Annotated in this window: 56 protein-coding genes, 1 tRNA gene and 1 pseudogene (2 of these 58 running past the window's edge); 35 read left to right on the forward strand and 23 right to left on the reverse strand. The window is 68.9% G+C overall.

All coding sequences use genetic code 11. From position 1 onward, the window contains the following. The 4 genes and pseudogenes from FY549_RS16625 to FY549_RS12270 all read left to right on the forward strand — a co-directional run. A protein-coding gene (locus FY549_RS16625; protein ID WP_262381156.1) for a DUF5979 domain-containing protein crosses the window boundary here: on the forward strand, positions 1-369 show its 3' portion. Its footprint begins 105 nt before the window's first position; 369 of the gene's 474 nt are visible here — the last part of the coding sequence; its start codon lies off the left edge, out of view; it ends in the stop codon at positions 367-369. Between the two features lie 93 nt (positions 370-462). Continuing rightward, a pseudogene (locus FY549_RS16930) lies at positions 463-840 on the forward strand (globin domain-containing protein); the annotation flags it as partial. Positions 841-996: 156 nt separating this feature from the next. Then, entirely contained in the window at positions 997-1,674 is a 678-nt protein-coding gene (locus FY549_RS16935; protein ID WP_410428263.1) for an FAD-binding oxidoreductase, read from the forward strand. A gap of 118 nt (positions 1,675-1,792) precedes the next feature. Further along, the gene (locus tag FY549_RS12270) at positions 1,793-2,053 is read left to right on the forward strand and encodes a DUF6458 family protein (RefSeq protein WP_149085269.1); all 261 of its coding nucleotides are present in this window, start codon (positions 1,793-1,795) and stop codon (positions 2,051-2,053) included. Positions 2,054-2,108: 55 nt separating this feature from the next. On the opposite strand, the gene FY549_RS12275 is transcribed toward FY549_RS12270, so the two are convergent. Further along, complete coding sequence (locus FY549_RS12275; protein WP_149085270.1) at positions 2,109-2,426, reverse strand: hypothetical protein; 318 nt, start codon at positions 2,424-2,426, stop codon at positions 2,109-2,111. Positions 2,427-2,613: 187 nt separating this feature from the next. Further along, the gene (locus FY549_RS12280; RefSeq protein WP_149085271.1) at positions 2,614-3,528 is read right to left on the reverse strand and encodes an AraC family transcriptional regulator; all 915 of its coding nucleotides are present in this window, start codon (positions 3,526-3,528) and stop codon (positions 2,614-2,616) included. A 134-nt stretch (positions 3,529-3,662) separates the two neighbouring features. Here FY549_RS12280 and FY549_RS12285 point away from each other — a divergent pair, with 134 nt between their 5' ends. Then, the gene (locus tag FY549_RS12285; RefSeq protein ID WP_149085272.1) at positions 3,663-4,562 is read left to right on the forward strand and encodes an alpha/beta fold hydrolase; all 900 of its coding nucleotides are present in this window, start codon (positions 3,663-3,665) and stop codon (positions 4,560-4,562) included. On the opposite strand, the gene FY549_RS12290 is transcribed toward FY549_RS12285, so the two are convergent. Then, entirely contained in the window at positions 4,534-5,007 is a 474-nt protein-coding gene (locus FY549_RS12290) for an Lrp/AsnC family transcriptional regulator (protein ID WP_149085273.1), read from the reverse strand. The two genes, FY549_RS12285 and FY549_RS12290, sit on opposite strands and share 29 nt — an antisense overlap. 171 nt (positions 5,008-5,178) lie before the next feature. On the opposite strand from FY549_RS12290, the gene pdhA reads away from it, so the two are divergent. From pdhA to FY549_RS12305, 3 genes are read left to right on the forward strand one after another with little or no spacing between them, the layout of a single operon-like run. Next, positions 5,179-6,294, forward strand: a complete 1,116-nt coding sequence (pdhA, locus tag FY549_RS12295) for a pyruvate dehydrogenase (acetyl-transferring) E1 component subunit alpha (protein ID WP_149086102.1) — start codon at positions 5,179-5,181, stop codon at positions 6,292-6,294. A 2-nt stretch (positions 6,295-6,296) separates the two neighbouring features. Next, on the forward strand, positions 6,297-7,307 hold the full coding sequence (locus FY549_RS12300; RefSeq protein ID WP_149085274.1) for an alpha-ketoacid dehydrogenase subunit beta: 1,011 nt from the start codon (positions 6,297-6,299) through the stop codon (positions 7,305-7,307). Further along, positions 7,304-8,680: a dihydrolipoamide acetyltransferase family protein gene (locus tag FY549_RS12305; RefSeq protein ID WP_149085275.1), complete on the forward strand. Its 1,377-nt coding sequence runs from the start codon at positions 7,304-7,306 to the stop codon at positions 8,678-8,680. Before FY549_RS12300 ends, FY549_RS12305 begins: the two co-directional genes overlap by 4 nt. On the opposite strand, the gene FY549_RS12310 is transcribed toward FY549_RS12305, so the two are convergent. Beyond that, positions 8,673-9,275 carry a TetR/AcrR family transcriptional regulator gene (locus FY549_RS12310; protein WP_149085276.1) on the reverse strand — a complete coding sequence of 201 codons (603 nt, stop codon included), beginning with the start codon at positions 9,273-9,275 and terminating at the stop codon, positions 8,673-8,675. The two genes, FY549_RS12305 and FY549_RS12310, sit on opposite strands and share 8 nt — an antisense overlap. 111 nt (positions 9,276-9,386) lie before the next feature. Between FY549_RS12310 and FY549_RS12315 the strand changes: the two genes are divergently transcribed. Genes FY549_RS12315 through FY549_RS12335 form a run of 5 tightly spaced genes read left to right on the forward strand, consistent with a single transcriptional unit; the run spans position 9,387 to position 15,321 of the window. After that, a complete protein-coding gene (locus FY549_RS12315; RefSeq protein ID WP_149086103.1) occupies positions 9,387-10,940 on the forward strand; it encodes a carboxyl transferase domain-containing protein in 1,554 nt (517 codons plus the stop codon). 5 nt (positions 10,941-10,945) lie between these two features. Beyond that, positions 10,946-12,871, forward strand: coding sequence for an acetyl/propionyl/methylcrotonyl-CoA carboxylase subunit alpha (locus FY549_RS12320; protein ID WP_149085277.1), 1,926 nt, complete (start codon positions 10,946-10,948; stop codon positions 12,869-12,871). Next, a complete protein-coding gene (locus FY549_RS12325; protein WP_149086104.1) occupies positions 12,871-14,019 on the forward strand; it encodes an acyl-CoA dehydrogenase family protein in 1,149 nt (382 codons plus the stop codon). Before FY549_RS12320 ends, FY549_RS12325 begins: the two co-directional genes overlap by 1 nt. Before the next feature lie 10 nt (positions 14,020-14,029). Next, positions 14,030-14,518: a MaoC family dehydratase gene (locus FY549_RS12330; RefSeq protein ID WP_149085278.1), complete on the forward strand. Its 489-nt coding sequence runs from the start codon at positions 14,030-14,032 to the stop codon at positions 14,516-14,518. Then, the gene (locus FY549_RS12335; protein ID WP_149085279.1) at positions 14,515-15,321 is read left to right on the forward strand and encodes an HpcH/HpaI aldolase/citrate lyase family protein; all 807 of its coding nucleotides are present in this window, start codon (positions 14,515-14,517) and stop codon (positions 15,319-15,321) included. The genes FY549_RS12330 and FY549_RS12335 overlap by 4 nt, the downstream gene beginning before the upstream one ends. Before the next feature lie 9 nt (positions 15,322-15,330). Here the strand turns inward: FY549_RS12335 and FY549_RS12340 are convergent, their stop codons facing one another. Both FY549_RS12340 and FY549_RS12345 read right to left on the reverse strand, forming a co-directional pair. After that, positions 15,331-15,918 carry a histidine phosphatase family protein gene (locus tag FY549_RS12340; RefSeq protein WP_149085280.1) on the reverse strand — a complete coding sequence of 196 codons (588 nt, stop codon included), beginning with the start codon at positions 15,916-15,918 and terminating at the stop codon, positions 15,331-15,333. Then, positions 15,915-16,754 (reverse strand): Sir2 family NAD-dependent protein deacetylase, encoded by an 840-nt coding sequence (locus tag FY549_RS12345; protein ID WP_149085281.1) that lies wholly within the window; start codon positions 16,752-16,754, stop codon positions 15,915-15,917. The genes FY549_RS12340 and FY549_RS12345 overlap by 4 nt, the downstream gene beginning before the upstream one ends. Before the next feature lie 64 nt (positions 16,755-16,818). On the opposite strand from FY549_RS12345, the gene FY549_RS12350 reads away from it, so the two are divergent. Beyond that, positions 16,819-17,625, forward strand: a complete 807-nt coding sequence (locus FY549_RS12350) for a TrmH family RNA methyltransferase (protein ID WP_259613971.1) — start codon at positions 16,819-16,821, stop codon at positions 17,623-17,625. A gap of 7 nt (positions 17,626-17,632) precedes the next feature. On the opposite strand, the gene FY549_RS12355 is transcribed toward FY549_RS12350, so the two are convergent. Continuing rightward, a complete protein-coding gene (locus tag FY549_RS12355) occupies positions 17,633-18,460 on the reverse strand; it encodes an SGNH/GDSL hydrolase family protein (RefSeq protein WP_149085283.1) in 828 nt (275 codons plus the stop codon). Between the two features lie 146 nt (positions 18,461-18,606). On the opposite strand from FY549_RS12355, the gene FY549_RS12360 reads away from it, so the two are divergent. Further along, a complete protein-coding gene (locus tag FY549_RS12360) occupies positions 18,607-20,349 on the forward strand; it encodes a DEAD/DEAH box helicase (RefSeq protein WP_149085284.1) in 1,743 nt (580 codons plus the stop codon). Between the two features lie 131 nt (positions 20,350-20,480). Continuing rightward, entirely contained in the window at positions 20,481-21,578 is a 1,098-nt protein-coding gene (locus FY549_RS12365; RefSeq protein WP_149085285.1) for a VIT1/CCC1 transporter family protein, read from the forward strand. Between the two features lie 102 nt (positions 21,579-21,680). On the opposite strand, the gene FY549_RS12370 is transcribed toward FY549_RS12365, so the two are convergent. Next, positions 21,681-21,763: transfer RNA gene (locus tag FY549_RS12370), tRNA-Leu, on the reverse strand. Between the two features lie 113 nt (positions 21,764-21,876). Between FY549_RS12370 and FY549_RS12375 the strand changes: the two genes are divergently transcribed. Beyond that, positions 21,877-23,172, forward strand: coding sequence for a M20/M25/M40 family metallo-hydrolase (locus FY549_RS12375; protein ID WP_149085286.1), 1,296 nt, complete (start codon positions 21,877-21,879; stop codon positions 23,170-23,172). 47 nt (positions 23,173-23,219) lie between these two features. Further along, positions 23,220-24,050 (forward strand): undecaprenyl-diphosphate phosphatase, encoded by an 831-nt coding sequence (locus FY549_RS12380; protein WP_149085287.1) that lies wholly within the window; start codon positions 23,220-23,222, stop codon positions 24,048-24,050. A gap of 12 nt (positions 24,051-24,062) precedes the next feature. On the opposite strand, the gene FY549_RS12385 is transcribed toward FY549_RS12380, so the two are convergent. Beyond that, entirely contained in the window at positions 24,063-24,911 is an 849-nt protein-coding gene (locus FY549_RS12385; RefSeq protein ID WP_149085288.1) for a PAC2 family protein, read from the reverse strand. A gap of 121 nt (positions 24,912-25,032) precedes the next feature. Between FY549_RS12385 and FY549_RS12390 the strand changes: the two genes are divergently transcribed. Genes FY549_RS12390 through lnt form a run of 9 tightly spaced genes read left to right on the forward strand, consistent with a single transcriptional unit; the run spans position 25,033 to position 34,718 of the window. Continuing rightward, the gene (locus FY549_RS12390) at positions 25,033-25,683 is read left to right on the forward strand and encodes an HAD family hydrolase (protein ID WP_374114492.1); all 651 of its coding nucleotides are present in this window, start codon (positions 25,033-25,035) and stop codon (positions 25,681-25,683) included. Further along, a complete protein-coding gene (locus FY549_RS12395) occupies positions 25,680-26,699 on the forward strand; it encodes a tRNA (adenine-N1)-methyltransferase (protein ID WP_149085290.1) in 1,020 nt (339 codons plus the stop codon). Before FY549_RS12390 ends, FY549_RS12395 begins: the two co-directional genes overlap by 4 nt. Positions 26,700-26,709: 10 nt before the next feature. Then, entirely contained in the window at positions 26,710-27,642 is a 933-nt protein-coding gene (locus FY549_RS12400; protein ID WP_149085291.1) for a hypothetical protein, read from the forward strand. After that, positions 27,642-28,634 carry a helix-turn-helix transcriptional regulator gene (locus FY549_RS12405; protein ID WP_149085292.1) on the forward strand — a complete coding sequence of 331 codons (993 nt, stop codon included), beginning with the start codon at positions 27,642-27,644 and terminating at the stop codon, positions 28,632-28,634. The genes FY549_RS12400 and FY549_RS12405 overlap by 1 nt, the downstream gene beginning before the upstream one ends. Beyond that, a complete protein-coding gene (locus FY549_RS12410) occupies positions 28,631-29,614 on the forward strand; it encodes a helix-turn-helix transcriptional regulator (protein ID WP_149085293.1) in 984 nt (327 codons plus the stop codon). Before FY549_RS12405 ends, FY549_RS12410 begins: the two co-directional genes overlap by 4 nt. 45 nt (positions 29,615-29,659) lie before the next feature. Continuing rightward, the gene (gene tatA / locus FY549_RS12415; protein ID WP_025103438.1) at positions 29,660-29,896 is read left to right on the forward strand and encodes a twin-arginine translocase TatA/TatE family subunit; all 237 of its coding nucleotides are present in this window, start codon (positions 29,660-29,662) and stop codon (positions 29,894-29,896) included. A gap of 57 nt (positions 29,897-29,953) precedes the next feature. Beyond that, positions 29,954-30,712 carry a twin-arginine translocase subunit TatC gene (gene tatC / locus FY549_RS12420; RefSeq protein WP_149086105.1) on the forward strand — a complete coding sequence of 253 codons (759 nt, stop codon included), beginning with the start codon at positions 29,954-29,956 and terminating at the stop codon, positions 30,710-30,712. After that, positions 30,709-33,183, forward strand: a complete 2,475-nt coding sequence (locus tag FY549_RS12425) for a DEAD/DEAH box helicase (protein WP_149085294.1) — start codon at positions 30,709-30,711, stop codon at positions 33,181-33,183. Before tatC ends, FY549_RS12425 begins: the two co-directional genes overlap by 4 nt. Before the next feature lie 11 nt (positions 33,184-33,194). Next, positions 33,195-34,718, forward strand: coding sequence for an apolipoprotein N-acyltransferase (gene lnt, locus FY549_RS12430; protein WP_149085295.1), 1,524 nt, complete (start codon positions 33,195-33,197; stop codon positions 34,716-34,718). On the opposite strand, the gene FY549_RS12435 is transcribed toward lnt, so the two are convergent. The 4 genes from FY549_RS12435 to FY549_RS12450 form a co-directional block, all read right to left on the reverse strand. Then, entirely contained in the window at positions 34,715-35,098 is a 384-nt protein-coding gene (locus FY549_RS12435) for an RNA polymerase-binding protein RbpA (RefSeq protein WP_060921636.1), read from the reverse strand. The genes lnt and FY549_RS12435 overlap by 4 nt on opposite strands. A 116-nt stretch (positions 35,099-35,214) precedes the next feature. After that, on the reverse strand, positions 35,215-35,991 hold the full coding sequence (locus FY549_RS12440) for a glycerophosphodiester phosphodiesterase family protein (protein WP_149085296.1): 777 nt from the start codon (positions 35,989-35,991) through the stop codon (positions 35,215-35,217). Then, complete coding sequence (locus FY549_RS12445; protein WP_149085297.1) at positions 35,988-36,917, reverse strand: SPFH domain-containing protein; 930 nt, start codon at positions 36,915-36,917, stop codon at positions 35,988-35,990. Before FY549_RS12445 ends, FY549_RS12440 begins: the two co-directional genes overlap by 4 nt. An 8-nt stretch (positions 36,918-36,925) precedes the next feature. Beyond that, a complete protein-coding gene (locus tag FY549_RS12450) occupies positions 36,926-37,399 on the reverse strand; it encodes an NfeD family protein (RefSeq protein WP_149085298.1) in 474 nt (157 codons plus the stop codon). A 123-nt stretch (positions 37,400-37,522) separates the two neighbouring features. On the opposite strand from FY549_RS12450, the gene FY549_RS12455 reads away from it, so the two are divergent. Then, positions 37,523-38,287, forward strand: a complete 765-nt coding sequence (locus FY549_RS12455; protein WP_149085299.1) for an SDR family oxidoreductase — start codon at positions 37,523-37,525, stop codon at positions 38,285-38,287. 61 nt (positions 38,288-38,348) lie between these two features. Here the strand turns inward: FY549_RS12455 and FY549_RS12460 are convergent, their stop codons facing one another. Next, positions 38,349-38,936 (reverse strand): HdeD family acid-resistance protein, encoded by a 588-nt coding sequence (locus tag FY549_RS12460; RefSeq protein ID WP_149085300.1) that lies wholly within the window; start codon positions 38,934-38,936, stop codon positions 38,349-38,351. Positions 38,937-39,115: 179 nt separating this feature from the next. On the opposite strand from FY549_RS12460, the gene FY549_RS12465 reads away from it, so the two are divergent. The 4 genes from FY549_RS12465 to FY549_RS12480 all read left to right on the forward strand — a co-directional run bounded on the left by FY549_RS12465 (position 39,116) and on the right by FY549_RS12480 (position 43,767). Continuing rightward, on the forward strand, positions 39,116-39,514 hold the full coding sequence (locus tag FY549_RS12465; protein WP_149086106.1) for a helix-turn-helix transcriptional regulator: 399 nt from the start codon (positions 39,116-39,118) through the stop codon (positions 39,512-39,514). Between the two features lie 5 nt (positions 39,515-39,519). Then, positions 39,520-39,930: a VOC family protein gene (locus tag FY549_RS12470; protein ID WP_149085301.1), complete on the forward strand. Its 411-nt coding sequence runs from the start codon at positions 39,520-39,522 to the stop codon at positions 39,928-39,930. A 27-nt stretch (positions 39,931-39,957) separates the two neighbouring features. After that, on the forward strand, positions 39,958-42,315 hold the full coding sequence (locus FY549_RS12475) for an ATP-binding cassette domain-containing protein (RefSeq protein ID WP_149085302.1): 2,358 nt from the start codon (positions 39,958-39,960) through the stop codon (positions 42,313-42,315). Positions 42,316-43,107: 792 nt separating this feature from the next. Continuing rightward, positions 43,108-43,767 (forward strand): hypothetical protein, encoded by a 660-nt coding sequence (locus tag FY549_RS12480; protein ID WP_149085303.1) that lies wholly within the window; start codon positions 43,108-43,110, stop codon positions 43,765-43,767. 370 nt (positions 43,768-44,137) lie between these two features. Here FY549_RS12480 and FY549_RS12485 read toward each other — a convergent pair whose 3' ends face one another. Together FY549_RS12485 and FY549_RS12490 are read right to left on the reverse strand one after the other, a co-directional pair. Next, complete coding sequence (locus FY549_RS12485) at positions 44,138-44,923, reverse strand: N-acetylmuramoyl-L-alanine amidase (protein ID WP_149085304.1); 786 nt, start codon at positions 44,921-44,923, stop codon at positions 44,138-44,140. Then, positions 44,920-45,426 (reverse strand): hypothetical protein, encoded by a 507-nt coding sequence (locus tag FY549_RS12490; protein WP_149085305.1) that lies wholly within the window; start codon positions 45,424-45,426, stop codon positions 44,920-44,922. The genes FY549_RS12485 and FY549_RS12490 overlap by 4 nt, the downstream gene beginning before the upstream one ends. Positions 45,427-45,511: 85 nt before the next feature. Between FY549_RS12490 and FY549_RS12495 the strand changes: the two genes are divergently transcribed. Further along, positions 45,512-46,207 carry a hypothetical protein gene (locus FY549_RS12495; protein WP_149085306.1) on the forward strand — a complete coding sequence of 232 codons (696 nt, stop codon included), beginning with the start codon at positions 45,512-45,514 and terminating at the stop codon, positions 46,205-46,207. A 39-nt stretch (positions 46,208-46,246) separates the two neighbouring features. Here the strand turns inward: FY549_RS12495 and FY549_RS12500 are convergent, their stop codons facing one another. Next, positions 46,247-46,552: a VOC family protein gene (locus tag FY549_RS12500; protein ID WP_200838670.1), complete on the reverse strand. Its 306-nt coding sequence runs from the start codon at positions 46,550-46,552 to the stop codon at positions 46,247-46,249. Between the two features lie 19 nt (positions 46,553-46,571). On the opposite strand from FY549_RS12500, the gene FY549_RS12505 reads away from it, so the two are divergent. Together FY549_RS12505 and FY549_RS12510 are read left to right on the forward strand one after the other, a co-directional pair. Then, positions 46,572-47,897, forward strand: a complete 1,326-nt coding sequence (locus FY549_RS12505) for an MFS transporter (RefSeq protein WP_149085307.1) — start codon at positions 46,572-46,574, stop codon at positions 47,895-47,897. 18 nt (positions 47,898-47,915) lie between these two features. After that, a complete protein-coding gene (locus FY549_RS12510; RefSeq protein ID WP_149085308.1) occupies positions 47,916-49,097 on the forward strand; it encodes a DUF4232 domain-containing protein in 1,182 nt (393 codons plus the stop codon). A gap of 15 nt (positions 49,098-49,112) precedes the next feature. Here FY549_RS12510 and FY549_RS12515 read toward each other — a convergent pair whose 3' ends face one another. The 6 genes in view from FY549_RS12515 to FY549_RS12540 are tightly spaced (at most 56 nt apart) and all read right to left on the reverse strand, a layout consistent with a single transcriptional unit that may run on beyond the window. Next, on the reverse strand, positions 49,113-49,925 hold the full coding sequence (locus tag FY549_RS12515) for an arginase family protein (RefSeq protein WP_200838669.1): 813 nt from the start codon (positions 49,923-49,925) through the stop codon (positions 49,113-49,115). Positions 49,926-49,981: 56 nt separating this feature from the next. Next, entirely contained in the window at positions 49,982-50,728 is a 747-nt protein-coding gene (locus FY549_RS12520; RefSeq protein ID WP_149085310.1) for a formylglycine-generating enzyme family protein, read from the reverse strand. A gap of 16 nt (positions 50,729-50,744) precedes the next feature. After that, positions 50,745-51,500 carry an SGNH/GDSL hydrolase family protein gene (locus FY549_RS12525; RefSeq protein WP_149085311.1) on the reverse strand — a complete coding sequence of 252 codons (756 nt, stop codon included), beginning with the start codon at positions 51,498-51,500 and terminating at the stop codon, positions 50,745-50,747. A 28-nt stretch (positions 51,501-51,528) separates the two neighbouring features. Continuing rightward, entirely contained in the window at positions 51,529-52,881 is a 1,353-nt protein-coding gene (locus FY549_RS12530) for an MFS transporter (RefSeq protein WP_149085312.1), read from the reverse strand. Positions 52,882-52,931: 50 nt separating this feature from the next. Further along, the gene (locus FY549_RS12535; protein ID WP_149085313.1) at positions 52,932-53,966 is read right to left on the reverse strand and encodes an LLM class flavin-dependent oxidoreductase; all 1,035 of its coding nucleotides are present in this window, start codon (positions 53,964-53,966) and stop codon (positions 52,932-52,934) included. Positions 53,967-54,021: 55 nt separating this feature from the next. Next, on the reverse strand, positions 54,022-55,237 hold the 3' portion of the coding sequence (locus FY549_RS12540; protein WP_149085314.1) for a DUF885 domain-containing protein. The gene runs 461 nt beyond the window's last position; the window shows 1,216 of its 1,677 coding nt (coding positions 462-1,677); the start codon falls outside the window, past its right edge; the stop codon is at positions 54,022-54,024.

The following is a 55,237-nucleotide window of genomic DNA, read 5'->3' on the forward strand; positions in this document are numbered from 1 at the left end:
GGGGAGCTGAAGCTTCGGGCGGGCGAGACCGTGGGCCTCGACGACATTCCGGACGGAACCGTGGTCACTCTGTCCGAGCAGTCCCCGGCGGCGGTGGAAGGAATGAGCTGGCGGGCGCCCCGATTCACCGGGACCGGCGTCGAGAGCGCTGCCGGAGGAGCCACACTGACGGTCTCCAGCGGCGCCAGCGTCGAGGTGACTCTCACGAACCCGACCGTCGATACGCCGCCCGCCGGGTCCGGTGGATCGCTGGCCCAGACCGGAGCGGAAACACCTGCGGGGCCGGTGGCCTTCGCCGCACTCCTGCTGCTCGCGGGGTACGCAGCGCTCCGGGCGCGTCGTCCCTCGGATTCCCGGAGAGACGCCTGACCGGGGCGGAGGGACGCCGCACATTTCCACGGCATACGCGGGGGCAGGGCCGTGTCGCGGTCGGGAAGCTGAGGAGACACCGAGCGAAAGGAAGCCATGCAGCTTTCCACGGAATCCGAAGCCATCGTCCGCGCCACGGCCCCTGTCGTCGCCGCGCATGCCGACGAGATCACGACGCTGTTCTATCGGCGCCTGTTCGAGGCGCATCCGGCCCTGCTGAACGTCTTCAACCGCGCTCATCAGGTGCAGGGGGACCAGCCGAAGGCACTCGCCGCTTCCGTCGTGGCGTTCGCCCTCCACCTGATCGACCCCGCGGCGCCCGACTTCTCTCCGGTGATGCGGCGGATCGCTCACAAGCACGTTTCCCTGGGGATCGCACCGCGGCAGTACACGACAGTGGGACGCTATCTGCTCGGCGCGGTGGACGAGGTCCTCGGCGAGGCCGTGACCCCGCCCGTCCATGCCGCATGGGACGAGGTGTACTGGTTGTTCGCCTGCTCTCTCATCGCGGAGGAGGCGCGCCTGTACGCCCAGGGTGGCACGGATCCCGCGCGCCCCTGGCGGGCGCACCGGGTCGTCGATCGTGTCGAAGAGGCGCGGGACGTCATCTCCCTGATCCTGGAACCCGTGGAGGGCCGGCGTGCGGCCTATCGCACTGGGCAGTATGTCGCCGTCTCCGTCGAGCTTCCGGATGGCGTGCGTCAGCCGCGGCAGTACACGATCTCGTCCGCACCTCAGACCGACGGCGGCCTGCGGATCACGGTGAAGCGGGTCCGTGGCATCGACGGTGCCCCAGACGGTCAGGTGTCCACGTGGCTCCATGAGAACGCGTTTCCCGGCACGGTGATCGACGTCTCTCAGCCAGCCGGCGACCTCGTGCTCGATGACTCGGCCGAGCCGATCGTCCTGGTCTCCGCCGGGATCGGTATCACCCCCGTCGCCGCAATGGTCGACGACGTGTCGCGGCGCCGACCGTCCCGCCCGGTGCTGCTGCTCCACGTCGACCGGGGCCCGGACACGCACGCGTTGGCCTCCGCCATCCGCGAGCGCTCCGCCCACCTCACCGATCTCCACAGTGTGACGTGGTACACCGAGGAGGACGCGGCCGCTGCCCGTCCAGGACGGATGGACCTCGCGGATGTCGAGCTTCCTGAGAACGCCCGGGTGTTCCTCTGCGGGCCGCTGCCGTTCATGCAGTCGGTCCGGCGTACTCTCACGGCCCGGGGCATACCGGCCGAGCGCATCGACGCCGAGGTCTTCGGTCCCGACCTGTGGACCGGGCGTGCCGACGCCGGCGCGGCATGAGGCGCGCGGGACGCGGGCGGCGGAAAGGCGCGAGCGGCTGTGTCAAGCCCCTCGCCGGCGGTGCGCGGAGACGGCAGACTGCGGTCGTGCGGCATCCCGCCGCGGAACGGGAGTGATTATGAGCATCGGCAGCGGTATCGCGCTCTTCGTCATCGGAGCGATCCTGGTCTTCGCCGTCAACGTCGACGTGCAGTGGGTCGATCTGGATATGGTCGGCTACATCCTCATGGGTGCCGGCGTGATCATCTTCCTCATCGGCATCGTTCTGTTGGCACGGCGGCGTCGCACGGAGACCGTTTCTCGCACGTACGTGGACCCCGCTACGGGAGAACCCACGACGCGCCGATCCGTCAGCTCGAGTTCCGACGAGGGGCTCTGAGCCCAGGAGTCGGAGAAGGAGGAAGGGCCGCGGGGGCTCCCGCGGCCCTTTTCCGTCAGACGGTGTCGGCGCCTTCCAGATGCTCCTCGACGAGAGTGATGCCCCCGCTCGAGTTGGCCGAGTGCGCGAGCTCCTCGATCCAGCGTCTGCTCAGCTCGGGAGTCTCCGACTCCTCGAACACGAATCGGAGCGGGATCGAGGGGTGGAGCCACAGCGTCGAACGACCGGGAGCGTCCCCCTCGGGGTGGCGCCAGGAGAGCGTGAAGCTCTCGTTGCGGCGCAGCTTCGTCGCGATGACGACTTTCAAGTGCGCCAGTGCGCGATCCTCGATCTGGATCGGGGTCTGGGTGTCGCCGTAGAAGAGACTGCCCATCGTCAGCCAGCCTTCGCAGTGCGAGCGTCGAGGATGTTCATACCGCTCCTTCGGAACGTTTCGGGAGGGAGCTGGCACGGCGCTCCCAGGGATACTTGGACTCTAGCCAGCATGCGCACGAGATGGTGCGCTTATCAGCGACTCGCCGTCCTGCCCGAACAGACTGTGCGCCTGCTGTCAGCCGCGGCTACCGCGGCGTCACCGTCGGCGCATCTCCGTAGGTCTTCCGGTACGCCGCAGCGAACCGGGAGACGTTGCCGAAACCCCACCGTCGGGCCACGGCGCTCACGGAGTCTCCCTTGCCGTGCTGGAGGTCTCGACGTGCGCCGTCCAGACGCGCGCGCCGCAGTGCCTCGGTCGGAGTCGTGTCGAGTGCTCGTCGGAATGCATACTGCAGACCACGGGTGGACATGAATGCGGCGGCCGCCACATCGTCCACCGTGATGGGGAGGTGCGCATTGTCCTCGATGTAGGCGAGGGCGCGGCGGACGGAGAGTGGCGCTGCCGAGCGCTGCGTGGGGCTCTGCAGTGCCTCGCTGAAGGTGGTGGGGAAGGACGACATCGTCAGGAGCAAGGCGTGTCGCTCGAGTTCAGCGGCGATGAGCGGATCCGCACCGTCCTGACCGAAGGCGCCGTCGATGTACGAGAACATCCGCTCCCACCGAGCCCCGTGCTGAGGGGTATGCGGCGCGAGCCCGGTGGCGCGGAGTTCGAGACGGTCGTCCCCGGTGGCCTGCCGCAGCGCTTCACGGGCAGCCGCCCGATCGAACACGAGCGCACGGACGCGGGCGCCCCGGTTCCACTTCGCCTCCACCCGGGCCCCGTCGGTGAGCCAGGGCTGCCCGGCGTCGAGCTCCTGACGTCCCGACCAGACGCGTGCGTCGACACCGTCGACGCGGCACACGAGCAACTGATCATCCGGTTCGGCCCGCGAGTGCACCTGCGCGGCGAGCTCGTAGCGGACGAGCGACATGCGCCCGGCCTCCACGGAGCGCCAGTCGAAGCGGAATCGACGCGGGTCCACATCCTGCAACGTCGCCGACGGGACGAACTGCTGCCAGGTGGCCTCCACCTGCTCGACGTCCCTGGATGTGAACTGCACCGACACTCCTTGCTGCGCTGCGCCCGGTCGCTGACGGTGCGCTTCTTCGGACACTAGCCGATGCCGCTGACAAGACGGTGCAGCGCGGCCCCGTCCTGTCTTGCGCTCGGACCGCGGCTCGTAGACTCGACAGCATGAGTGTGCCTTCCCCGTATGCGGAGCGGCTGCGCCGACTTCCCGTGCAGCGCCATGAGGTCGACGTCCGTGGTGGGTCGACCGCGTACTGGGCCTACGGACCCTCCGACGCGGAGACCACCGTGATCGCGGTGCACGGCTTCCGTGGAGAACATCACGGCCTCGAACCCGTCTTGGCGTTCCTCCCCGAGCTTCGGGTGCTCGTTCCCGACCTTCCCGGATTCGGCGAGTCCGCCCCGCTGCCCGGTCGACGACACGACCTGCGCGAGTATGTCGGCTGGTTGATCGACTTCGCCGCGGCCACGGCCCCCGGTGCCGTCATCCTGGGGCACTCGTTCGGATCGATCGTGACCGCCGCCGCCGTGGCGGGAGGGCTGCAGACGCCGCGACTGATCCTCATGAACCCCATCGGCGCGCCGGCGCTGGAAGGGCCGAAGGGGCTCATGACCCGCCTCGCGGTCCTGTACTACGCGCTCGGCGCCAAGCTCCCGCCCCGGATCGGTACCGCCGTGCTGCGGAATCGAGTGATCGTCCGCGTCATGAGCATCAGCATGGCGAAGACCCGGGATCCGGAGCTCAGGCGGTTCATCCATGATCAGCACGACACGTACTTCTCCCGGTTCTCCGACCGGGAGGTGCTGCACGACGCGTTCGTGGCGAGCGTGTCCCACGACGTCCGGGAGTTCGCGCCATCGATCGAGGTGCCCACGCTTCTCATCGCCGCCGAACGCGACGACATCACGCCGATCGAGGCGGAGCGGCAGCTCGCGACCCTCTTCCCCGACGCGACCCTCGTCGAGATCGCGCGGGTGGGTCACCTGATCCATTACGAGACGCCGGCCGAGGCCGCCGGTGCGATCCGTCGCTTCCTCAGGATTCCCGTCGCGCGAGGCCGATGAGCCCGGCCACCCGGAACGGGATCACCTCGCCCATGGCGAGCGAGGTCTCCGTCCGTTCCACGCCCTCGATGGAGAGGATCCGGGCGTCCGTGTCGAACAGATGACGGGCGTCGCGGCACGCCACGCGCGCCAGCAGGTCGATGGAGCCGCTGAGTCCGTGCGCCTGGACGACCTCAGGGATGCGCGCGAGCTCGTTGATGATGCGCGGGAGCTCTGTCTGCCGGACGCCGATGCTGACGAACGCCTGCAAGGGAAAACCCAGCACGTCCGTGGAGAAGGCGCGCTCATAGGAGAGGAACACGCCGCTCTGCTCCAGCCGCGCCATCCGCGCTTGGATGGTGTTGCGCGACAGGCTCATCCGCTCGGCCAGCGCGACGATCGTGACGCGCGGATCGTCGGCGAGGGCCGTGAGGAGTTCGAGGTCGATCCGGTCCAGTCCTGGCATAGTGCCAAACCTTAGCACCTGGTCACCGTGCCAAAATGAGCAACATGCTCAGGAGCCGCCGAGTTGCTTGAGCGAGGTGTTGAGCGGACGTACCCTCAGACCATGCCGGTGACGACGCCGGCGCCGTTGCGCGAAGCCTCACGAGGGCCGCCAGGGACGAGGAGGACGATGATGTCGCCGCAGACCACCCCGATCGCAGATGCCGCCCAGGATCTCGAGCTTTCAGAGCGGATCCTCGCTCCGGACGGGTCGCGGACTCCGAATGCCCGGCTGGACTCCTACGTCGCCGACGTCGACGCCCCGCGCCTGCGGGCGCTCCACCGGGACATGGTGATCCTCCGCCGTATCGACGCCGAGGGTGTCGCTCTGCAGCGGCAAGGTCAGCTCGGCCTGTGGGCTCCCTGTCAGGGCCAGGAGGCGACGCAGATCGGCACCGCACGCGCCCTCGACCCGCAGGACTACGTCTTTCCCAGCTATCGCGAGACCGGGGTGATCTACGCGCGTGGAGCGCAGCCGGGGGACTACGTGCGCATGTGGCGGGGTGAGGAGGGAGCGGCCTATGATCCCGCTGCTCTGCGTGTCGCTCCGCTGCAGATCATCATCGGTGCGCAGACCCTCCATGCCGTCGGATATGCGCTGGGCATCAGGCACGAGAACGCGCCGGAGGTCGCCGTGACGTACTTCGGCGACGGGGCGACGAGTCAGGGGGACGTGAACGAAGCGATGATCTTCGCCGCGTCCTACCAGGCCCCGGTCGTCTTCGTCTGTCAGAACAACCATTGGGCCATCTCCGAGCCGGTCGCCGTGCAGTCGCAGTATCCCATCGCGGGTCGCGCGCCGGGCTTCGGGATCCCGAGCCTGCGCGTGGACGGCAACGACGTCCTGGCCTGCATGGCAGCGATGCGATGGGCGCTGGAGCACGCTCGTTCCGGGAAGGGACCGGCCTACATCGAGGCGGTGACCTACCGCATGGGCCCGCACACCACGGCGGACGACCCGACCCGCTACCGTGACGAGGCCGAACTCGAGGCGTGGCGTCGGCGCGACCCGATCGCGCGTGTGGAGGCGTACCTTCGCGCATCGGGCGAACTGTCCGAGGAACACGTCGCCGAGACGCAGGCGGCGGCGGACGCCGTCGCCAAAGAGATGCGTGCCGCCTGCCTCGGCATGGTCACCCGTCCGCCCCTCGCGGTGTTCGACGGGGTCTACGCCGAACCCCACACCGGGTTGCAGCGTCAGCGGGACGAGTACGCCGCATACCTCGCGTCGTTCGAAGGCGAGGCGTGACCATGACCGAACTCACGCTCGGCAAGGCGCTCGGCGCTGGCCTCCGGCAGGCGATGCTCGACGACGAGAAGGTCGTGCTCCTCGGGGAGGACATCGGCAAACTCGGCGGCGTCTTCCGGATCACCGACGGGCTGCTCGCCGAGTTCGGTGCGGCGAGGGTCATCGACACGCCGCTCGCGGAGTCCGGGATCGTCGGCATGGCCGTCGGCCTCGCGTTTCGGGGGTACCGCCCGGTCGTCGAGATCCAGTTCGACGGATTCGTGTATCCCGCGTTCGATCAGATCGTGTCCCAGGTCGCGAAGCTGCACTACCGCACCCAAGGTCGGGTGAAGATGCCGATCACGATCCGCATCCCGTGGGCCGGGGGGATCGGGGCCGCGGAGCATCACTCCGAGTCGCCGGAGGCGTACTTCGCCCACACCGCGGGGCTGCGGGTGATCGCCGTGTCGAATCCGGAGGACGCCTACCGCAGCCTCCGGCAGGCCATCGCGTCCGATGATCCTGTTGTCTTCTTCGAACCGAAGCGGTTGTACCACCACAAGGGGGAGGTCGACCTGGAGGCCCCGCTCGCGGATGCACCGCCGATGGGTCTCGCGCGTATCGTGCGTCCGGGGACGGATGCCACCGTCCTGACCTACGGCGCCATGGTCAGCACGGCGCTGCAGGCCGCTGAGGCAGCGGAGGACGAGGGCATCGCGCTGGAGGTGATCGACCTCCGCTCGCTGTCCCCGGTGGACTACGACTCGGTTGCCGCGTCCGTGCGGAAGACCGGACGCGTGGTCGTCGTGCACGAGGCTTCCCGGGAGGCCGGTCTGGCCGCGGAGGTCATCGCTAGCGTGACCGAGCGCTGCTTCGAATACCTCGAATCGGCTCCGCTGCGGGTCACCGGTCACGATGTTCCGTATCCCCCGGCCAAGCTCGAGAAGTACCATCTCCCGGACCTCGACCGGATCCTCGACGCGGTCGATCGCGTGCTCGATCGCCCGCACAGCCTGACGGGAGCAGACGTATGATCGCCGAATTCCATTTGCCCGATCTCGGGGAAGGGCTGACCGAGGCCGAGGTCGTACAGTGGCTGGTCGCTCCGGGGGACGCCGTCACCTTGAATCAGACGCTTGCCGAGGTCGAGACCGCGAAGGCCGTCGTCGAGTTGCCGTCCCCCTACGAGGGGATGGTCTCGGCCCTCCACGCAGAGGCGGGGGAGACCGTCGCGGTCGGTGCTCCGCTGATCGACTTCGACGTCGAGGGCGGGGAAGCGCCGGTCGCATCGTCGGGTACCGGGCAGGAGGCCGCGGCGGAGAAGGCGCAGCCGAACCTCGTGGGGTACGGGGCAGCTCCGACGACCAGCGGCCGTCCCGCACGACGTGCGCGTCGCCGGGGGTCCTCGGAAGGAGCGGCCGGTCCTGACACGGCGGTCTTGGAAGCGGCCCCGCACGATGCGATGCCGTCGACCGCGGTGGAGCCCGCACTGGAGCGACCGCGATCGACGCCTCCGGTTCGGGCGTACGCCAAGCGCCTCGGCGTCGACCTCGTGCTCGTTGCCGCCGAGGTGGGAGACCGTGTGATCACCCGGGCGGACATCGATGCGTACGCCGAGCGCGTCGGCCTGATCGCGTCGGGGGCGACATCGACGCCCGGGGACAGTGTCACCTCGACTCAGCCTGGTCCCGGGTGGGAGGGTCGTCCGCGCGAGACGCGGGTCCCGATCCGGGGAGTGCGCAAGCACACGGCGGCGGCGATGGTGCGGAGCGCCTTCACGGCCCCGCACGTGACGGTCTTCCACACCGTGGATGTCACATCGACCATGGAGATGCTGGGCCGCCTCCGCGAGGACAAGACCCTCGCCGGGCACCGGATCGGTCCGCTCGGGGTCGTCGCGAAGGCGGTCTGCCTCGCTTTGCGCCGGGCACCCGGCTTGAACGCGCGCTGGGACGAGGAGGCCGGCGAGATCGTCCACTACGGCTACGTCGACCTCGGAATCGCCGCCGCGACGGACCGAGGACTCATCGTCCCGATGATCCGCGACGCCGACCGGATGAACCTCGTCGAGCTGTCGGCAGCGGTCCGGGATCTCGCAGAGACGGCACGGGCCGGCAAGACCTCGCCGGCGGAGCTCGCCGGTGGGACGTTCTCCCTGTCGAACATCGGCGTGTTCGGCGTCGACGCGGGGACGCCGATCCTCCCGCCGGGCCAGTCCGGAATCCTCGCCATCGGGACCGTTCGGAAGCAGCCGTGGGAGTACCGCGGAGAGATCGCGCTCCGTCAGGTCATGACGCTGAGCCTGTCGTTCGACCACCGTCTCGTCGACGGCGCGGAGGGAGCGACCTTCCTCAAGGACGTCGCCGACATTCTGGAGGATCCCGGTCGGGCGATGCTGCTCAGCTAGCGGCGCGCAGAGCGGCCTCGGCCATCGCGACGAGCACGGTCGCGGTGGCCGAATGCCCTCGCGTCGCCGCCCGGGTGCTATGAGGGGTGGAGTTGATGAGACCGAAGCACGCCTGCACACGGAGCCGGAGCTCGTCGCGGTCGAGCGGCTTCGCCGTCTCCAGCGCCCCCAGCGCGTCCATCCAGAGCTCGATGTACGCGCGCTGAAGGCGACGCACCTCGGCCCGGTCGGCCTCGTCGAGGAAGGCGAGGTCGCGGTCCTGGACCTGGATCACCTCGGCGTTGCCGAGCGCGAACTCCACATGGAACCGGATGAGTCCGCGCATGCGCTCGTCGGGTGTGGTCTGCTCGTCGGAGACGCGCCGCCCTCCGGCCACGAGATCCTGGCTGACCTTGACGAGAACCGCCCCGAGGAGGGCCTGTTTTCCCGCGAAGTGACGATACACCGCGGGCCCGGACACGCCGACGGCGGCGCCGATGTCCTCCAGGCTCACACCGCTGTACCCGCGCGCGGCGAACAACCGGGCGGCGGCATGCAGGAGGGCGTCGGAGCGTTCCGCCTTGGCGCGGTCGCGAGCGGTGGAGGGGCTTGTCATCTCAGTTAATCCTCGCTAACCTGGACCGACGGGTTAGTGAACACTAACCGAGAATGCATGCAGCGCGCCAGGTCCATCGCCGGCGCGACGTGGGTCGAGGAGGACATCACGATGCCGGCAACCCAGGAAGCGCTCGCCCAGCAGCTCCGCGAGCGCCTCGCGAAGGCCGCGGAAGGCGGGCCCCAGGCCTCCCGCGAGCGCCACGTGGCCAGGGGGAAGCTCCTGCCGCGCGACCGAGTCTCACGGCTCCTCGACGAGGACAGCCCCTTCCTCGAGATCGCTCCGCTCGCCGCGGAGGGGCTGTACGGCGGCGAGGCCCCGGGAGCCGGGGTCATCGCGGGCATCGGGCTGGTCCACGGTCGACAGGTCATGGTCGTCTGCAACGACGCCACCGTGAAGGGCGGCACGTACTACCCCCTCACCGTGAAGAAGCATCTCCGAGCGCAGGAGATCGCGCTGGAGAACCGCCTGCCGTGCCTGTACCTCGTCGACTCTGGCGGCGCCTTCCTCCCCAAGCAGGACGAGGTCTTCCCGGACCGGGAGCACTTCGGCCGCATCTTCTTCAATCAGGCGCGCCTGTCAGCCCAGGGCATCCCGCAGCTCGCCGCGGTCCTGGGCTCGTGCACGGCGGGAGGCGCCTACGTGCCGGCTATGAGTGATGAGACCGTCATCGTCCGCGGGCAGGGCACGATCTTCCTGGGCGGCCCGCCACTCGTCAAAGCGGCGATCGGCGAGGTCGTCACGGCCGAGGAGCTCGGCGGCGGAGAATTGCACGCGCGTCGCAGCGGTGTCGTCGACCATCTCGCGGACGACGACGAGCATGCCCTGGAGATCCTCCGGGACATCGTCGCCACCCTGCCCCCGCCGCTCGCCCCGGCCTGGGACGTGCAGGAAAGCCGTCCGCCCGCAGAGACGGGGTCGCTCTACGACGTCGTGCCGGTCGACGTCAACGCCGCCTACGACGTCCGTGAGGTCATCGCGCGACTCGTCGACGGCGACTCCTTTCACGAATTCAAGGCGGAGTACGGCACGACTCTCGTGACGGGATTCGCACGCCTGCACGGTCACCCCGTCGGCTTCGTCGCGAACAACGGTGTCTTGTTCAGTGAATCTGCGCTCAAAGGTGCGCACTTCATCGAGCTCTGCGACCAGCGCGGCATCCCGCTGCTCTTTCTGCAGAACATCACCGGCTTCATGGTCGGCTCGGACGCGGAAGCCGGCGGCATCGCGAAGGACGGGGCAAAGATGGTCACGGCCGTCGCGACGACCCGGGTTCCGAAGCTCACCGTCATCATCGGGGGGTCCTTCGGGGCGGGCAACTACTCCATGTGCGGACGCGCCTACTCCCCGAGGTTCCTCTGGACGTGGCCGGCCAGCCGGATCTCGGTCATGGGCGGGCCTCAGGCCGCTTCCGTCCTCGCAACGGTGAAAGAGGATCAGCTCTCTGCCCGAGGGGAATCGTGGAGCCCCGAGGAGCGCGCTGCGTTCGAGGCGCCGATCCGGGCGCAGTACGAGGACCAGGGCGAGCCGTACTACGCCACCGCGCGGCTCTGGGACGACGGCATCGTCGACCCGGAGCAGACCCGCGACCTGCTGGGTCTCGCCCTCGATGTCGTCGCCCGCAGCCCCTTGCCCGAGCCGCGCTTCGGCGTCTTCCGGATGTGAGCCCCATGTCGCCCTCAGTCTCCTTCTCGTCCGTCCTCGTCGCGAACCGCGGCGAGATCGCCCGCCGCGTCATCCGCACCCTCCGCGGCCTCGGCATCCGCAGTATCGCCGTCTACAGTGACGCGGATGCGGACGCGCCTCATGTACACGAGGCGGATGACTCCGTGCGGATCGGGGCGGCGCCGGCACCGGAGTCGTATCTGGATATCGACGCTGTCATCGCCGCGGCTCGGGCGACCGGCGCGGAGGCGGTCCATCCCGGCTACGGCTTCCTCTCCGAGAGCGTCGGTCTGGCGGAGGCCTGCGCGGAGAGCGGCATCGTCTTCATCGGTCCCTCCGTCGAGGCCCTGCAGGTCATGGGGGACAAGGCACGGGCCCGCGAGCGTGTGAGTCGTAGCGGTGTGCCCGTGGTGCCCGGATTCGACGCCCGCGGGCTGTCGGACGCGGAGATCCTCGAGGAGGCGGAGTCGGTCGGCTTCCCGCTTCTCGTGAAGCCGAGCGCCGGTGGGGGCGGCAAGGGGATGGAAGTCGTGACGAGCGCCGACGGCCTCCCTGGCGCACTCGCCTCTGCTCGGAGGGTCGCCGCATCGGCCTTCGGCGACGACGCCCTCGTCCTGGAGCGGCTCATCCGGCGGCCACGGCACATCGAGGTACAGGTCTTCGGTGACGCGCACGGTACGGTCGTCGCCCTCGGTGAGCGGGAATGCACCCTGCAGCGCCGTCACCAGAAGGTGATCGAGGAGGCGCCGTCGGCCGGCATCCCGACCGTGACCCGCGACCGGCTGCTCACGGCAGCGGTGCGGGCGGCGGAGAGCGTGGCGTACGTCGGCGCGGGTACGGTCGAGTTCCTCGTCGATGCCGACGCCCCCGAAGACGTCTTCTTCATCGAGATGAACACCCGTCTGCAGGTGGAGCATCCCGTGACCGAAGAGGTCACCGGCCTCGATCTCGTCGCGCTCCAGCTCCGCGTCGCTGATGGGCAGCCGCTCGACGTCGAGCCTCGCACGACCGGTCACGCCGTGGAGGCGCGTGTGTACGCAGAGTCTCAAGAACGCGGGTTCCTGCCGTCGACGGGGACGGTGCTGCTCTTCGAGGCGCCGACGGGAGTCCGCGTGGACGCGGCGGTCGAGACCGGGACGGTCGTCAGCGGGTTCTATGATCCGATGATCGCGAAGGTCATCGCGTGGGGTGAGGACAGGGCGACCGCGCTGCGTCGCCTCGACGACGCGCTCGCCCGCACGGTCGTGCTGGGAGTCGAGACCAACATCGCCTTCCTCCGTCGACTCCTCCAGGACCGCAGAGTCATCGAGGGGGACCTCGACACCGGCCTCATCGAGACGCTTCTCCCGGTCGAGGCGATGGCCCCGTCGCCCGCGCAACTCGCGGCGGCCGCCGGACTGGCGGCGGGGAGCCCCGAGCAGGCGCGACGACGAGGGAGCGTCGGCCCCCTCTGGCGCGAGCTCGCCGGCTGGCGCCTGGGTGCTCCGGCGCGCAGGCCCGAGCCCATCGCCGTGCTCACCGACGACGAGCAGGTCTTCTCGGCTACACCGTCGGCCGGGAGCGGCACTGTTCGCGCGGCACGGGACGACGACAACGCTGTGTGGGTCTGGGAGGAGGGGACCACGCTCCGCCTCCGCCCCCTCGACCGCCGTGGACGGATGCGGCGACGCCTCGCCGCCGCGGAGAGCGAGGCCCGCGCCACCGAGCCGGAGGCGCGGGCTCCGATGCCGGGAAGCATCGTGGCGATTCATGTGGCAGATGGTGAGACCGTCACCGCGGGAACGCCCCTCGTGTCGATCGAGGCGATGAAGATGGAGCACCCCGTGCTTGCGCCGCACGACGGCGTGGTGCGGTTGCTGGTCGCGCTCGGTGACCAGGTGCGGCGCGATCAACCGGTCGCGCGCGTGACGACGACGGAGGAGGATCGATGATGCACGAACTCAGCGAAGAGGAGCGCGAGCTGGCGGCGATGGTCCGCGACTTCGCCGACACGGTGGTCGCCCCGCAGTCCTACGAGGCCGACCGCACGCACACTCTCTCGATGGAGGTCGTGCGGCAGATGGGGGAACTCGGCCTCTTCGGACTGCCCTTCCCGGAGGAGCACGGCGGGCAGGGCGGTGACTACATGGCACTCGGCCTCGCCATCGAGGCCCTGGGCCGGGTAGACCAGTCGATCGCGATCACTCTGGAGGCGGGGGTCAGCCTGGGCGCGATGCCCGTGTTCCGTTTCGGCACCGAGGAGCAGAAGCGCGAGCTGCTCCCGGATCTCCTCGCGGGCCGGGCCCTCGCCGGATTCGGCCTCACGGAGCCCGAGGCGGGAAGCGACGCGGGGGCGACCCGCACGACGGCGCGGCTCGACGGGGACGAATGGGTGATCGACGGGTCGAAGCAGTTCATCACCAATTCGGGCACCCCGATCACGCGGTTCGTGACGGTCACCGCGGTCACGGGCCAGAACGAGGGACGGAAGGAGATCTCCACGATCATCGTCCCGAACGGAACGCCGGGGTTCACGGTCGAGCCCGCGTACGACAAGGTGGGGTGGAACGCGTCGGACACCCATCCGCTGACGTTCGACGGAGCGCGGGTGCCGGTGGGGAACCTCCTCGGCGAACGGGGCAGCGGCTTCCGTAACTTCCTCAGCATCCTGGACGAGGGCCGTATCGCGATCGCGGCCCTGTCGACGGGTGCCGCCGAGGGGTGCCTGGAAGCGGCGGTGGACTACGCGAAGAGCCGGACGATCTTCGGCAGCGCGTTGAGCACGCGGCAGAACGCCCAGTTCACGCTCGCTCGCATGCGCGCCAGGGTGCATACCGCCCGGCTCGCCTGGTACCACGCGGCTCGTCTTCGCGACGCCGGGGAGCCGTTCGCCGAGCAGGCGGCGATCGCGAAGCTCGTGGCCGGCGAGGCCGCGATGGACAATGCCCGCGACGCGACGCAGATCTTCGGCGGCAACGGGTTCATGAACGAGTTCCCCGTGGCGCGGCACTACCGCGACTCGAAGATCCTGGAGATCGGGGAGGGGACCACGGAGGTCCAGCTCCTCGTGATCGCCAGGGCCCTCGGACTCGCCCGGTAGCGTGGAGGGCATGACCATGCGCGAGATCGTGCAACGCGGCCTCTACTACGAGGAATTCGAGACCGACGTCCGGTACGCGCACCGCCCCGGGCGCACCGCCACGGAGGCGGACAACGTGCTGTTCACCACGCTGACCATGAACACCCAGGCACTGCACCTGGATGCCGCGTTCGCCGAGAGCCAGGAGCCCTTCCACGCGCGGCTCATGAACTCGATGTGGACGCTGTCGACCATGGTCGGCGCCTCGGTCGCCCAGCTCACTCAGGGCACTCTGGTGGCGCAGCTCGGTCTCGGCGACATCGCCTTCCCGCATCCGCTGTTCGCGGGGGACACGCTCACCACGGAGAGCGTCGTGGTCGACAAGCGCCTCTCGTCCTCCCGCCCTGGACAGGGCGTCGTGCAGATCGCGCACACCGGACGTAATCAGGACGGCACGGTCGTCGCGACGGCGACACGCACGGTGCTCGTGCGCTGCCGTCCGGACGGAGACCCGGTATGACCCTCGATCTCGGTCCTGCGCTGTTGTTCTGCCCCGCTGACCGGCCCGACCGCTTCGCGAAGGCGCAGGAGCGGGCGGATGCCGTCATCCTGGATCTGGAGGACGCCGTGCTGCCGGAGGCGAAAGCCGAGGCACGGAAGAACGTCGCGACCGCTCAGCTCGACCCCGCCCGCGTCATCGTTCGAGTGAACGCACCGGACTCCGCGGCCTTCGCGGACGACCTCGAGGCCCTGACAGCGTCACCGTTCCGCACCGTGATGGTCGCGAAGACGGAGAGCGCGCAGAGTCTTGACGTCTTCGGCGCGGGCTTCTCGCTCCTCGCCCTGTGCGAGACCGCACGCGGAATCCACGCAGCGCCGGAGATCGCGGCGCATCCGTCCGTCGTCGGGCTCATGTGGGGAGCGGAAGACCTCGTGGCGTCTCTCGGCGGAACCTCCTCCCGCCAGGCCGCGGGCGCGTATCGCGATATCGCCCGGTACGCCCGCTCTCGGGTGCTGCTGGAGGCGGGAGCTCACGGCAAGGCGGCGATCGACGCCGTACATGTCGACATCGGCGACACCGCGGGGCTGGAGCGCGAGGCACGGGATGCGGCAGCCTCGGGATTCCGCGCGACGGCATGCATCCATCCGAGCCAGGTAGAGGTCATCCGCGCGGCCTACGCGCCGGACCCCGAGACCGTGGCCTGGGCGCGCGAGGTTCTCGCGGCCGCGGCGCAGGAGCGGGGCGTGTTCCGCTTCCAGGGCCGCATGGTGGACGAGCCCGTTCTCCGCCACGCGAGGGCCGTCGTCTCCCGCGCGGGCTGAGGCAGACCGTCAGAGGACGGGAGACTCCTCGAGCAGCCGAAGGTAGCCGGGCGCGGCGACGAACCGGTGCGCGGAGCCGTTGCGCAGCACCTCGCCCTCCCGGGGGAGCGTGCCGCCGGAGACGTGGTCGATGACGGCGCGGATGACGCCGCCGTGTGTGACGACGAGCACGGACTCCGCCTGCGGGGCCGACCGACGGCGGGCATCGCGCGCGATCCGGTGCAAAGCGGCGATGGCGCGTGCTCCGACGTCATGCAGCGACTCCGCCCCCGGCACTTCGGCATGCCAGTCCCCGTACGTCGCGATGTAGTCGGGCACCAGCATGCCCTCGCCGTCGCCGAACTCACGCTCCCGGATGTCGGGGACGACCCCGGCGATCTCCAGACCGAGCCGATCGGCGATGATGCCGGCGGTCTCGCTCGCGCGTGCCAGCGGGCTCGTGTAGACGGCATGGTGCGTCGTGCCGGCGAGCTTCTCCGCGGCCCATCGTGCGTCCTCGCGGCCCGTGTCGTTGAGGGGGATGTCCGTCGATCCCTGGATGCGACGGGCGAGGTTCCAGTCGGTCTGACCGTGGCGGATGAGGGTGAGATAGGTCACGAGAGCATCTCCTGGAGGGCGGGGAGCACGTCGCTGGTGCCCGCGGCGATGGTGACATCGGCCCAGGCGTCCGCGCGGGTCGGCTCGCGATTGACGATGATCAGGGGGATGCCACGTCGACGGGCACGGTTCACGAGGCGGACCCCGGAGTTCACGACGAGGGAGGAACCGGCCACGATGAGCGCATCGCTGGAACGGAGAAGTGACTCCGCGGCGCGGAAGCGGTCCTGGGGCACGTACTCGCCGAAGAAGACCACGTCAGGCTTGAGCATGCCGTCGCAGACGGTGCAGGTCGGGACGATGAAGCCCTCGGTGCTCTCCGGAAGCACGTCACCGTCCGGGGCCAACGCCACGTTCTCCGGCACCCTGATCCAGGGGTTGCGCTCCTCGATCTGCACCGCGATGTCACGACGGTCGAACACCTGTCCGCAGTGCAGGCAGAGCACGCGACGCATGGTGCCGTGCACCTCGATGACATGCGAGCTTCCCGCGCGAAGGTGCAGGCCGTCGACGTTCTGGGTGATGACCCCGGAGACGGTGCCTCCGGACTCCATCTGCGCCAGCGCCCGGTGGCCGGGATTGGGCGCCGCCTGTGCGAAGGCCCGCCAGCCGAGGTGGCCGCCGACCCAGTAGCGACGGCGGGCGGCCTCGTCACCGAGGTAGGTCTGGATCGTCATGGGGTTGCTGCGCGTGCGCGCGCCCTCGCCGCGGTATGCGGGAATTCCCGAGTCGGTCGAGATGCCGGCTCCGGTGAGAAGGGCGATCCGCTTCCCCCGGAGGAGGGCGGCGGCGCGGGTGAGCTCGGCCGACGGCTCGGCGGTGTTCGTCACGCTCACAGGACCTCCTCGATCGAGTCTAGGGGGCCCGTGCCGGGCGAAGCGCGGGTGGCAGAGTGGAGCCGTGGACCTTCAGCACGTGACCGACATCGACGACCCGCGGCTGGATGACTACCGTCGCCTCACCGACACGGCGCTCCGCGCGGCGCGGGAACCCGCGGAGGGGCTGTACATCGCCGAGACCGCCACGGTGATCGAGCGTGCGCTGGCCGCCGGGCATGAGGCGCGGTCGGTGCTGGTCTCCGCCCGTCGCGTCGAGGAGCTGCGGCGGATCGTGGGGGAGCGGGCCGTTCCGCTGCTCGTGGTCCCGGACGATGTCGCGGAGCAGGTCACCGGGTACCAGGTTCACCGTGGAGCCCTCGCCGCCATGCATCGTCCCGCTCTGGCGCCGGTCGCGGACGTGCTGCGCGGAGCGCGTCTCGTCCTGGTGCTGGAGGACCTCGGGGATCACACCAATGTCGGCGCGGCGTTCCGCGCTGCCGCTGGGCTGGGAGCCGACGCGGTCCTGGTGTCGCCGCGCTGTGCCGATCCGCTGTACCGACGTAGCGTGCGGGTCAGCATGGGCACGGTGTTCCAGGTGCCCTGGACACGGATCGACGACTGGCAGACGGCCGTCACCTCCCTGCATGAGGAAGACTTCGATGTCGCCGCCCTCGCACTCAGCGAGGGGGCGGTCGATCTCCGGGACTACGCGGCGCGACGGCCGGGGAAGGTTGCCCTGCTCTTGGGGGCCGAAGGGGACGGGCTCACGCGCACCGCTCTGGACAGCGCGGACACCGTGGTCACGATTCCGATGGCAGGCGGGGTGGATTCGCTCAACGTCGCGTCGGCCGCCGCCGTGGCCCTGTGGGCCCTCGCTCCCGCGGAATGAGTGCGCGTCACTCCTTGCCCGGGAAGATGACGGGGGAGGGCTCCGGGCGCTTGGCCGCGATGTGGTCGCCGGAGGACTGGTGCCGCAGGCGGCGGAGCACCCAGGGCACGAGGTGCTCCCTGGCCCAGCCGAGATCCTCGCTGCGGGCGGCACGCCAGGTCCGCAACGGCAGAGGTTCGGGCTGCATGGCCTCGAGGTCGTTGGGCACGTTGAGGGCGCGCAGGACCATCCGTGCGACCTCGTGGTGTCCGAGCGCGTTGTAGTGCAGGCGGTCGTCGTCGAAGAAGCGGGGATCCTGCACGACCTTCAGCGCCCACTGGTCCGCGACGATGCAGTCGTGCCGCTCCGCGATCGCGCGGACGTTCTCGTTGTAGATCGCGACCTTGCCGCGGAAGGGCCGGAACACGGGGGTGAATCCGGTGTCGATACCGGTGAACAGGATGACCGCGGCGCCGGTGGAGGACAGCCGTGCCACCGCGTCCTCGAGCTGTGCGGCGATGGCGTCGGGATCGGTGCCGGGACGGATGACATCGTTGCCCCCGGCGCAGATCGAGATGAGGTCGGGATGCAGCGCCACCGCGGGTTCCACCTGGTCGGCGACGATCTGCGCGATGAGTTTGCCGCGTACCGCGAGGTTGGCGTACGCGAAGTCGTCGACCTGCTGGGCGAGCACCTCCGCGACCCGGTCGGCCCAGCCGCGGTGACCCCCGGGAGCGTCGGGATCGGGGTCGCCGATCCCCTCCGTGAACGAGTCGCCGATCGCGACGAATCGGCGCCACGGATGCGGGGTCTCGTTCGCGACGTACGGGGTCCTTGTCGATTCCTGATCGCTCATCCGGCTCTCCTTCGCGAAGGCGTGCGCGCGCGATGGTGACCGTCGCGCAGTGACCGAGCCTACCCGGACGGGTGCGTCCGGCGGAGGACGCGCGCGGAGCTGCGCCGGATGCCGCCGTGTCGGTGGGAGCGATTATCGTGGAGTCGATGCTCTCTCCGTCCTTCCCCCAGCGCGCCCCGTGGGGAACGGCGAACAAGCTGCGGGCATGGCAGCAGGAGGCTCTGGATGCGTACTTCCAGGCCGACCAGCGTGACTTCCTCGTGGCCGCCACCCCGGGCGCCGGCAAGACCACCTTCGCCCTCACGCTCGCCGTCGAGCTGATGCGGATGGGGGAGGTGAACCGCGTCATCGTCGTGGCCCCGACGGAGCATCTGAAGACCCAGTGGGCTGATGCCGCCGCCCGCGTGCACATCCGTCTCGACCCCCGCTTCCGCAACAGCGACTGGGCACCGGCGCGGCACTATCACGGTGTCGTCGTCACCTACGCGCAGGTCGCTGCGAAGTCCTCGGTGCACCGCCATCTCACGGAGGACGCGAAGACCCTGGTCATCCTCGACGAGGTTCACCACGGCGGCGACGCGCTGAGCTGGGGCGACGCCATCCGCGACGCGTACGGACCGGCGAAGCGTCGGCTGCTGCTCTCCGGAACCCCGTTCCGCAGCGATACGGCTCCCATCCCGTTCGTGGAGTACCTCCCGGACGAGACCGGGGCGCGGGTGTCCAGCACCGACTATGCCTACGGCTACGGTCGTGCCCTCGCCGACGGCGTCGTCCGCCCCGTGCTCTTCCACATGTACGCGGGCAAGATGCGGTGGCGGACGAGCGCCGGAGACGAGCTCGAGACCCATCTGGGACAGGACAACACGAAGGATGTCACGTCGCAGGCCTGGCGCACGGCACTCGATCCGGAGGGTGATTGGATGCCGGCGGTGCTGTCGGCAGCCGACCGTCGTCTGACCGAGATCCGGCATCACATCCCCGACGCCGGTGGCCTCGTGCTGGCGACGGATCAGACCGTCGCCAGGGCGTACGCCAAGATCCTGCACAGCATCACGCGGGAGCAGCCGACGATCGTGCTGTCCGACGACGCCACCGCCTCCGAGCGGATCGAGAAGTTCTCGGAGGGCACCGCCCGATGGATGGTGGCGGTGCGGATGGTCTCGGAGGGTGTGGACGTGCCGCGGCTCGCGGTGGGCGTCTACGCGACGTCGTCCTCCACCCCGCTGTTCTTCGCGCAGGCCATCGGCCGCTTCGTGCGCGCTCGTCGTCGCGGTGAGGCGGCGAGCGTCTTCCTTCCGCACGTCCCCGTGCTGATGAAGCTGGCGAACGAGATGGAGAAGCAGCGCGACCACGCCCTGGACCGCCAGTCCAAGGACGACGACGGCCTCGAGGATTCTCTGCTGGAGAGCGCGAACCGCGAGGACGAGGCGTCCGACGCACTGACCCAGGAGTTCAGCTACCAGGCGATCTCCTCCGTCGCCCACTTCGACCGCATGGTCTTCGACGGCAAGGAGTTCGGCCAGCTCGCCGAACCGAACACGCCGGAGGAGGAGGAGTTCATCGGCTTCCCCGGCCTGCTCGAACCCGAGCATGTGCACGAGCTCCTGATGCAGCGGCAGGCGCGGCAGTCCCGGCACCGCGAGGCACGCGAGGCCCAGGCCGAGCCGACGCAGACGACGACGCTGCCCGCTCCGCTGCATCGCACCCTGCGCGAGCAGCGCCAGCTCCTGAACAGCCTGGTGGGCCTCTACGCGCGGCAGTCGGGTCAGCCGCATGGTGCCGTCCATGCCGAGCTGCGGCGCATCTGCGGTGGTCCCGCGGTGGCCCAGGCCACCGTGACGCAGCTGCAGTCCCGGATCGAAGTGCTTCGTAAGCGCGTCCGCTCCTGAGGGCCGTCCCGCCACCGCTTCGGATCCCCGAAATGCTGGCAATCCGTGCCAGGACGCGGCTGGCGCGAGACGGCGCGGATAGCGTGGAACGGTTGCCCGGACGCCGGGTGACGGTGACACCTGGAGGTTCCATGACTGCCCCTGCCGCAGCCGAGTCGACGGCTGCCGACCGACGACGCTGGGCCCGCTATCTCGTCGAGGAACGGGCGGAAGGCGCCGTTTACCAGCGCCTCGCCGCGCGCCGATCGGGGGAGGAGCGCGCGATCCTGCTCGGGCTCGCCGAGGCCGAACGTCGGCACGAGAAGCACTGGCTCGATCTGCTCGGCGGCGAACCGGCCCGGCTGCCGCGGGCGGGGATCCGCTCTCGCCTCCTCGGGTGGATGGCCGGACGGTTCGGCTCGATCTTCGTCCTCGCCCTCGCGCAGAGCGCCGAGGCGCGCTCCCCGTACGACGCCGAGCAGTGGGCGACCCCGGCCATGCGCGCTGACGAGAAGGTCCATCATGAGGTCGTCCGCGGTCTCGCTGCGCGAGGGCGCCGGCGCCTGTCGGGTTCCTTCCGGGCCGCCGTCTTCGGCGCGAACGACGGCCTCGTCAGCAACCTCGCCCTCGTCCTGGGCATCGGCGCCACCGGTGTGAGCTCGGGCTTCGTGCTGTTCAGCGGCATCGCGGGCCTGCTCGCCGGCGCGCTGTCCATGGGAGCGGGGGAGTTCGTGTCGGTGCGGTCGCAGCGGGAACTCCTCACCGCGACCGAAGCGAACGAGGACGCCGCGGCGGCCGCCGCCGACCTCGACATCGACGAGAACGAGCTCGCGCTCGTGTACCGTGCCCGCGGCATGGACCAGAACGAGTCCCTGGCTCGTGCCCGCCGTATCGTCCAGGCTGCTCAGGAGGGCGTCCGACGGGCGGCCACAGGCCCGGTGACCGTGCAGGGCGCAGACGCCCACGAGGTCGTCGGAAGCGACTGGACGGCCGCGATCTCCAGTTTCCTCCTCTTCGCCTCCGGCGCGATCGTCCCCGTACTCCCCTGGATCTTCGGGATGGCGGGCACAGCGGCGATCGTGCTCGCGCTGGTGCTCGTCGGCATCGCGCTGCTCAGCACCGGGGCGATGGTGGGGGTGCTCTCCGGGGGTCCGCCGCTGCGTCGCGCCCTGCGCCAGCTCGCGATCGGATTCGGCGCGGCGGCGGTGACCTACGCGCTGGGCCTGCTCTTCGGCGTCGGCGCGGTGTGACGGTGGTGCGGTCCCGCCCGGCGCGGGACCGCCCCCGGCGGGAGGCTGGCTCGCGAGACGACGAAGGCCCCGGATCCGGGGATCCGGGGCCTTCGCTCCCTGTGCGCGGAGGGGGACTTGAACCCCCACGCCCTATCGGGCACTAGCACCTCAAGCTAGCGCGTCTACCATTCCGCCACCCGCGCAGGTGTTGGATTTGATCGTTGCCGACCGAAGAATGAGATTAGCACGTTCTCGGAGGCGTCTCGAACCGAGCGTGACGCCCGGGCGTGGCACGCGCTTTCGATAGCCTGAGTCCATGACCGATTCCTCCCTTCCCGAGGTCGCGCGCGTCGCGAGCGACCTCATCCGCTTCGACACCTCCAACTACGGCGGCGGTAATGCGAAGGGCGAGCGGGAGGCGGCCGAGTACGTCGGCGCATACCTATCGGAGCTCGGACTCGAGGTCGAGTACTACGAGCCCATCCCGCGGCGCACGAACGTCATGGCGCGTGTGCCCGGCCGCGATCGCAGCAAACCGGCTCTCGTCGTGCACGGACACCTGGACGTCGTGCCGGCGGTCGCCGAGGACTGGACGGTGGATCCGTTCGCCGGAACCGTGCAGGACGGAATGCTGTGGGGTCGTGGCGCGGTCGACATGAAGAACATGGACGCGATGATCTTGACCGCTGTGGCGGATATCCTCCGCGCGGGGGAGCAGCCGGAGCGTGACCTGGTCCTGGCTTTCTTCGCCGACGAGGAGAACGGTGGGGTAGAGGGCTCGGCGCTCGTGGTGAAGGACCGCCCGGAGTGGTTCGCCGGTGCGACGACGGCGATCAGCGAGGTCGGCGGGTACTCCATCTCCGTCGACGACCGCCGTGCGTACCTGCTCCAGGTCGGGGAGAAGGCTCTGATCTGGATCCGACTGGTCGCGACCGGACGCGCGGGTCACGGCAGCCGGCTCCATGATGACAACGCCGTGACGAAGCTCGCCGAGGCGGTCGCCGCCATCGGCCGCACGCGGTGGCCTATCCGGCTGACCCCCACCACGGAAGCGCTGCTCGCAGGGCTGAGCGCGCTGAGCGGACGCAGCATCGATGACCCGGACGCGCTGGCCGCCGCGGCGGGCCCCGCCGAGGCGTTCCTGCGGTCCACGTTCCGCACGACCACGAACCCCACCGCTCTCTCCGCCGGGTACAAGCACAACGTCATCCCCGAACGCGCCGAAGCCCTGATCGACGTTCGGGTGATCCCCGGAACGGAGGACGACGTGCTCGCCGAACTCCAGCGCATCGTAGGCGACGACATCCGGATCGAGACGGTCGTGCGCGACATCGGCATGGAGACGCCATTCCAGGGGGAGCTGGTCGACGCGATGGTCGCGGCGCTGGGCCGTCATGACCCGGGGGTGCCGGTCATCCCGTATCTGCTCGGCGCCGCGACGGACAACAAGGCGCTGGCCACGCTGGGGATCACGGGGTACGGCTTCGCTCCGCTCCAGCTCCCCGCTGATCTCGACTTCACCGGGATGTTCCACGGAGTCGACGAGCGAGTGCCCGTAGACTCACTTGTCTTCGGTCAGCGGGTGCTGGCCGATCTGCTGCGCACGTACTGAGCGGCGTTCTCGCGCTCCGTGCCGTCCCGAAAGACGAAGGCCTCTCCATGCACCTGCTCGAAGCACTGATCCTGGGAATCGTCCAGGGCCTCACCGAGTTCCTGCCGATCTCCTCCAGCGCGCATCTGCGCATCCTCGGGACGTTCCTCCCGTCGGGCGAGGACCCGGGCGCGGCATTCACCGCCATCACCCAGATCGGCACGGAGGCGGCGGTCGTCGTGTTCTTCTGGCGGGACATCGTCCGGATCATCTCCCGATGGTTCCAGTCGATCGCCGGCAAGGTACCTCGGAACGATCCTGACGCACGAATGGGCTGGCTCATCATCATCGGGAGCATCCCGATCGTCCTCCTCGGACTGCTGTTCCAGGACCAGATCGAGACCGTTTTCCGCTCGTTGTGGATCGTGGCGATCATGCTCATCGTGTTCGGTGTCCTCCTCGGCGTTGCCGACTACGTCGGAGCCAAGCGCCGCAAGCTCGACGATCTGACCTACCCGCACGGCATCGCGTTCGGACTGGCTCAGGCCCTCGCCCTCGTCCCCGGCGTCTCTCGGTCGGGCGGGACCATCACGATGGGACTCTTCCTCGGCTACGAGCGCGCTGCCGCCGCCCGGTATGCCTTCCTGCTGGCGATCCCCGCCGTGTTCGGCAGCGGTTTCTACCAGCTCTTCAAGAGCTGGGGCGAGCCCTCCTTCTTCTCGCTGGGGGACACCATCGCGGCGACGGGCGTCGCCTTCGTGGTGGCGCTCGGCGTGATCGCCTTCTTCATGAGCTGGATCTCGAAGCGCAGCTTCCTGCCGTTCGTGATCTACCGCATCCTGCTCGGCGGGGCGCTGCTCGTCCTGCTGGCCATGGGGGTCATCCCGGCCTCGGCCTGATCCCGGCGCCTGTCAGCGCTTGCGGTCGCCGCGACCGTCGTCGCGGCGACGCAGGTACCGCTCGAAGGCCTGCGCGATCGCGTCGCCCGAGGCATCGGGGGAGTCCCAGGTGTCCCGCGTCCGCTCGAGCTGACGGATGTACTCCGCCATGTCCTCGTCCTCGGACGCGGCCGCGTCGATCGATGCCTCCCATGCCGCCGCCTCGGTACGCAGATGCCGGCGGTCGACATCCACGCCGGTCAGCTCCTCGAGGCGGTCGAGGAGGGCGAGGGTGACCTTCGGCGAGGGGGCCGCCGAGGCCACGTAGTGCGGGACGCTCGCCCAGAGGCTGACGGACGGGATTCCGGCGTTCTCGGCGAAGTGCTCGAGCACGGTGAGGATGCCGACGGGCCCCTCGTACACGGAACGCTCCAGAGCGTGCGCTTCCCGGACCTGCTCGTTCTGGCTGGACGCGAAGATGGAGATCGGGCGGGTGTGCGGGACATCGGAGAGCATGGCTCCCAAGGTCACGAATCCGGTGATGTCGTCGCGCAGGGCGACGTCGATGAACTCCGATGCGAAAGCCTGCCAGGTGCGCGCCGGTTCCGCGCCGGTGAGGAGCCAGAACTCGGGGCCGGGACCAGGGTCGCGGGGGCGCCACAGCGCCGCCTCCGGCCACGTCATCTGACGGCGGCCCTCGCCGTCGAGCCGGGTCGCCGGGCGGGTGTACTGGTAGTCGAAGTAGAGCTCAGGGTCCACGGAGTGGACGAGATCGTAGCCGCCGGCAGACTGCAGGGCGCCCACCGCTCCGGTCGCGGCCTCGCCGGCATCGTTCCAGCCGTCGAAGGCGGCGATAATGATGCGCGAACCGAGAACGTCCATGCCGTGCTCCCTTCGAGGCCGTAGTGCCGATCCCCCCAGGCTAGCCCGCGTCCAGGGGATGTGGGCGGCCCCGGCTAGCATGGGTTCGGTGAGCAACAAGCCCCGCGCGGTCCTCTGGGACATGGATGGAACACTCGTCGACACCGAGCCCTACTGGATGGCGGCCGAGACCGCACTGGTCGAGTCCTTCGGGGGCACCTGGTCTCATGAGGATGCTCTGCAACTCGTCGGAAGTGGCCTCATCGACAGCGCGATCATCCTCCAGGGGGCCGGCGTCGAGATGGACCCCGAGGCGATCGTCTCCCACCTGACCAGCGCCGTCCAGGAGTCGCTGCGCGCTCAGGGCGTGCCGTTCCGGCCCGGCGCACAGGAGCTGCTCCGTGACCTCCGCGCCGCCGGGATCCCGACCGGCCTCGTGACCATGTCGCTGCGTCGGATGGCGCTCGACGTGGTGGGCTTGATCGATTTCGAGGCGTTCGACGTCGTCGTGGCCGGAGACGACGTCGAGAACCCGAAGCCGCATCCGGAGCCCTACCTCCAGGCCGCCGCACTGCTCGACGTGGACATCGCCGAGGTGGTGGTCATCGAGGATTCCCCCACGGGACTTCGGGCCGGCCTCGCCTCCGGTGCGCTCACGCTCGGGGTGCCGCACATCGTCCCGCTCGACGGCCTCGGCGCGCATGAGCTGTGGCCCACCCTCGACGGCCGCGGGGCGGCCGACCTCGTGGACCTGTTCGGGGCCCGCGCCGCGACCACGGAGGCCAGCCGATGACGACCACTTCCGCACCTCGCCCTAGCGGTCCCTTCCGCGAGGGCGATCGCGTCCAGCTCACCGGTCCGAAGGGTCGTCTGCACACCGTCACTCTCCGTGAGGACGGCGAGCTGCACACCCATCACGGCGTGCTGCGGCACCGTGATCTCATCGGGCTGCCGGATGGATCCGTGGTCGCGAACAGCTCAGGGCACGAGTACCTCGCGCTGCGGCCGCTGCTGCGCGACTTCGCCATGTCTATGCCCCGCGGCGCCGCCATCGTCTACCCCAAGGACGCGGCGCAAATCGTCATGCAGGCGGACATCTTCCCCGGCGCGACTGTTGTCGAGGCCGGAGTCGGGTCGGGGGCGCTGTCGCTGTCGCTCTTGCGGGCCGTCGGGCCTGCCGGCCGGCTCCTCTCCTTCGAACGCCGCGAGGACTTCGCCGAGGTCGCCCGGGCCAACGTCGAGACCTTCTTCGGGGAGCTCCCTGACACGTGGCGCGTTGTGGTGGGAGACCTCGTCGCCTCGCTGCCCGCCGAGGTTGAGCCCGGCACGGTCGACCGCGTCGTGCTGGACATGCTGGCTCCGTGGGAGTGCATCGAGGCGGTGGCGGACGCGCTGACGCCGGGCGGCGTGGTGCTCTGCTACATCGCCACGGCCACCCAGCTCTCCCGCGTCGCGGAGTTCATCCGCGGTACCGGGCTGTTCACCGACCCGGAGGCGTCGGAGACGATGGTGCGCGGCTGGCACGTCGAAGGGCTTGCCGTCCGACCGGATCACCGGATGGTCGCGCACACCGGATTCCTCCTCACGGCCCGCCGGCTGGCTCCGGGGGCGGTGGCTCCGTCGGTGAAGCGTCGCGCGTCGAAGAGCAGCTACAGCGACGAGGACGTCGAGCTCTGGACGCCGGGCGCGGTGGGTGACAGGGAGATCACGGACAAGAACCTCCGCAAGCGTGCTCGTGAAGCCGGCAGAGCCGCCGAGGGGGCTCGGTTGGCGGCGGCGTCGCGCGAATCCGGGCACGCGACGGAATAGACTGGAGCGCGTGCGTAAGACGTCCGCCGTTCTGGCCTCTCTCAGCCTCGCCGCCCTCGCTCTGACGGGGTGCAGCGTGACCGCATCGTCCGCCGACGCCTCGTGTGATCGCGATGGGCGCGCCAACGGTATCGACAGTGCCGTCACGGTCACCGGCGACGTCGGCTCGGAGCCCGACGTCGAGATTTTCGCGCCCGTTCGCGTCACCAAGACCTCCTTCGCTGACGTCGTGGTCGGTGACGGCCGCGCGGTGGTCAACGAGACCCAGCCGCTGGTCGCGCAGATCTCCATCTACAACGGCGCCACCGGCGAGCAGGTCTTCGAGACCTCGTACGATGCGGACTCGACGCGCGCGTCCAGCATCGCGTACTGGGCCACGCAGTCTCCCGGTCTCGCCGACGTCATGGAATGCGCTACGGCCGGGACCCGGATCGTGGCCGGCCTCACCCCCGAGGACTTCGGGGAGGCGAACCTCGGTGGGCTCGGCATGGATGAGGACGACGTCGCGGTGTTCGTGATCGACGTGGTGGACGCCTTCCTCCCGCGGGCCGAGGGCACGCTGCAGTTCAACGACGCCAAGGGCATGCCGACCGTCGTCCGCGCCGACGATGGCACTCCCGGCGTGATCATCCCGGACAGCGCGGCACCCGAGGAGCAGGTCGTCCAGACTCTGATCCGTGGGAACGGCGACGAGCTGACCGAGGAAGACACCCCCCTCGTCCACTTCACCGCGGTCGACTGGGACAAGAAGTCCGTCCTCCAGAGCACCTGGGGCCAGAGCCCCGCGGAGAACCTCCGTGAGATCGCCGCGCCGGTCGCCGACGCGCTCATCGGTCAGCCCGTGGGCTCCCAGGTACTCGTGGTGCTGCCGAAGACCGAGACCTCCTCCGCGATGGCCGTCGTGGTCGACGTCCTCGGCGTGTCCCCGGTCTCCGCGCCCTGATGGCCGCCCGGATCCCTGCCGAAGAGCGCCTCACGAATCTCGTCGTGGCGCTGATGGCCACGGAGATCGGGCTCACGAAGCAGCAGATCCTCGACAACGTCTCCGGCTACCGCCAGCGTGCCGAAGCCGGCACGCGGTCGGACGCGCTGGAGAAGATGTTCGAGCGGGACAAGGACGAACTCCGCTCTCTCGGAGTCCCCATCGAGACGATCGGCGACGCCGCCGACCCGAACGATCTCCGGGAGGCGCGGTACCGCATCCCGCAAGCCGAGTACGATCTGCCCGAAGACATCGAATTCTCGCCGGCGGAACTCGCCGTGCTCCGACTCGCCGGCAGCGTTTGGAGCGCGGAGTCGGTCTCCGGTGACGCGCAGTCCGGCGTCCGCAAGATCCGAGCGCTGGGCATCGACGGTGACGAGCCCATCATCGGCTTCGCCCCACGCATCACAGCGCGCGACCCCGCCTTCGCTCCGCTCCAGGATGCGATCGAACGGAGCAGGGTCGTCTCCTTCGACTACCTGAAGCCCGGTGAGGACGCCCCCCGGCGGCGTCGCATGCGTCCGCTCGCCCTCGTGGACTACGAGGCGCGGTGGCACGTGTACGGCATCGACGTGGACATCGAGGAGGAGCGGACGTTCCTTCTGAGCCGCATCGTGGGCGACGTCGTGGTCAGTGCGAGCACATTCGATCCGGCGTTGCGCGAAGGTGCGGGGGAGCGAGCGCTGGGCGGTCTCGAGCGCGTTGCGGCCGAGAACTCGGCGTTGCTGGAGGTCACGCCCGGCACCGAGGCCGCGCTGCGCCTCGGGCGGCGGGCCACCCCCGCTCCGCAGGGCATCCGGGTCCCCTTCGTCGATCTGCACATCCTCGCGGACGAGCTCGCGTCGTACGGCCCTGAGGTTCGGGTCGTCGAGCCCGCTCCGCTCCGGGAGGCTGTCATCGCACGCCTTCGGGCTGTCGTCGCCGCCCACACGGACGCTGAGGCCGCCTCATGAGTGCCGCGCCCAAGCCGCTCCTCGCCGCCGACCGGGTGCGTCTCTACCTCACCCTGGTGCCTTACCTGCTCGAGCACGGGCAGGTGTCGCTCGCCGAGGCGGCGGAGGAGTTCGGTGTGACCCCGCGGGAGATGCGGGCGATGGTCGAGAAGCTCACGGTGATCGGGCTACCCGGCGAAGCGGGCTACTGGCAGCAGCCCCAGGAGATGTTCGACATCAACTGGGACCTCCTCGATCTGGAGGACGTCATCGAGATCACGAACGACGTCGCTCTCCGTCGGGTCCCGAGGCTCACCGCGCGCGAGGCCGCGGCGCTGCTGGCCGGACTCCAGATGGTCGCGGCGGTGCCGGCGGTCTCGGACTCGGGGCTCGTCGCCGGCCTCATCTCCAAGCTCTCGCGGGGCGCGGCGGATGCGCCCGCCGATGTCGTGATCGCGCCCACCGCCGTCGACGAGGTACGCGAGGTCGTCGCCCGCGGCCTGCAGAAGGGCGTGGCGGTCGCCTTCACGTATCAGGCTCCCGACGCGGCCCCGACGACGCGGACCGTGGATCCCGTGCAGATCCTGATCACCAACGGGCAGTGGTATCTGCAGGGCTGGTGCCACATGCGAGAGGCGATGCGCACGTTCCACCTCGACAGAGTCAGCGCGCCGACCCTCACGGACATTCCCAGCACGCATGGCGGGGACCGGGTACCTGAGGCGTTCGCCGGCCTGGAGGAGGAGCGTGAGGTGACCGTCCGCGTGCCGGAGCGCCTGGCCCCGCTGCTCAGCGGTTTCGTGCCGACCGAGGCGCTCCGCGCCGGCGATGGTTCGGTGACGACACGGCTGCACCTGGCGGATCCGCGGGGCATCAAGCGTCTCGCCGCCCGGTTCGGCGGGGCGATGGAGGTCTGCGACCCCGCGATCGCGCGTGGCGCCACCCGGGACTGGGCCGCCGCGGGACTCGCGCTCTACCATCGGCCTGATGCCGAGGATTGATCTGTAGACTGGGGCGGAAAGCCCCCCTACGACGGGAATGTCGATATGTTCGCTGGAATGCAAGGCTGGCACCTCCTCATCGTGCTGGCCGTTATCCTTCTCCTGTTCGGTGCTGCCAAGTTGCCGGCGCTCGCGAAGAGCATGGGTCAGTCCGCTCGCGTGTTCAAGGGCGAGATGAAGGCCATGAAGGAAGAGGACGCGGTTCGTGCCGAGTCGGCGCCCGCGGAGCCGACGACGGTGAAGGACTCGGGCACCGACCCTGAGACTCCGCCTCGCGCCTGACCGGCCGTGGCAGCCATCGAACCGACCGTGACGCCGACGGCGGATCGGGATCGGCGGATGTCGCTCGGCGCGCATCTCGTCGAACTGCGCAAGCGTCTCATGTACGCGGCGATCGCTCTCGTCGCAGGCATGGTCGTGGCGTTCCTCATCGCGGATCCGGTGATCCACTTCATCACCGAGCCGATCCGTATCATCTCGGACCGGCGGGGCGATGACTTCAGCGCTCTGAACTTCGGGACAGTGACGTCCGCGTTCGACATGCGCATGCGCATCGCACTCACGATCGGATTGTTCCTCTCCGCGCCCGTCTGGCTGTGGCAGATCTGGGCTTTCATCATGCCCGGACTCACGCGCAAGGAGATCCGATACACGGTCGGCTTCGTCGTCGCCGCGGTGCCCCTGTTCTTCGCGGGCTGCTACCTCGGGGTGCAGATCATGCCGCACGTGATCGAGCTCATGTGGGGCTTCACGCCCGAAGGGGGCACCAACTTCTACTCCGCCCAGGAGTACTACGACTTCGTGTTCAAGCTGATGATCGTCATCGGCATCTCGTTCGTCCTCCCCGTCTTCCTCGTGGCACTCAACCTCGCCGGGGTGATGTCGGGACGGGCGATCCTCAAGGGCTGGCGGGTGGCCATCCTCATCGCGACGATCTTCGCCGCCCTGGCGACCCCGGCGGCGGACGTGGTGAGCATGTTGATGCTCGCGGGCATCCTCATCGTCCTGTTCTTCGCAGCGGCCGGGCTGTCGCTCCTCTTCGACCGGCGCAAGCGCAAGCGCGACATTGCCGCTGGTCTCGTCCCGGACGCCACATGAGTTCGCCGTCCGAGCGATACGCGCAGGCGCAGGAGAGCGCGGCGCACCCGGAGACCGCAGCGTTCGCGGCACGCCAGCGCTTCCAGCTCGACCCGTTCCAGGTCGCCGGGTGCCACGCCCTGGAGAACGGGCGCAGCGTCCTCGTGGCGGCACCGACCGGCGCGGGGAAGACCATCGTGGGGGAGTTCGCCATCCACCTCGCGATGCAGACCGCGACGGACAAGGCGTTCTACACGACGCCGATGAAGGCCCTCTCGAACCAGAAGTTCCGCGAACTCGTCGATGTCTACGGTGCGGACGATGTGGGACTGCTGACCGGCGACACGAACATCAACGGCAACGCCCGCATCGTGGTGATGACCACCGAGGTGCTGCGGAACATGATCTATGCCGACTCTGCGGCGCTGCGGGATCTCCGGTATGTCGTCATGGACGAGGTGCACTACCTGGCGGACCGTTTTCGCGGCGCGGTGTGGGAAGAGGTCATCATCCACCTCCCGCCTCGCGTGCGGCTGGTGTCGCTGAGTGCGACGGTCTCGAACGCCGAGGAGTTCGGCGACTGGCTCGACACGGTCCGCGGGGACACCGAGGTGATCGTCTCCGAGATCCGTCCCGTGCCGCTCGAGCAGCACGTGTTGGTCCGCGATGACCTCCTGCCGCTGTTCGACGACCGCGCGGGCATCGCCACCGCCCAGGTGAACCAGGAGCTCATGCGCATCCGCTCCTTCACCGGGTCGACCTACGAGAGCAACCGGCAGGCTCAGTCGTACCGCAGCAACCGGCACGCGGGTCGCCAGGCCGCCCGTCCTCCGCGCGGGGGTCGCCGCCCGGTGCGCGCCGCGAACGCCCGCCGGATCGAGCGTATGGACCGTCCGGAGGTCGTCGAGCTGCTGGAGCGCTCGAACCTCCTGCCGGCGATCTTCTTCATCTTCAGCCGGGTCGGGTGCGATGCGGCGGTACAGCAGGTGCGCCGCTCCGGTCTGCGGCTGACTTCATCGGAGGAGCGGGCCGAGATCCGCGCGATCGTGGAGGAGCGCACGCGCACACTGCAGGACGAGGATCTCGGCGTGCTGGGCTACTGGGAGTGGCTGGACAACCTGGAACGAGGTGTCGCCGCCCATCACGCCGGCCTCCTCCCGGCCTTCAAAGAGGTCGTCGAGGAGCTGTTCCAGCGCAAGCTGCTCAAGGTCGTCTTCGCCACCGAGACCCTGGCCCTCGGCATCAACATGCCGGCGCGCACGGTGGTGCTCGAGAAGATGGAGAAGTTCAACGGCGAGGCGCGCGTCGCCATCACCTCCGGCGAGTACACACAGCTCACGGGTCGCGCCGGCCGGCGCGGGATCGACGTCGAGGGTCACGCGGTCGTGCAATGGAGCGAGGGCATGGACCCCCAGGCGGTCGCGGCGCTCGCGTCGCGTCGGACCTATCCGCTCAACTCGAGCTTCCGGCCGACGTACAACATGGCGGTCAACCTGATCGACCTGTTCGGGCAGGCCAGGGCGCGGCAGATCCTGGAGTCGTCATTCGCCCAGTTCCAGGCGGACCGCGCGGTGGTCGGGCTCGCCCGCCAGGTGCGGGAGGCGGAGGAGTCGCTGGCCGGCTACCAGTCGGCGATGGCGTGCGAGCACGGGGACTTCCCGGAGTACGCCGCCATCCGCCGCGAGCTGAGCGACCTCGAGAAGAAGAACAGACAGGACACCCAGGCACCGCGGGCGGCGCGCGACAAGCGGATGAAGCGGATCCAGACGCTCCGCACGCGGATGCAGCGCCATCCCTGTCACCGCTGCCCTGACCGCGAGAAGCACGCCCGCTGGGCCGAGCGCTACTGGAAGCTCAAGCGCCAGACGGATCGCACGCGGCGGCAGATCGAGACGCGGACCGGCACGGTCGCGCGCGTCTTCGACCGTGTAGTGGAGGTGCTGGAGACACTCGACTACGTCCGTCGCGACGAAGAGGGGATGCAGCTGACCGACGCGGGGCGCACGATGCGCCGCATCTACGGTGAGCGTGACCTCCTCGTGGCCGAGTCCCTGCGTCAGGGTCTCTGGACGGGGCTCGATGCGCCGTCGCTCGCCGCGATGGCTTGCTGTCTCGTTTACGAGCCGCGCCGAGACGAGACCAACGCGGGGGAGCGGGGGCTGCCACGCGGAGCCTTCCGTGCCGCCTACGACAAGACCACCGCGCTGTGGGCCGAGCTCGACGATCTCGAGCAGGACCACCAGTTGCCCGGGAGCGAACCCCTCGCGGCCGGGCTCGCCGGCGCGATGCACACCTGGGCACGAGGCGGGATGCTCGACCGCGTCCTCATCGACGCGGATATGGCCGCCGGAGACTTCGTGCGGTGGGCGAAGCAGACCATCGACCTCCTCGACCAGCTGTCCATCGTCGCCGAGGACGCAGCGCTCGCCCGCACCGCCCGGGCCGCGCTCGACGGCGTGCGTCGCGGCATCGTCGCGTACTCCTCGATGTGAGATCCGCCCGTATGACCGAAGCCCCTCTTCGCCGGCGCGCCCTGCTGCCCCTGTGGGCTGCCGTGCCTGCTGCCGCCCTCGCCGCTCTCCTCATGGATCTCGCGTTTCCCGAGGCCGCGGTCTGGATCTTGGCGTTCCCGGCCACCGCGCTGCTGCTGCTTTCCTTGATCGGGCGGCGGGCCGGGGGAGCGCTGCTGGTCGGGCTCGTCTACGGCATCGTGTTCTTCGCGCTGCTCGTCTCCTGGACGTCGCGGTACCTCGGGCCCCTGCCCTGGGCGGCGCTGAGCGTGGTCGAGGGTGTCCTCACGGCCGTGGCGCTGATCCCGCTCACCCTGGCGTACCGATGGGTCCCGCGGGCGTGGCCGAGCGCCGCAGGGCGCCTGCTCACCCTCCCGGCCGTCGTCGCAGCGCTCTGGGTCGGCCGGGAGCTGTTCCTCGGCTGGTGGCCGTACGGCGGTTTTCCGTGGGCCCGGCTCGGGATGAGTCAGGCGGAGAGTCCGCTGGCGTCGCTGTCCTCCTGGGTCGGGGTGAGCGGGCTGAGCTTCCTGATGGTGTTCCTCACCGCCATGGTGATCGAGATCGTGCGCACCGGGCTCTGGCGCCGGCCGGTCACGCTGCTCGCGCCCGCCGTGCTCGTTCTCGTCCTCGTCTTCATGCCGCTCTTCCCGACCACACCGTCCGGGTCGATGCGCATCGCCGCGGTGCAGGGGAACGGGCCGACCGGCTACTTCGACGACCGTGAACCCTTCGCCGTGATCCAGGCGCAGACGGAGGCGACGGAACCGCTCTACGGCGAAGACGTCGACCTCCTCGTCTGGCCGGAGGGGGGCCTCGACACCGACCCCTACGCCAACTCGTCCATCGCACGGCGGATGACCCTCGTCTCGAACCGCATCGACGCGCCGCTGCTCGCCAACGCGGCCACCGGCCGCGGTGACCGCTACTACAACACGTCCATGCTGTGGCTGCCGGACGGCACAGCGCCGCAGAAGCACGACAAGCGTCACCCGGTCCCGTTCGGCGAGTACGTGCCGGACCGCCCCTTCTTCAACGCGCTCGTCCCCGACCTCATCGGCCTGATCCAGCGCGAATACACGCCGGGGACGAACCCGCCGATCATCGAGGTCGATGACGTCCGGGTCGGCCTCGCGATCTGCTTCGACGTGATCTACGACGACGTCATCACCGAAGGGCTCGCGGATGGGGCCGAGGTGCTCGTGTTCCAGACGAACAACGCCGACTTCCGCGGCACGGACGAGAACCTGCAGCAGCTCGCTTTCGCACGGATGCGGGCGATCGAAACCGGCCGGAGCGTCGTGAACATCTCGACCGTCGGCACAAGCCAGGTCATCCTCCCGGACGGGCGCACGGTGACGAGCCTGGACGCCGATGAGGCCGGAGCGATGCTCGAGGATGTCGAGCTCCGCTCCGGCCTCACGGCGGGAATCGTCCTGGGCCCCTGGCTGCAGCAGGCGCTGCTGTGGGGCGGTCTGGGCGCACTCGGTGTCGGGTGGTGGCGCGCCCGTCGGCGTTAGGCGCCGATCTTCTCGCGGGTGGGGTCCTCGCCGGCACCGCGACGGGCTCGGATGTACGCGAGGCGCTCTTCGAGAAGCTCCTCCAGCTCCGCACGGGTGCGACGCTCCATGAGCATGTCCCAGTGCGTGCGGGCGGCCTTCTCATCGGTGGCCTCGAGGGTGACGGCCTCGCCGTCGACCTTCAGGCGGGCTTCCGCTCCACAGGAGCGGCACTCCCACGTCTGAGGCGGTTCGGCATCGGCCGCGAACATGAGCGTGGTGTCATGTCCGCAGGTGTCACAGGTGTAGGTGGTCTCACGGCGCTCCATGAAAACGACGCCCTCTTCGCTCTGTAGGCTCTGGGCGCCGAGTCGGATGCCGCGCAGGCTGCGATCTGCCATTGTGTGGTCCTCTCGTCGCTGTCAGGTATAACGTTCGAGCCTGTGCGCTTCATCCATGCGACAGCGTTCTCCGCGGTATTCACAGCGGAATCCCAGCGCCGGGGGATATGAGGCGCTCAGGGCGTGCGGAGCGTCGCCACGGCGAGGTCGCCACGATCGGTCACGATGCCGTCCACACCCAGGGCGACGAGACGGCGCATGTCCTCGGCGTCGTTCACGGTCCACACGTGGAGCTCGGTGCCTGCGCGATGGGCAGCGCGGAGGAGTGCAGGCGTGAGCACCTTGACGGCCCCACGACGCTCCGGGATCTGGAGGGCGTCGATCTCCCGCAGCAGAGCGCCGGGGGAGAGGCGCACCGCGGAGAGTAAGCGAAGCGCCGCGATCGTCCGGCTGCCTCCCGATGTCGCCGGGCGGAGCGCGGCCCCGGTCTGTCGCACCGCCTCGACGGTCGCTCGACGGTTGGCGTCCGAGAAGCTCGTCACGAGGACTCGATGCGTATGTGCGGAGAGGATCGGCCCCAAGGGTGCCGCCGCAGCACGCGTCTTCACATCGATGTTGAAGCGGAGTTCGGGGAACGAGCTGAGCGCCTCGGCAACGGTCAGCAGACCGCCATGCTCGGCGAACAGCGTGCTGAGCTCTCTGGTCCGCACCTCACGCACCGCTCGGGGGTCGTCGAGCAGCCGCCGCAGATCGGGATCATGGAGGAGCACGACGTCGCCGTCTGCGGTGACCTGGCAGTCCGTCTCGACGTACTCGACACCGGCGGCATGGGCAGCGGCGAACGCCGCAGCGGTGTTCTCCCAGACCCCGGATTCCCGACCCTCCGCGGTGATGAGACCGCGATGCGCCAGGATCCGAGGATGCTCCGTCTTGGTGAAGTACGGGTGGGTCACGCGCCCGCGGAAGGGGTGGTCGGACCGGAACCCGTCTTCGGGGTGAACGCCGTGCCGATGCCCTTGAGTGCTTCGGTCAGCTCGCTCGGGATGATCCACAGCTTGCTGGACGGACTCTCGCTGATCTTCGGAAGCATCTGCAGGTACTGGTAGGCGAGGAGCTTGTCGTCCGGCGCCCCCTGGTGGATCGCGGTGAAGACGCTCTGGATGGCCTCGGCCTCACCCTGCGCGCGCAGCACGGCGGCCTGCTTGTCACCTTCGGCTCGAAGGATCTCCGCCTGCCGGAGTCCCTCGGCTTCGAGGATCGCGGACTGCTTGGTCCCCTCCGCGGTGAGGATCGCGGCACGGCGATCCCGCTCGGCGCGCATCTGCTTCTCCATCGAATCCTGGATGGAGACGGGCGGGTCGATCGCCTTGAGCTCGACGCGACCGACGCGGATGCCCCACTTGCCCGTCGCCTCGTCGAGCACGACGCGGAGCTGGCCGTTGATGTTGTCGCGGCTTGTCAGCGCCTCTTCGAGGTTCAGGCCGCCGACGACGTTGCGAAGCGTCGTGGTGGTGAGCTGCTCGACGGCGCCGAGGTAGTTGGCGATCTCATACGTGGCGGCGCGGGCATCCGTCACCTGGAAGTAGACCACCGTATCGATGGAGACGACGAGGTTGTCCTCGGTGATCACCGGCTGCGGCGGGAAGGAGACCACCTGCTCGCGCATATCGATCAGCGGCCGCAGGCGGTCGATGAACGGCACGAGGATGTTGAGGCCGGGAGTGAGCGTCTTGTGATACCGACCGAGCCGCTCCACCACACCCGCCGTGGCCTGGGGGATGATGCGGATCGCCCGCGCGATCGTGACGATCACGAAGATGATGACGGCGATGACCAGAATCCAGATGATCACGGTCGGGATGATCGATGCGTCGTCCACGCGAGCTCCTAATCGTTGAGGGGTCGGACGATGGCGGTGGCACCGTTGATGGCGCTGACCGCGACGGGCGCCCCCGAAGGGATGGCCATGGGTGCAGCCGTCCGCGCCGTCCAGGTATCGCCGTTGGCGAGTTTGGCCTGACCGGAGATCTGCGTGATCTCGCTCAGCGCGATGCCGCGGAGGTCGACGAGCGCCTCGACGTTGGAGCGCGCCGGGTCGGAGCCGCGGTGTAGTCGGCGCAGCAGCGGAGGTCGGAGGAAGAGGATGAAGAGAGCGGCTGCGGCCGCGGCGATGAGGATCTGGATCCACACCGGAAGCCCGAGGAAGTCGGTCACGAGTCCGATGACACTTCCGAAACTCAGCATGAGGAAGGTGAAGTCGAGAGACAACATCTCGATGACGAGGAAGACGGCGATGAGGACGAGCCAGCCGATCCATGCCCAGTGGTCGATGAACGTGACGAACGTCGAGAAGTTGTCCATGCGGCCTCCTTTGCCGTCAACGTACCACGCGCGCCGCCACCCGTCCGGCCGCCACCGCGGGCCCCTTGGTAATCTGTGAGAGCCGTGCGCTCACGGCGTTCCACCCACCATGAGGAGTCACCCGTGACCGACGTTCTTCCCGCAGGATCCCTCGACGGCAAGGTGGCCCTCGTCACCGGCTCATCGCGGGGGATCGGCGCCGACACCGTGCGGTACCTCGCCGAGGCCGGCGCCGACGTCGTCATCAACTACCGGAACAAGGCGCCGCGCGCGGAGAAGCTCGCGACGCAGCTGCGCGAACTCGGCCGCCGGGCACTGGTCGTCGGCGCGGACCTCACTGATCCGGCGTCGGTCGCCGAGATGTTCGACGCTGTCCGCACCGAGTACGGGCGCCTCGATGTGCTGGTCCTCAACGCGTCGGGCGGCATGGAGTCGGGTATGGCTGAGGACTACGCCCTGAAGCTCAACCGCGACGCGCAGCTCAACGTCCTCGACGCCGCGAGGCCGCTGCTGTCGGACGGCGCACGAGTCGTGTTCGTGACCAGCCACCAGGCGCACTTCATCCGCACGACGCCCACGATGCCCGAGTACGAGCCCGTCGCGCTGTCCAAGCGGGCCGGTGAGGATGCGCTGCGAGAGCTCATCCCCGGTCTCGCAGAGAAGGGGATCGGCTTCACCGTGGTCTCGGGAGACATGATCGAGGGCACGATCACCGCGACGCTGCTCGAGCGCGCGAACCCCGGCGCCATCGCCGAGCGTCGCGAGTCCGCCGGCCGTCTCTACAACGTGTCGGAGTTCGCGGCAGAGGTGGCCAAGGCGGTCGTCGACCCCGTGCCCGCCGACAACACCCGCCTCGTCGGCGACGTGAGCGCCTTCGCCGCGGAATAGTCGTCGGACGCGAGACGCCCCGGACCGCTGCCGCAGGTCCGGGGCGTCTCGCATCTGCGGATCAGACGGTCGAAGCGGCCGTGGTGAACGCCTTCTCGTCCTTCCCGAGCGTGATCGCGCGGATGATCTGCACGATACCGAGCACGACAAGCGAGATGCCCAGGAGCAGCCAGAGCGCGAAGCCGGCGATGACCGGCGAGAAGAGGACGATGATCCCGGCGATGATGCTCAGGATGGCGTAGATCAGCGTCCAGACCCGCGATCCGTCGCTGCCGAGCAGCGAGAGCGCCACGACGCCGTCGACGATCCAGCTCACGCCGATGAAGATCACGACGACCAGCGCCAGGGTGGCGGCGGCGACGTTCAGGTTGAAGAACGCGATGACGCCGGCGACGATGTAGAGCAGGCCGAGCACGATGTGTCCGACGCGGGACCAGCCGCCCTTCGCCCGGGAGAAGATGCCGAGGCCGATGTAGACGACACCGGCGACGATCAGGTAGGACGCGAAGATCGCCGTCACGATGACGGCCGATTTCACCGGCCAGACGAGCAGCGCGATGCCGGCGAGCAGCGCGAGCACGCCGGAGACCGCGAGAGCGACACGGATCGATTTGAAGAACGACTTCGTTTCTGCGAGTGCTTCAGACATGGCGGGGAACCCCTTCTGAGAGAATCCTGTGAGGATGCCCCCAGGGTAGCGCCGGAACTCCGTGAGTGGGGGAGGACCTCACCCGCGCGTCGCGGACGGTCATTCCCTGACTTCCGGCGTCATGGCAGGATCGTCTCGTGACACCGGTGGAGGAGGCTCGCCTGCGCGAGCTGGTCGTGATGCGGAAGGTCCGTGACCGCATCGATCGGGAGTACGCGAAGCCCCTGGACGTCGAGGCTCTGGCGCGCGGCGTGCATCTGTCCGCGGGGCATCTCAGCCGTCGCTTCCGGGAGACCTACGGCGAGTCCCCGTACTCCTATCTGATGACACGGCGGATCGAGCGCGCCATGGCCCTGCTCCGGCGCGGCGATCTCAGCGTGACGGAGGTGTGCTTCCAGGTGGGGTGCTCGTCGCTCGGGACCTTCAGCACGCGGTTCTCGGAGCTGGTCGGTGTCTCACCGCGCGTGTACCGTGAACGCGCCGCCAACGTCGAGGGCATCCCGTCGTTCCAGGCCAAACAGGTCACCCGACCGATCAGGAATCGAGAAGCGCCGCGCCGCGAGGCGCACCTAACGTGAGCATCATGAAAATCAGCATCCACTACGCCTTCCTCCCGCACACCGACGCCGACGCGGCGCTCGGCTTCTACCGCGACGCCCTGGGGTTCGAGGTCCGCAACGACGTCGGCTACGACGGCTTGCGCTGGTTGACAGTCGGCCCGGCCGGCCAGCCGGAGACCTCCATCGTGCTGCATCCGCCGGCGACTGACCCCGGAATCACCGACACCGAGCGGCAGACCATCCTGGAGCTCATCGCGAAAGGCAGCTACGGCGCGCTGACACTCGCGACCGACGACCTGGACGACCTCTTCGACCGTCTGGTCGCTGTCGGCGCCGATGTCGTCCAGGAGCCCATGGACCAGCCGTACGGCGTACGCGACTGCGCGTTCCGCGACCCCGCGGGCAACCTGCTCCGTATCAACCAGGCCGCCTGACGGCCCCTCCACCACGAAGGACGCCGCATGACCGCTGCCGAGCACCCCGCGGACACCCACGATCTCATCCGCGTGCAGGGCGCGCGCGAGAACAACCTCAAAGACGTGAGCGTCGACATCCCGAAGCGACGCCTCACAGTGTTCACCGGTGTCTCGGGGTCGGGGAAGAGCTCCCTCGTCTTCGACACGATCGCCGCCGAATCGCGCCGGATGATCGACGAGACGTACAGCGCGTTCGTGCAGGGCTTCATGCCTTCCGTTCCGAGACCCGACGTCGACGTGCTCGAGGGCCTCACCACGGCGATCATCGTCGATCAGGAGCGGCTCGGCGCCAACCCTCGTTCGACCGTCGGCACGGTCACCGACGCCAATGCGATGCTGCGCATCCTGTTCAGCAAGCTCGGCAAGCCCTACATCGGCGGGCCGACCGCGTTCTCGTTCAACATCCCGACGCAGAAGGCGAGTGGCGTGATGACCGGGCCGGGCGGCGAGAAGAAGATCGTGAAGGACGCGATCTACCTCGGCGGCATGTGCCCACGATGTGAGGGCAGGGGAGTGGTGTCGGACCTCGACCTGTCTCAGATCGTCGATGAGTCGAAGTCCCTCGAGGAGGGCGCGATCATGGTGCCCGGGTACACGGCCGACGGATGGATGGTGAAGGGATTCTCGCAGTCGGGGTTCTATCCGGGCGACAAGCCCATCTCGTCGTTCACCGACAAGCAGCGCCACCTCTTCCTCTACGGAGAGGTCACGAAGGTCAAGATCTCTGGCATCAACATGACCTATGAAGGCCTGATCCCGAAGATCACGAAGTCGATGCTCTCGAAGGATCTGGACGCCCTGCAGCCGCACATCCGTGCCTTCGTCGAGCGGGTGGCCACCTTCGCGGTGTGCCCGGAGTGCGACGGCACGCGTCTCACCGAGGGAGCACGGTCGTCGAAGATCGACGGCGTGAGCATCGCCGACGCCTGCCGCATGCAGGTGACGGATCTCGCCGCCTGGGTCCGGGGCCTCGACCTGCAGGGTGCGGGGCCGCTGCTGGAGACCCTGAGTGCCAACCTCGATGCTTTCGTCACGCTGGGGCTGGGTTATCTGAGCCTGGAGCGGCCGTCCGGCACGCTGTCCGGGGGAGAGGCGCAGCGCATCAAGATGCTGCGTCACCTCGGCTCCTCGCTGACCGACGTCACGTACGTGTTCGACGAACCCACCATCGGACTGCACCCGCACGACATCCAGCGCATGAACGGGCTGTTGCTCCGCCTTCGCGACAAGGGGAACACGGTACTCGTCGTCGAGCACAAGCCGGAGACGATCGCGATCGGCGACCATGTGGTCGACCTGGGGCCCGGTGCCGGAAGCGCCGGGGGAGAGATCTGCTACCAGGGGAGCATCGAGGGACTTACGGCCAGTGGAACGCTGACAGGGCAGCACCTCGACGACCGCGCGCAGCTCAAGGACGCCGTGCGCGACCGCACCGGCGCGATCGAGGTGCGCGGCGCCTCGACGAACAACCTCCAGGATGTGGACGTCGACATCCCGACCGGCGTCCTGACCGTGGTCACGGGCGTCGCGGGCTCCGGTAAGAGCTCGCTCATCCACGGTTCGGTGACCGGACGCGAAGGCGTGGTGGCGATCGATCAATCCGCCATCAAGGGCTCGCGTCGCAGCAATCCCGCCACGTACACGGGGCTGCTCGAACCCATCCGTAAAGCCTTCGCGAAGGCGAACGGGGTGAAGCCCGCCCTGTTCAGCGCGAACTCCGAGGGCGCGTGTCCCACGTGCAAGGGCGCCGGTGTCATCATCACCGAGCTCGGATTCATGGACACCATCGAGACCCCCTGTGAGGACTGCGGCGGTAAGCGCTTCCAGGCGGCGGTGCTGGAGTACAAGCTCGGCGGCAAGGACATCACCGAGGTGCTCGACCTTCCGGTGTCCGAGGCCCGCGTCTTCTTCAGCGAGGGCGAGGCGAAGCTCCCCGCCGCGGCTGCCATCCTCGGACGCCTGGAAGACGTGGGACTCGGGTACCTGTCGCTCGGCCAGCCGTTGTCGACGCTGTCGGGCGGTGAACGACAGCGCATCAAGCTCGCGATCCAGATGGGTGAGAAGGGCGACGTGTACGTCCTGGACGAGCCGACGACGGGCCTGCATCTCGCTGACGTCGACACGATCCTCGGCCTGTTGGATCGGCTTGTCGACGCCGGCAAGACGGTGATCGTGATCGAGCATCATCAGGCGGTCATGGCGCACGCAGACTGGATCATCGACGTCGGACCGGGAGCCGGCCATGACGGTGGCCGCATCGTGTTCGAGGGAACGCCCGCCGAGCTCGTGGCGGACGGGTCGACGTTGACGGGCGAACATCTCGCGGCGTACGTCAACGCATGATCGAGGGCCGCAGTGGCGGCTTTCCCACCCTCTCTCGTCCCGCCAGATCCCGGATTTGGATTATCCGATAATTGATACCATGTCAACTATCGTTGACCACGATCAGTCTCAACCTCGCCCAGATACCTATCTCCTGTTGTGGACGCGGAGGGATCGAGCGCATCGAGCACGCGCTCGTCAAGACCAAGCAGTGTGATGGCACGCATGAGAGTGCTCAACTTCGGCTCGGACAACGCAGCAGAATACCCAACGGCTTGCTCGCTGCGGGGTCGGACGAAGTCAGTGTGCCGAGTGCATCAGGCTGGCTTCGATCGATGGACGGAGCAGCCAAGAGATCTTAGTCGGTTGGCAGGGCTTTGTCTGTCGGCCGAACGTCCTACAGACACGGAGCTTGCGGGTCGGCGATGCTAAAGCTTCGAGTCACTCAGGGAGATAGCTCGTGACGAAGAAGTTCTCGACAGTATCGTCACGCGGGGCGAAGGCGCTGATAGCCGGGGATCGCCACCAGGTCGAAAGTGATACATTTCATTTATGACGGTGTGGATCGTGTACTTGGAAGAAACTCCTGGTTTCATCGGCGTTTTTGACGTCGAGAGCGACGCGTACGAATTCCAGGAAAAGTATGCCGCTGATAGCGGACTCTCAGTTCTGCTTACCCCCGTCTCTGTGCCTTATCGGGTCGCAGGAACAGATGGGCCTCTTTATTCGCAGTAGACGCTACGACTCTCCTACGGCGCGTCAAGCGGCTCGAGTGTCTAGCGAAGTTTTAGTTGACGAGAAAGATATTCAAAGATGAGACACCGTCACCACCGTAAGTTCGGTTTCATTATCGCTGGATCTTTGATCCTCGGGATCGTCGCAGCCGGCGGCAGCCCGGCTTACGCGGAATCATCAGGGAGCGACGCGCCCAACCTCCCGCCACTCACAGCGGTGAGCTCGGCGGACGTTCCCGACGAGTACCTCGTCTACCCGGATGGAACACCACTTCCTGTTGATGCGGTGGTGATGACGAACGCGGAGATGGATGCACTTGGGTCGGACACGAGCATCGGCGCTCCTGAATCGACGCCAGGTGCGACCACGAGAGCGACGGTAGTAGGAAATTGTCATTTTGCGGTGGGACAAATGTGGAAGAGATCATCCGGACAGGGGTTCCCCTCCGGTTCTGTGGGCGCGAAGCCAGCAATCTCTAATTGTTGGGGAGCCGTCACCAAGACGTACATCAAGTCCATCGTTTTCATGCATAACGGGTGGCTCTGGGTTCCCGTTACTAAAGCCTTCGAGAGTTTTGGCACGTGGAACATGGTGCAAAAAAGTGTCCAGTACAAATGCAATGGGACCGGGCAGCACACGTTCCGCGTTGTCTCGTATTTCAAAGCCTCTGGGGCCAAGGATGTCACCGCTGCGTCAGCTCAGCTCAGCTCCGGCGATTACAAGCTCCAGTGCGGCTAAAGAACTGTCTGATCTCATGACGCGGTGAGCAATCGCTGCACTGAACCCGAGCTGGCCCGTCACCCTCGAACCCGTTACCGTCATCTCGGACTACGAATGACGACTGCTCTCGAACAAGACGCTCGTCCACGCACTCGAGTCCGCATCAGCGGAAGTCGAGCGAGGCAAGATCGTCCCGGCTCAACGTCGACACGTCGCCGCTGACCAGCAATACGAAGAAGGCCCACGTCCGGACGTGGGCCTTCTTCGTATTGCAGCGCGATCCAACGCTACGAACGAGCGAGATCGGCCAAATCTTAGTGAATGACATTAACCGATAATGTACATTATGTCAGGTAGTTGAGGAAGCCCCTCTCCTCAGCCCGTCTCGTCATGACGAAGCGAGTATCTCCCGCGCCCGCGTCACGATGTCATCCACTCGCGATTGGAGGAATGGACCGGGACACTCCGTTCCCGACCACGTCTCCTGGTGGGTGATGACGTGCTCTCGGTCGATCTGGAAGCGCACCGGAACGCCGTCCAGCGTGCGCCCGTCGAAGCCTGCGAGCCACGCGATCATCTGCGCGATCTCCTCCACCTGCGCGGTGGTCACCGTGTACTCCGGTGCTCCGGTGAAATCCAGCGTCTCGACCGCCACGGACCGCCAGTTCCAGTCCGCGCCGGTGGACGACGGCTTCGCTCCCGGGCGGATGGTCTCGATGACCGAGCCGTCGTGTCGCAGATAGAAGGTGGGCGCCGACGATCTCCGGTTGCAACGGGAGAAGAAGTCCAGCTGGTCGGATGTCGTGCCGGTGTGGTGGATGATGAAGCGGTCGATGACCGGGCTCACGGTTCGACGTTCGCTGCCCGCGATGCTCCGGTCAGCGCGCACCGTGGGGTGGGCGCAGTCCTCGAAGCCGAGCGGGACCTCGAGACCCACGACCGCGCGGGGGTAGACCGGCTCGTACTCTGGGAGCCCTCGGGGGTTGTCCGGGCTGCGTCCGGTGTCGCCTGCCTCTCCCCCGGAGTTCGCGGAGAGCCAGATGCCGACGCCGGTCACCGCGACGCCGGTTCCGGCAGCGATGAGCAATCCCCGCCGCGTGTGCGTCGGGACGTGCTCATCGGCGTCCCGTGCTCCCGGGTCCTCCGGATGCTGAGCCTCCCTGCGCGTGCTCACGCGGCCTGCTCGTCGTCTCGCGGTGCTAGGAACTCACGCCGCGGGCGTCGTCCTGGCCAGACGAAATGCGCGACCGAGAAGGCGAGGACCGACCACGAGACGACGAACGCCCACCACGGCAACGCCGCTCCCCCGCTTCCGCCCGCCAGCACGACCGACACGATGCAGGCGCCGAGTCCGACGACGACGCCGAGGACCGTGATCTCGCCGTGGGCGAGCCACCGCGCGCGCAGCGCCGAGACGAGGCGAAGGGGCAGGCCGATCACGAGGGCGGCGATGATCGACACGACGGACAGGACGACGGCGATGATGCTCGCCCCGATGAAAGACGTCACACCGTCGTACTCCTCCGCGGCACCGAGCGCCAGGAAGAATGCCACGATGAACAGGAAAAAGCCACCGACGAAGAACTGGCCGAGGATGAGCGAGGCCGTCGAGTCGTCGGCTCCCCGAAAACCCCCGCGTTTTCGCAGGTCTGCGGGGACACGGCGAGGCGAGGTCATATCGCGATCCTACGAGGTGCGGCTTCCCGAGGGCGGGTACTCCCTGCGGGCTCCCGGTAGGTCTCGCGACGACTAGGGTGATTGCGTGAGCGATGGGGCCGAGAACGCAACTGCTGACAGTCGAGCGCGTCGGCTCACATGGGTCACCGGCGGAATCCTCCTCCTCCTCTCGGTCGTCATCTGGTTCACAGCCCGCGGGGCGCTCGCCGGCTTCGCGTTCGTGAAGGATGCCGTGTTCGCAGCGGCGGCCGTTCTGTTCGTGATCGGTGTCGGGCGTGCGGGTAGCGTCACCGATCGGCGGCCAGTGAGCACCGTCGCGACCCTCGCGCTGGCTGTCGTTCCGTTCGCGCAGTCCCTCTGGTTCGGCCTCGTCCCGGCGTCGCCCGGCGACCCCAACGCGCGCGAAGACGCCTGGGTGCTTGCAGCCGTGCTGTATTACGGCAGCCTGGCCACGCTCGCGATCATCGCCTCTGTCGGAATCGGACGCGCGAGGGTCCTCCCGTCGCCCTGGCGCTGGGCCCCGCTGTGGGTCGTCTTCTGGACGCCACTCGCTTTCGTCGTCGGGATCACCGTTTCCTCGTCGGTGCCCTTCGACACCGCGACATCGAGGATCGCCGGTCATCTCGTTGTCGACGGGCCCGCGATCGGCACCGCCTTCCTCGGCATCGTCGCCCTCGTCCTCGGCATCCGCGAGCAACGCCCGCGCATCGCGCCGGTCACCAGCACCTGGCTGTCCCCACTAGCCGACGATCCCCCGTTCCTCAGCGACTCATCCTCGTAGTCCGGAACTCCTCCGCCCGCCGCGCTGTGATCTGCGGCGCTAGTGGGAGGACCAGACGCCGAGCTCGCTGCCGCTCGGGTCGGCGAAGTGAAGGCGCCGGCCACCGGGGAACGCATACGGCTCCTGCAGGATCCGGCCGCCCGCGTCTTGGATCGCCTCCCTCGTCGCATCGAGGTCGTCGGAGTAGAGCAGCACGAGCGGACCGCCGACGGGTCGCGGCGCGTCCGCGAGCAGCAGTCCGCCGACCTCGCTCCCGTCTCCGCGGGGCGAGAGGATGCCCGCATAGCCAGGGCCGTAGTCCTGGAAGCTCCATCCGAAGGCGGTGGTGAAGAAGCGCTTCGCCACGCAGGAGTAGCGTGGAAGGGTGCCTCAGGTCTCCCACTCCCCCGTCTCCACGCCGGGGTGGCGGGCCTGGGCGATCTGGTCCGTCGGCGTCGCGGCCTACGTGCTCGCCATCACCAACCGGACGTCTCTGGGCGCCGTCGGTGTCGAGGCCGCCGACCGGTTCCAGGCGGACGCCTCCACGCTCGCGCTGTTCGCGGTGGTGCAGCTCGCCGTCTACGGGGGGATGCAGATCCCGGTGGGGGTCCTCCTCGACCGCTACGGCTCCCGTCCGATCATCACCGCGGGGATGCTGCTCATGGCGGCCGGACAGCTCACGATGGCCCTCTCCCCCAGCATCGCCATCGCGATCATCGCGCGCGTCCTCCTCGGAGCCGGCGACGCCGCCGTCTTCCCCGCCGTGCTGCGACTGGTGGCGACATGGTTCCCCGCGCAGCGAGGCCCCGTCATGGTCCAGTTCACCGGGATCATCGGGCAGGCCGGGCAGCTGATCGCACTGGTACCCGTTGCCGCCCTGCTGCACGCGACGACCTGGACGATCACGTTCGGCAGCATCGCCGGCCTCGGCCTGCTCTTCACGATCCTCGTGTGGCTCATCGTGCGCAACAATCCCGCCGAGAGCGGTCCCGATGTCTCGGTGAACACGGACACCGGAGTCGTGCGTGTCGTGACGTCGGCGATCGACACGGGCGTCGGCATCCGGGCGGCGTGGGCGCATCCCGGCACGCGGCTCGCGTTCTGGTCGCACTTCACCACCCCGTTCGCCGGCACGGTGTTCGTCCTGCTGTGGGGCATGCCGTTCCTCACGGCCGGCGAGGGGCTGACCACCGCCCACGCGGCGGGGATCATCTCGATCTACGTCGTCGCGGGCATGGTCCTCGGCCCGATCATCGGCGACCTCTCCCGGCGTCTGCCGAATCACCGCTCGCTCGCCCTCGTCCTCCCCGCCGTCGCCGTGCAGATGGCCGCCTGGATCGCGGTCATCGCCCTTCCCGGCCCCGCCCCGGACTGGCTGCTCTGGGTCCTGGCGGTCGCCCTCGCGACCGGGGGCCCGGCATCGATGATCGCCTTCGACCACGCCCGCACGCACAACCCCGTGCATCGCCTCAGCACGGCAACCGGCGTGACGAACGCGGGTGGCTTCATCGCGGCCCTGATCGCCGTCTTCGTGATCGGTCTCCTCCTCGACGCCCAAGGCGCCGGCACTCCGGACACGTACACGCTCGACGCGTTCCGTGTCGCGTTCCTCACCCCGATCCCGCTCTGGGTCCTCGGGGTCGTGTTCATACTGATCGAACGCAAGCGGACGCGGATCCGCATGGGGCTGGATCCCGAGCGGCGTCGCTGAGCGCCCATAGGATGAGGCATGGCCTCCGCTCACCCGTCGAACGCCGCCCTCCCGAGCGCCCGAGACACTCGCACGGGGCCCCCGTTGACGGCGGGACTGCTCGCCGGGCTGCTCCTCGGCATGCTGTGGATCGTCTCCGGCGCCATCGCCCGACTGACCGGTTCCGAGATCGTGCTGACGCGTTTGCTGAGCTTCGCGGCGATCGGCCCGCTGCAGAGCCATGCCTGGCTGCTCCCCGGCGCGTGGGGCGTTCTGGTGCTGGTGATGACGGCCGCCGTGCTGTGCAGCGTCGTCGGGATCGTGGCACGCGGCGCGCGGGGGCTCGGTCGGGCACCCGCATTCCTCGTGCTCTGGTTCGGTGCCGTCCTCGCCGCAACGGCCGTCGGGCTGTGCGACGACGTCACTCGGGTGCTGTCTTTCCTCCCTCTCTCAGGCCTGCACGGTCTCACGGCGGCGGTCGTGGAGTCCGCGCCGGACACCGCCTACTGGGGACTCGCCTGGGGATGGATCCCCGCCTGGGCCTTCTCGCGCAGAGCCGGTGAGGAATCTGCGCGGCGGTGGTCCCCGCGCCTTCTCGGTGTCACCCTCGCGAGCGTGGTCGCGCTCGTCGTCGTCGGGAGCCTGGCCGATGCCGCGTGGCAGCGCCAGACCGTCGAGGAGAACGCCGCGCTGCAGGACGCCACCGACGAGGCGGGAGCCTTCGTCGATCCGGCGGCCGTGGGCGATCCGGTGCCGGAGCGGGCCCCGGGGGCTTCGACACCCCAACTCCCCGCAGACGCCTGCACCCCCGACAACGCCACGCTGCTGCTCGGAACCGCCGACGGGGCCACGGGGCATCGCGCCCAGAGCATCCGGCTGATGAACGTCGGTGAGGAGCCCTGCGTGGTCGAGGGGTATCCCGACATCGCGTTCGCGGATCAGAACGGCCATGCGCTTGAGGTCGAGGTGCGCCCCGGTTCCTCATTCCTGGCGACCGACCCCGGCTCCGTGCCCGTCACCGTACCGCCTCAGGGCGAGGCGACCGCGGTGATCGGCTGGGACGCCAATGCCACGGCCGGTGCTCTCGTGGCGCGTGCGCTGCACGCCGCCCTGCTCCCCGGATACGACCGCGGTTCGTGGCCGGTTGAGCTCGACATCGTGTCGGGCTCGCTCGTCGAGATCACGGCCTGGCATCTGGGGGACGCACCGGCCGCGCCGTGACGGCGCTCCCCGCCGTTAGCGCAGCAGGTGCTGAAACGTCTCCACGATCAACTCGACGCTGACGCGCTCCGGCACCTCCGCGTCACCCGCTTCGAACTCGGCGAGCTCCACGCCGCGGACGTCGGCGGCCGGGATGGCGGCGAACAGCGCGGCCACCTGGTGCGGCAGCAGACCGTCGCCGACCCGATAGGCCGCGGGGATGTAGCCCGGCTCCAGGACATCCCAGTCGACATGGATCCACACCGGGCGCCCGGCGATGAGTTCACCCAGCCGCTGCGGGGTGCTCTCCGCGGGGCTGAGGACGGTCACTCCCGCGCCGGCGAGGAGCTCTCCCTCGGCGGGGTCGATGTCGCGGCCGCCGACGACGATGACCTGCCGCGGGTCGAGGCCCGCCCCCTGGCCGCTGTCCCACAGCCCGCAGGCGGCGGCGAGGACCATGCCGCCGAGGTAGCCGGAGTCGGTGGTGTCCGGCGTGTTGAAGTCGCCGTGCGCGTCGATCCACAGCACCACCGCGTCGGGGTGGTGCTCGGCGACACTCGGCAGCGTTCCGAGGCTCGCGGCACAGGTGTTCGTCACGAGGAGCGGCGTCGTCTCCCCCGCGATCGCCTCCTGCACCGCGGCACGCAGGCCCGCGAGTGTGTCCGCGGCCTCCGGCAGCGCGACCGACCAGTCATCGAGCCGAGCCGGCTCCGGAGTGCCGACCACCACCGGCTCCTGACGCAGAAGCGAGGACAGCGCGTCGGCGACGCGGCGCGCCCCGACGAGCGCTCCGTCGGTGCGGTCGGCGACGCGACCCTGGTTGAGGATGAGCGCGAAGGGCCTGGTCATCCGCTCAGTCTCGCACCCGCCGCAGACCGCGACCAAAACCGCTCGGCCGGAGCGCGCTATCGCCGGCGCGGAGTCCATCCCGACGGCAACCCGCCGTCGACGAAGGCGCGGTCCCGATCCGCTGCCGCCGACCAGCCCTGCGCCTCCTCCTCGGTGTCGAAAGCGCCCCGAGCCACGCGGAAGCCGACATCGTCGTGGTGCATGCGCGGCGCTCCCCCACGGCGGACGGAGGCGCGCACGCTCCAGGCGTCGTCCGCGAATCCGCCACCGCGGAACACGCGATAGTCGTCGTACCGCGCGGGGTCGAGGAGATCCCAGCACCACTCCCAGACGTTGCCGAGCGTGTCGAAGAGCCCGTGCAGGTTCGGGAGCTTCCCGCCCACGTCCTGCGGTGTGCCCACGCCGTCGGCCGCCGTCCAGGCGGCCTCAGCCAGCGGCGCGTAATGCGGTCCGGTGGAACCGGCGCGGCAGGCGTACTCCCACTCGGCCTCCGTCGGCAGTCGGAAGCCGTCTGCCGTGGTATCCCAGGCCACGTCCTCACCCTCGAAGTGGTAGACCGGGTCCAGTCCCTCCCACTCGGACGCGGCGTTGCAGAAGTGGATCGCGCGCAGCCAGCTCACGTCGGCGATCGGGCGGCGAGGATGCCGTGACGGTGTGCCCAGGACCTCGGTGACCTGTTCTTCGGTCACCGGGAAGACACCGAGGGCGAAGGCTTCGAGCTCCACGGTACGACGCGTGCGACGCCGGGCATCGTGCAGCGTGACCGTTCCGGGCGGGAGACGAACGAGGTCGATGTCGCTCATGCGCCGCGCACGACGGTCACGCCGGCGTCCGCTCGACCCAGGTCGGGTACTTCGCGGCGCGGCCGTCTCCGGACGAGGTCCTCGTCACGCGACGACGTACCCAGGGGCCGACGAACTGCCGGTAGTACGCCAGCCCCGCGGGGCCGGCGGTCCATCGATCGACCGGCGCCCACCAGGCGGCCGGTGGCTCGAAGCCCAGTCCATGCAGCACGCGCGCAGCCACCCGATGATGTCCGGCGGCGTTCATATGGAGCCGGTCCTCCGACCAGTACGCGGGCTGCGACAACTCGGTGTCCGGCCAGTTGAGAGCGCGGATCACGTCTGGCCGATTTTCGATCCGCCGGAGCACCGCCTCCGAGAGCTGGTCACCGCGGCGCTGCACGAGAGAGCCCATCGGAAGCTGCCCGCTGGGGTTGGCGCCGGAGAGCAGGATCATCGTCACGCCCTCCTCGTCGCACCGCCGCAGCACGCGGCTGAACGCATCGGCGATGTGCTCCACGTCGGTCCGCGGCCGCAACATATCGTTCCCGCCGCCGTTGAACGACAGGTGCGTGGGACGAAGCGCCAGCGCGGGCTCGAGCTGCTCCTCGACGATCGGCCACGCCAGCTTCCCCCGGATCGCCAGGTTCGCATACTGGATGGGGTGTCCCACGGCATCCGCCCATCCCTGCGCGGCGATGTCGGCCCACCCGCGCTCGCGCCCATCGGGGAGCACATCGCCCACGCCCTCGGTGAAGGAGTCGCCTATCGCGACGAAACGTACATCAGCCACGCGCCCAGCCTATTCCCGGCCGAGGACGTCAGCGGTCGTCGAGGGCGGCGCCGCTCCGGTCGACAAGGCCCCAGGCCGCCGCGGCGGCGACGAGGAAGCAGGCTGCGAACACGACGAACAGCAGCGGTGCGCCTCCCGCGACGAGAAGCACCGGAACCGTCAACGGGGCGACGATGGAGGCGATGCGGCCCACCCCCGCGGCCCACCCCGCACCGGTGCCACGCAACGAGGTCGGATAGATCTCCGGCGTCACCGCGTACAGCGCGCCCCACGCACCGAGCGTGAAGAACGACAGGGCCATGCCCGCCCCGATGATCATCGGCACGGTCGTGGCGGTGCCGAAGACGACGGCCGAGGCGGTCGCCCCCAGCAGGAAGACCGACAGCGTGATGCGGCGTCCCCACACCTCGATGAGCCAGGCGGCCACGGCATAGCCCGGAAGCTGCGCGAGCGTGATGATGAGGGTGAAGCCGAAAGAGCGGACGAGGTCGAACCCGGCATCCACGAGAATGCTCGGGATCCAGATGAACGCCCCGTAGTACGCGAAGTTCACGGCCAGCCACACCAGCCACAGACATGCCGTGCGCACGCGGAACTCCGGGTGCCAGAGGGTCGCGAGCCGAGCGCGTGCCGTCATCGCGATCGCCCGTGATGCCGGCTCCTTCCGGATGGGCGGGGTGTGCTCGACGCCGGCGTCGGCCTCGAACGCCGCCACGATCCGATCCGCTTCCGCGATGCGTCCGCGGGACGCCAGCCAGCGCGGCGACTCGGGTAGACCCCACCGTACGACGAGCGCGTAGACGGCGGGGATCGCGCCCAGCGCGAAGGCCCACCGCCAGCCGGACTCGGACGCGGGGATGACGAAGAACCCGATGAGCGCCGAGGCCGTCCAGCCCACGGCCCAGAACGCTTCGAGGATGACGATCAGGCGGCCTCGGATGCGCGCAGGAGCGAACTCGCTCACGTAGGTCGAAGCGACCGGAAGCTCCGCACCGAGCCCGAGACCGACGAAGAAGCGCAGGACGAGGAGCGCGGCCACTCCCCCGACCAGCGCACTGGCTCCCGTCGCCACTCCGTAGACGAGCAGCGTGAGCGCGAACACCTGACGGCGGCCGAAACGATCGGCGAGAAGCCCCCCGAGGGTCGCACCGACGGCCATGCCGACGAAGCCGAGCGACGCGATCCAGCCGGCCTCTCCCTTGGTGAGATCCCACTGCTGGGTCAGCGCGGCGATGATGAAGGAGATGAGCCCGACATCCATCGCGTCGAGCGCCCAGCCGACGCCGGAGCCCGTGAGCAGGCGCAGGTGCCGACGCGTGAACGGGAGGACATCGAGACGCTCGGCGAGCGAGGTGCGGCTCGGCAGGGCGGTATCGGCCATGATTCTCATCGTAGGGCCGCCCGTCCCGCCGAGCTGCGAGATGACGCCCCTCAGTCGCGGTCGGCGAGGAGCTTCCGCACCCGAGGAATGACCTCCGTACCGTAGAGCTCGATGCTTCGCATCATCGACTCGTGCGACAGCGTGCCCGTCGCGTACTTCAGGTCGAAGCGCCCGAGGCCCAGCGTCGTGATCGTGTCGGCGATCTTCGCCGCCACACGCTCGGGCGAGCCGGCGTAGAGCGAGCCCTCCGGCCCGATGTCGTTCTGGAACCGCGCGCGGCTGTACGGCGGCCAGCCCCGCTCCCGACCGATGGTGTTGTTCATCGCCTCGAAGCCCGGGTACGCCTCGTCCCACGCCTCGGCGTCGGTAGGGGCGATGTGACCGGGCGAGTGCACGGCCACGGGATGCGCGGTCGTCCCGAAGGAGGCGACCGAGCGGTGGTAGAGGTCGACGAAGGGCTTGAATCGCCCGGCCGGGCCCCCGATGATCGCCAGCATCAGGCCGAGACCGTGGCGAGCGACACGCACGACCGACTCCGGGCTGCCGCCCACACCGACCCAGGTACGAAGCCCCTTCTCGGTCTTCGGGAACACGTCGGCGTTCTCGAGAGACGGCCGCAGCGACCCGGACCACGTCACGGGTTCCTCCTTGAGAAGCTCCACGAACAGCTCGAGCTTCTCCTCGAAGAGTCGGTCGTAGTCGCGCAGGTCGTAGCCGAACAGCGGGAAGGATTCGATGAACGAACCGCGCCCGAGGACGACCTCCGCCCGGCCTCCGGACAGGGCGTCGAGGGTCGAGAAGCGCTCGAACACGCGCACCGGATCGTCCGAGGAGAGCACGGTCACGGCGGTACCCAGCCGGATCCGCTCGGTGCGTGCGGCGATCGCCGCGAGCACCATCTCCGGGGACGACACCGCGAACTCGCGCCGGTGATGCTCCCCCACCCCGAAGAAGTCCACGCCGACGGTGTCGGCCAGCTCCGCCTGCGCCACGACGTTCCGGATGGTCTGCGCGCCGCTGAGCAGCTCGCCGTCCTGGTCCCGCGTGATGTCGCCGAACGTGTCCAGTCCGAATTCGATGTCCATGTCACACCATCCTATTCAGGTGAATGGAACACAGGGAGGGAGGCGGGCATTCCCGTCACCGAGGGAGCAGCGCGCTCCGCAGCGTGTCCAGTCCGACGCCGCCCAGATCGAGGGCGCGCTTGTGGAAGCCCTTGAAGGAGAAGGTCTCGCCCTCCGCCTGTTGGACGGCGTCGCGGACCTGCTCCCAGATGCGCTGGCCGACCTTGTACGACGGCGCCTGACCCGGCCAGCCGAGGTAGCGGTTGACCTCGAACTGCACGAACTGATCCGACATGTTGACGTTGCGGCGGAGGAAATCGAGCGCGTAGTCGGCGTCCCAGACGCCCTCGCCCTCGAGCCGCGGCTTGCCGAGGTGTACGCCGATGTCGAGCACGACGCGCGCCGCGCGCATCCGCTGCCCATCCAGCATGCCCAGGCGATCCGCCGGGTCGTCCAGGTAGCCGAGCTGCTCCATCAGACGCTCCGCGTACAGGGCCCACCCCTCCGCGTGGCCGGAGGTGCCGGCGAGCAGCCGGCGCCACGAGTTGAGTTCCGCGCGGTTGTAGACGGCCTGGGCGATCTGCAGGTGATGCCCCGGGACACCCTCGTGGTAGACCGTGGTGAGTTCGCGCCACGTGTCGAACTCGGTGACACCTTCGGGGACCGACCACCACATCCGACCGGGACGGGAGAAGTCGTCCGTGGGGCCGGTGTAGTAGATCCCGCCCTCCTGCGTGGGGGCGATCATGCACTCGAGTGTGCGGGTCGCCTCCGGGATGTCGAAGTGCGAGGCGCCGAGCTCGGCGACCGCGCGATCACTGGTCTCCTGCATCCACCGCTGAAGGGCCTCGGTGCCGACGAGCTTGCGGGCGGGGTCGGACTCCAGGTGCGTGACGGCCTCTGCAACGGAGGCACCGGGGAGGATCTCGTTGGCAATCGCCGTCTGCTCGGCCACCATGCGGGCGAGCTCTTCGCGACCCCACTCATACGTCTCGTCGAGGTCGATGGTCGCGCCGAGGAACCGGCGTGAGTTGAGCGCGTAGAGCTCGCGCCCCACGGCATCCGTCTCTCCTGCCTCCGGAGCGAGCTCTTCGGCCAGGAAACGGCGCAGTTCGCCGTACGCGACCCGGGCAGCCGCGGAATTGTCCGCCAGCGTGCGGGCCAGCGAAGCCGGGAGCTGTCCCTCCTGGGGGTCGGCGTGGGCGACGAACGCGGCAAAGAAGCCGTCGTCGGCGATGTAGCGGTCGATCTGCGTTGCGACCTCGGCGACCTGGCGGCGCGCAGGGGTGACG

Source organism: Microbacterium sp. 1S1 (assembly GCF_008271365.1).
Classification (GTDB): Bacteria; Actinomycetota; Actinomycetes; order Actinomycetales; family Microbacteriaceae; genus Microbacterium.

Excerpts from the sequence above, each read along its gene's own strand:
- FY549_RS12480 (WP_149085303.1), top strand. The coding sequence starts at position 43,108 with ATGAGACACCGTCACCACCGTAAGTTCGGTTTCATTATCGCTGGATCT.
- FY549_RS12405 (WP_149085292.1), top strand. The coding sequence starts at position 27,642 with ATGGCCGCCCGGATCCCTGCCGAAGAGCGCCTCACGAATCTCGTCGTG.
- FY549_RS12335 (WP_149085279.1), top strand. The coding sequence starts at position 14,515 with ATGACCCTCGATCTCGGTCCTGCGCTGTTGTTCTGCCCCGCTGACCGG.
- FY549_RS12425 (WP_149085294.1), top strand. The coding sequence starts at position 30,709 with ATGAGTTCGCCGTCCGAGCGATACGCGCAGGCGCAGGAGAGCGCGGCG.
- tatA (WP_025103438.1), top strand. The coding sequence starts at position 29,660 with ATGTTCGCTGGAATGCAAGGCTGGCACCTCCTCATCGTGCTGGCCGTT.
- FY549_RS12380 (WP_149085287.1), top strand. The coding sequence starts at position 23,220 with ATGCACCTGCTCGAAGCACTGATCCTGGGAATCGTCCAGGGCCTCACC.
- FY549_RS12305 (WP_149085275.1), top strand. The coding sequence starts at position 7,304 with ATGATCGCCGAATTCCATTTGCCCGATCTCGGGGAAGGGCTGACCGAG.
- FY549_RS12450 (WP_149085298.1), bottom strand. The coding sequence starts at position 37,399 with ATGGACAACTTCTCGACGTTCGTCACGTTCATCGACCACTGGGCATGG.
- FY549_RS12365 (WP_149085285.1), top strand. The coding sequence starts at position 20,481 with ATGACTGCCCCTGCCGCAGCCGAGTCGACGGCTGCCGACCGACGACGC.
- FY549_RS12315 (WP_149086103.1), top strand. The coding sequence starts at position 9,387 with ATGCCGGCAACCCAGGAAGCGCTCGCCCAGCAGCTCCGCGAGCGCCTC.
- FY549_RS12530 (WP_149085312.1), bottom strand. The coding sequence starts at position 52,881 with ATGGCCGATACCGCCCTGCCGAGCCGCACCTCGCTCGCCGAGCGTCTC.
- FY549_RS12285 (WP_149085272.1), top strand. The coding sequence starts at position 3,663 with ATGAGTGTGCCTTCCCCGTATGCGGAGCGGCTGCGCCGACTTCCCGTG.
- FY549_RS12355 (WP_149085283.1), bottom strand. The coding sequence starts at position 18,460 with ATGAGCGATCAGGAATCGACAAGGACCCCGTACGTCGCGAACGAGACC.
- FY549_RS12465 (WP_149086106.1), top strand. The coding sequence starts at position 39,116 with ATGCGGAAGGTCCGTGACCGCATCGATCGGGAGTACGCGAAGCCCCTG.
- FY549_RS12515 (WP_200838669.1), bottom strand. The coding sequence starts at position 49,925 with ATGACCAGGCCCTTCGCGCTCATCCTCAACCAGGGTCGCGTCGCCGAC.
- FY549_RS12470 (WP_149085301.1), top strand. The coding sequence starts at position 39,520 with ATGAAAATCAGCATCCACTACGCCTTCCTCCCGCACACCGACGCCGAC.
- FY549_RS12435 (WP_060921636.1), bottom strand. The coding sequence starts at position 35,098 with ATGGCAGATCGCAGCCTGCGCGGCATCCGACTCGGCGCCCAGAGCCTA.
- FY549_RS12490 (WP_149085305.1), bottom strand. The coding sequence starts at position 45,426 with ATGACCTCGCCTCGCCGTGTCCCCGCAGACCTGCGAAAACGCGGGGGT.
- FY549_RS12475 (WP_149085302.1), top strand. The coding sequence starts at position 39,958 with ATGACCGCTGCCGAGCACCCCGCGGACACCCACGATCTCATCCGCGTG.
- FY549_RS12330 (WP_149085278.1), top strand. The coding sequence starts at position 14,030 with ATGACCATGCGCGAGATCGTGCAACGCGGCCTCTACTACGAGGAATTC.
- FY549_RS12520 (WP_149085310.1), bottom strand. The coding sequence starts at position 50,728 with ATGAGCGACATCGACCTCGTTCGTCTCCCGCCCGGAACGGTCACGCTG.
- FY549_RS12325 (WP_149086104.1), top strand. The coding sequence starts at position 12,871 with ATGCACGAACTCAGCGAAGAGGAGCGCGAGCTGGCGGCGATGGTCCGC.
- pdhA (WP_149086102.1), top strand. The coding sequence starts at position 5,179 with ATGTCGCCGCAGACCACCCCGATCGCAGATGCCGCCCAGGATCTCGAG.
- FY549_RS12290 (WP_149085273.1), bottom strand. The coding sequence starts at position 5,007 with ATGCCAGGACTGGACCGGATCGACCTCGAACTCCTCACGGCCCTCGCC.
- FY549_RS12375 (WP_149085286.1), top strand. The coding sequence starts at position 21,877 with ATGACCGATTCCTCCCTTCCCGAGGTCGCGCGCGTCGCGAGCGACCTC.
- tatC (WP_149086105.1), top strand. The coding sequence starts at position 29,954 with ATGTCGCTCGGCGCGCATCTCGTCGAACTGCGCAAGCGTCTCATGTAC.
- FY549_RS12310 (WP_149085276.1), bottom strand. The coding sequence starts at position 9,275 with ATGACAAGCCCCTCCACCGCTCGCGACCGCGCCAAGGCGGAACGCTCC.
- FY549_RS12300 (WP_149085274.1), top strand. The coding sequence starts at position 6,297 with ATGACCGAACTCACGCTCGGCAAGGCGCTCGGCGCTGGCCTCCGGCAG.
- FY549_RS12510 (WP_149085308.1), top strand. The coding sequence starts at position 47,916 with ATGGCCTCCGCTCACCCGTCGAACGCCGCCCTCCCGAGCGCCCGAGAC.
- FY549_RS12320 (WP_149085277.1), top strand. The coding sequence starts at position 10,946 with ATGTCGCCCTCAGTCTCCTTCTCGTCCGTCCTCGTCGCGAACCGCGGC.
- FY549_RS12535 (WP_149085313.1), bottom strand. The coding sequence starts at position 53,966 with ATGGACATCGAATTCGGACTGGACACGTTCGGCGACATCACGCGGGAC.
- FY549_RS12385 (WP_149085288.1), bottom strand. The coding sequence starts at position 24,911 with ATGGACGTTCTCGGTTCGCGCATCATTATCGCCGCCTTCGACGGCTGG.
- FY549_RS12390 (WP_374114492.1), top strand. The coding sequence starts at position 25,033 with ATGGATGGAACACTCGTCGACACCGAGCCCTACTGGATGGCGGCCGAG.
- lnt (WP_149085295.1), top strand. The coding sequence starts at position 33,195 with ATGACCGAAGCCCCTCTTCGCCGGCGCGCCCTGCTGCCCCTGTGGGCT.
- FY549_RS12460 (WP_149085300.1), bottom strand. The coding sequence starts at position 38,936 with ATGTCTGAAGCACTCGCAGAAACGAAGTCGTTCTTCAAATCGATCCGT.
- FY549_RS12410 (WP_149085293.1), top strand. The coding sequence starts at position 28,631 with ATGAGTGCCGCGCCCAAGCCGCTCCTCGCCGCCGACCGGGTGCGTCTC.
- FY549_RS12360 (WP_149085284.1), top strand. The coding sequence starts at position 18,607 with ATGCTCTCTCCGTCCTTCCCCCAGCGCGCCCCGTGGGGAACGGCGAAC.
- FY549_RS12395 (WP_149085290.1), top strand. The coding sequence starts at position 25,680 with ATGACGACCACTTCCGCACCTCGCCCTAGCGGTCCCTTCCGCGAGGGC.
- FY549_RS12275 (WP_149085270.1), bottom strand. The coding sequence starts at position 2,426 with ATGGGCAGTCTCTTCTACGGCGACACCCAGACCCCGATCCAGATCGAG.
- FY549_RS12270 (WP_149085269.1), top strand. The coding sequence starts at position 1,793 with ATGAGCATCGGCAGCGGTATCGCGCTCTTCGTCATCGGAGCGATCCTG.